This window comes from Arcticibacterium sp. (assembly GCF_055134445.1).
The window spans coordinates 1-42,089 of record NZ_JBSRVI010000160.1 but is presented as its reverse complement, the minus strand read 5'-3'; the positions used below and the strand labels follow the sequence as shown (position 1 = coordinate 42,089).

At 37.6% G+C, this 42,089-nt stretch carries 37 protein-coding genes; 21 read left to right on the top strand and 16 right to left on the bottom strand.

Annotated features, from left to right (window positions below):
- Positions 1–232 precede the first annotated feature (232 nt).
- Positions 233–748, bottom strand: coding sequence for an acyl-CoA thioesterase (locus ACTBZY_RS20895; RefSeq protein WP_463048329.1), 516 nt, complete (start codon positions 746–748; stop codon positions 233–235).
- Between the two features lie 386 nt (positions 749–1,134).
- Between ACTBZY_RS20895 and ACTBZY_RS20890 the strand changes: the two genes are divergently transcribed.
- From ACTBZY_RS20890 to ACTBZY_RS20855, 8 genes are all read left to right on the top strand, one after another.
- Positions 1,135–1,782, top strand: a complete 648-nt coding sequence (locus tag ACTBZY_RS20890) for a DUF1361 domain-containing protein (protein ID WP_463048328.1) — start codon at positions 1,135–1,137, stop codon at positions 1,780–1,782.
- Positions 1,769–2,134, top strand: coding sequence for a diacylglycerol kinase family protein (locus ACTBZY_RS20885; protein WP_463048327.1), 366 nt, complete (start codon positions 1,769–1,771; stop codon positions 2,132–2,134). The genes ACTBZY_RS20890 and ACTBZY_RS20885 overlap by 14 nt, the downstream gene beginning before the upstream one ends.
- A gap of 4 nt (positions 2,135–2,138) precedes the next feature.
- A complete protein-coding gene (locus ACTBZY_RS20880) occupies positions 2,139–2,771 on the top strand; it encodes a hypothetical protein (protein ID WP_463048326.1) in 633 nt (210 codons plus the stop codon).
- Position 2,772: 1 nt separating this feature from the next.
- The gene (locus ACTBZY_RS20875; protein ID WP_463048325.1) at positions 2,773–3,066 is read left to right on the top strand and encodes a winged helix-turn-helix domain-containing protein; all 294 of its coding nucleotides are present in this window, start codon (positions 2,773–2,775) and stop codon (positions 3,064–3,066) included.
- Between the two features lie 49 nt (positions 3,067–3,115).
- The gene (locus ACTBZY_RS20870; RefSeq protein ID WP_463048324.1) at positions 3,116–3,889 is read left to right on the top strand and encodes a ferritin-like domain-containing protein; all 774 of its coding nucleotides are present in this window, start codon (positions 3,116–3,118) and stop codon (positions 3,887–3,889) included.
- Between the two features lie 7 nt (positions 3,890–3,896).
- The gene (locus tag ACTBZY_RS20865; protein ID WP_463048323.1) at positions 3,897–4,277 is read left to right on the top strand and encodes a ribosomal maturation YjgA family protein; all 381 of its coding nucleotides are present in this window, start codon (positions 3,897–3,899) and stop codon (positions 4,275–4,277) included.
- A complete protein-coding gene (locus ACTBZY_RS20860; protein ID WP_463048322.1) occupies positions 4,274–5,053 on the top strand; it encodes an oxygenase MpaB family protein in 780 nt (259 codons plus the stop codon). Before ACTBZY_RS20865 ends, ACTBZY_RS20860 begins: the two co-directional genes overlap by 4 nt.
- Positions 5,054–5,197: 144 nt before the next feature.
- Entirely contained in the window at positions 5,198–6,373 is a 1,176-nt protein-coding gene (locus ACTBZY_RS20855; RefSeq protein WP_463048321.1) for an AIR synthase related protein, read from the top strand.
- Between the two features lie 369 nt (positions 6,374–6,742).
- Here the strand turns inward: ACTBZY_RS20855 and ACTBZY_RS20850 are convergent, their stop codons facing one another.
- The 3 genes from ACTBZY_RS20850 to ACTBZY_RS20840 form a co-directional block, all read right to left on the bottom strand.
- On the bottom strand, positions 6,743–8,515 hold the full coding sequence (locus ACTBZY_RS20850; RefSeq protein WP_463048320.1) for a T9SS type A sorting domain-containing protein: 1,773 nt from the start codon (positions 8,513–8,515) through the stop codon (positions 6,743–6,745).
- The gene (locus tag ACTBZY_RS20845) at positions 8,499–9,434 is read right to left on the bottom strand and encodes a lysostaphin resistance A-like protein (RefSeq protein WP_463048319.1); all 936 of its coding nucleotides are present in this window, start codon (positions 9,432–9,434) and stop codon (positions 8,499–8,501) included. Before ACTBZY_RS20845 ends, ACTBZY_RS20850 begins: the two co-directional genes overlap by 17 nt.
- 153 nt (positions 9,435–9,587) lie before the next feature.
- Positions 9,588–10,523 carry a lysostaphin resistance A-like protein gene (locus ACTBZY_RS20840; RefSeq protein ID WP_463048318.1) on the bottom strand — a complete coding sequence of 312 codons (936 nt, stop codon included), beginning with the start codon at positions 10,521–10,523 and terminating at the stop codon, positions 9,588–9,590.
- Positions 10,524–10,580: 57 nt separating this feature from the next.
- On the opposite strand from ACTBZY_RS20840, the gene dusB reads away from it, so the two are divergent.
- The 4 genes from dusB (at position 10,581) to ACTBZY_RS20820 (ending at position 14,774) form a co-directional block, all read left to right on the top strand.
- Positions 10,581–11,609, top strand: a complete 1,029-nt coding sequence (gene dusB / locus ACTBZY_RS20835) for a tRNA dihydrouridine synthase DusB (RefSeq protein ID WP_463048317.1) — start codon at positions 10,581–10,583, stop codon at positions 11,607–11,609.
- 18 nt (positions 11,610–11,627) lie between these two features.
- Positions 11,628–12,611 (top strand): TonB family protein, encoded by a 984-nt coding sequence (locus ACTBZY_RS20830; protein ID WP_463048316.1) that lies wholly within the window; start codon positions 11,628–11,630, stop codon positions 12,609–12,611.
- 104 nt (positions 12,612–12,715) lie between these two features.
- Positions 12,716–13,324 (top strand): DUF6134 family protein, encoded by a 609-nt coding sequence (locus ACTBZY_RS20825; RefSeq protein ID WP_463048315.1) that lies wholly within the window; start codon positions 12,716–12,718, stop codon positions 13,322–13,324.
- A 58-nt stretch (positions 13,325–13,382) separates the two neighbouring features.
- Positions 13,383–14,774 carry a glycoside hydrolase family 140 protein gene (locus ACTBZY_RS20820; protein WP_463048314.1) on the top strand — a complete coding sequence of 464 codons (1,392 nt, stop codon included), beginning with the start codon at positions 13,383–13,385 and terminating at the stop codon, positions 14,772–14,774.
- Here ACTBZY_RS20820 and ACTBZY_RS20815 read toward each other — a convergent pair.
- Complete coding sequence (locus tag ACTBZY_RS20815; protein WP_463048313.1) at positions 14,771–15,556, bottom strand: L-2-amino-thiazoline-4-carboxylic acid hydrolase; 786 nt, start codon at positions 15,554–15,556, stop codon at positions 14,771–14,773. The genes ACTBZY_RS20820 and ACTBZY_RS20815 overlap by 4 nt on opposite strands.
- Positions 15,557–15,700: 144 nt before the next feature.
- Between ACTBZY_RS20815 and ACTBZY_RS20810 the strand changes: the two genes are divergently transcribed.
- The 3 genes from ACTBZY_RS20810 (at position 15,701) to ACTBZY_RS20800 (ending at position 18,572) form a co-directional block, all read left to right on the top strand.
- On the top strand, positions 15,701–16,984 hold the full coding sequence (locus ACTBZY_RS20810; protein WP_463048312.1) for a serine hydrolase domain-containing protein: 1,284 nt from the start codon (positions 15,701–15,703) through the stop codon (positions 16,982–16,984).
- A 174-nt stretch (positions 16,985–17,158) separates the two neighbouring features.
- Positions 17,159–18,265 carry an acyltransferase family protein gene (locus ACTBZY_RS20805; RefSeq protein WP_463048311.1) on the top strand — a complete coding sequence of 369 codons (1,107 nt, stop codon included), beginning with the start codon at positions 17,159–17,161 and terminating at the stop codon, positions 18,263–18,265.
- Positions 18,266–18,284: 19 nt separating this feature from the next.
- Positions 18,285–18,572 carry a DUF6958 family protein gene (locus ACTBZY_RS20800; protein WP_463048310.1) on the top strand — a complete coding sequence of 96 codons (288 nt, stop codon included), beginning with the start codon at positions 18,285–18,287 and terminating at the stop codon, positions 18,570–18,572.
- A 51-nt stretch (positions 18,573–18,623) separates the two neighbouring features.
- Here the strand turns inward: ACTBZY_RS20800 and ACTBZY_RS20795 are convergent, their stop codons facing one another.
- From ACTBZY_RS20795 to ACTBZY_RS20775, 5 genes are all read right to left on the bottom strand, one after another.
- Positions 18,624–20,306, bottom strand: coding sequence for a RagB/SusD family nutrient uptake outer membrane protein (locus ACTBZY_RS20795; RefSeq protein ID WP_463048309.1), 1,683 nt, complete (start codon positions 20,304–20,306; stop codon positions 18,624–18,626).
- Between the two features lie 12 nt (positions 20,307–20,318).
- Positions 20,319–23,351, bottom strand: a complete 3,033-nt coding sequence (locus ACTBZY_RS20790) for a SusC/RagA family TonB-linked outer membrane protein (protein ID WP_463048308.1) — start codon at positions 23,349–23,351, stop codon at positions 20,319–20,321.
- 419 nt (positions 23,352–23,770) lie between these two features.
- Complete coding sequence (locus ACTBZY_RS20785; protein WP_463048307.1) at positions 23,771–25,444, bottom strand: RagB/SusD family nutrient uptake outer membrane protein; 1,674 nt, start codon at positions 25,442–25,444, stop codon at positions 23,771–23,773.
- A 30-nt stretch (positions 25,445–25,474) separates the two neighbouring features.
- Positions 25,475–28,576 carry a SusC/RagA family TonB-linked outer membrane protein gene (locus tag ACTBZY_RS20780; protein ID WP_463048306.1) on the bottom strand — a complete coding sequence of 1,034 codons (3,102 nt, stop codon included), beginning with the start codon at positions 28,574–28,576 and terminating at the stop codon, positions 25,475–25,477.
- Between the two features lie 348 nt (positions 28,577–28,924).
- A complete protein-coding gene (locus ACTBZY_RS20775) occupies positions 28,925–30,085 on the bottom strand; it encodes a redoxin domain-containing protein (protein ID WP_463048305.1) in 1,161 nt (386 codons plus the stop codon).
- 162 nt (positions 30,086–30,247) lie between these two features.
- Here ACTBZY_RS20775 and ACTBZY_RS20770 point away from each other — a divergent pair, with 162 nt between their 5' ends.
- From ACTBZY_RS20770 to ACTBZY_RS20755, 4 genes are all read left to right on the top strand, one after another.
- Positions 30,248–31,153 carry a DMT family transporter gene (locus tag ACTBZY_RS20770; RefSeq protein WP_463048304.1) on the top strand — a complete coding sequence of 302 codons (906 nt, stop codon included), beginning with the start codon at positions 30,248–30,250 and terminating at the stop codon, positions 31,151–31,153.
- Between the two features lie 76 nt (positions 31,154–31,229).
- Positions 31,230–31,943, top strand: coding sequence for a UMP kinase (gene pyrH, locus ACTBZY_RS20765; RefSeq protein ID WP_463048303.1), 714 nt, complete (start codon positions 31,230–31,232; stop codon positions 31,941–31,943).
- An 87-nt stretch (positions 31,944–32,030) separates the two neighbouring features.
- Positions 32,031–32,591: a ribosome recycling factor gene (frr, locus tag ACTBZY_RS20760; protein ID WP_463048302.1), complete on the top strand. Its 561-nt coding sequence runs from the start codon at positions 32,031–32,033 to the stop codon at positions 32,589–32,591.
- Between the two features lie 161 nt (positions 32,592–32,752).
- A complete protein-coding gene (locus ACTBZY_RS20755) occupies positions 32,753–34,699 on the top strand; it encodes a M1 family aminopeptidase (protein WP_463048301.1) in 1,947 nt (648 codons plus the stop codon).
- Here ACTBZY_RS20755 and ACTBZY_RS20750 read toward each other — a convergent pair.
- A complete protein-coding gene (locus ACTBZY_RS20750) occupies positions 34,696–35,181 on the bottom strand; it encodes a hypothetical protein (protein WP_463048300.1) in 486 nt (161 codons plus the stop codon). The two genes, ACTBZY_RS20755 and ACTBZY_RS20750, sit on opposite strands and share 4 nt — an antisense overlap.
- A 79-nt stretch (positions 35,182–35,260) precedes the next feature.
- Positions 35,261–36,505: an ABC transporter permease gene (locus tag ACTBZY_RS20745; RefSeq protein ID WP_463048299.1), complete on the bottom strand. Its 1,245-nt coding sequence runs from the start codon at positions 36,503–36,505 to the stop codon at positions 35,261–35,263.
- Here ACTBZY_RS20745 and ACTBZY_RS20740 point away from each other — a divergent pair.
- A complete protein-coding gene (locus ACTBZY_RS20740) occupies positions 36,387–36,650 on the top strand; it encodes a hypothetical protein (RefSeq protein ID WP_463048330.1) in 264 nt (87 codons plus the stop codon). The genes ACTBZY_RS20745 and ACTBZY_RS20740 overlap by 119 nt on opposite strands.
- On the opposite strand, the gene ACTBZY_RS20735 is transcribed toward ACTBZY_RS20740, so the two are convergent.
- Complete coding sequence (locus ACTBZY_RS20735; protein WP_463048298.1) at positions 36,613–37,269, bottom strand: hypothetical protein; 657 nt, start codon at positions 37,267–37,269, stop codon at positions 36,613–36,615. The genes ACTBZY_RS20740 and ACTBZY_RS20735 overlap by 38 nt on opposite strands.
- Before the next feature lie 68 nt (positions 37,270–37,337).
- On the opposite strand from ACTBZY_RS20735, the gene ggt reads away from it, so the two are divergent.
- A complete protein-coding gene (gene ggt / locus ACTBZY_RS20730; RefSeq protein WP_463048297.1) occupies positions 37,338–39,110 on the top strand; it encodes a gamma-glutamyltransferase in 1,773 nt (590 codons plus the stop codon).
- 50 nt (positions 39,111–39,160) lie between these two features.
- Here the strand turns inward: ggt and ACTBZY_RS20725 are convergent, their stop codons facing one another.
- The 3 genes from ACTBZY_RS20725 to ACTBZY_RS20715 form a co-directional block, all read right to left on the bottom strand.
- The gene (locus ACTBZY_RS20725) at positions 39,161–40,903 is read right to left on the bottom strand and encodes an arylsulfatase (protein ID WP_463048296.1); all 1,743 of its coding nucleotides are present in this window, start codon (positions 40,901–40,903) and stop codon (positions 39,161–39,163) included.
- Between the two features lie 21 nt (positions 40,904–40,924).
- Positions 40,925–41,464 carry a hypothetical protein gene (locus ACTBZY_RS20720; protein ID WP_463048295.1) on the bottom strand — a complete coding sequence of 180 codons (540 nt, stop codon included), beginning with the start codon at positions 41,462–41,464 and terminating at the stop codon, positions 40,925–40,927.
- 115 nt (positions 41,465–41,579) lie between these two features.
- Positions 41,580–42,089: family 20 glycosylhydrolase (locus tag ACTBZY_RS20715; protein WP_463048294.1), on the bottom strand; the 510-nt coding region annotated here is incomplete at its 5' end.

Genomic DNA, 42,089 nt, shown 5'->3' with positions numbered 1-42,089 from the left:
CTACTACGGAGCCATTTTATTTTAAATCCTTCACCGAGTAAACCGTATACCGAACGGGCGGTGAACCCTTTCTATCTCCCGATAGCTATCGGGAGAACTACGGAGCCATTTTATTTTTAATCCTTCACCGAGTAAACCGTAAACCGAACGGGCGGTGAACCCTTTCTATCTCCCGATAGCTATCGGGAGAACTACGGAGCCATCCTTATAATCTGCGTAAAGTTAAATGTTTTTAAAGTCCAAAAATAGCCTTTAATTCATTTGCTTCTGCGGGTTTCATTCTTCCCCCTAAAACCAGTCTTAATTGTCTTCTTCTTAAAGCCGCATCATAAGATTCCTTTTCTTCTTCAGTTTCTGGAATGGCCTCTGCTATTTCTATAGGTCTGCCAGATTGGTCTACGGCCACGAAAGTTAAAAAGGCGGTGTTGGTTTGAATTCTGGTGCCAGCAGGTATGTTTTCAGAGTACACTTTAACCATAACCTCCATAGAAGTATTAAATGCTCTAGTGACTTTCGCCTCTAAAGTAACCACGTCGCCTAAAGGTACTTTGCTTTCAAAAGATACATTATCAATAGAAGCTGTCACTACTATTCGGTTAGAATGCCTCTGAGCAGATATGGCACCTGCGATATCCACCATTCTCATAAGGTTCCCACCCATCAAATTACCTAAAGTATTGGTGTCGTTTGGCATGATCATTTGAGAATTGATAGCAAGGGATTCAGAGACTTTCTTGGGTTTTGGCATACGCTTGTTAATTTTCTGTCGCAAAGCTACCCGTTTTTAAAAGACCTGCTAAAGTTTATGGAGACAAAACGGGATTAATCCTGTGACTTTTTAAATTCTCTTAGTCTTAATAGCAAATAAGGGCAGAGATTAGATATTAATGGTTCGCTAAATCCTCATAAATAGTTGTTTTTGTCTCTTTATCCAATAAAATCAATTTCGTAGGTCATTTAACGAAATATGGTTGTCAACTTTTTTAAAACCCCTTTTAGATGACCGATATAGCCCTTCTTGAGTAATCAAGGGGGCTTTTGACTTTCCCTCAATCCCTTCATTTTATTTTGACCGTTTTGATTGCTTTTTAAAAGTGGTTTATAGTGCTTTGCAGTTCAAAGTACTTTTAATAAATGAATAAACGATCTATTAGTCGTCCTACCAAAAGTCTCCTGATGTTATCGGGACTTTGCTCCATTTTATTTTTAATACGATTCTTTCATACTTCTGAAATGCTGGGTTTTGGACTAATTTGGAATTTATTTTTAGCATGGGTGCCATTGTTTTTTGCCCTTGTGGCTAGAAGATATGTGAGAAATAAAAACCACATTTTGGCACATATATGTATTGGTTTTTGGCTTTTATTTTTTCCAAACGCTCCATATATAATTACGGATTTTGTCCATTTGAGTCACCTTACGGCATCTTTATGGTGGTTTGATTCCTTAGGGATTTTTATAACGGCCATGACTGGTCTCATTCTCGGAATATATTCCTTGAGCATTGTTCATCATCTTTTTGAGAAGTACTGGGGTGTGGCTGTAGCTTGGTTAATGGTATTTGGAAGTATTTTCTTGAGTGGCTTCGGCATCTATTTAGGAAGGTTTTCTAGGTTTAATTCTTGGGATTTATTCACGAACCCTGTTTTTCTTTTACAAAGCTCTATACAAGAGGCTTATAATCCGTTGGCGATCAAACTAACTTTGGTTTTTACCTTGGTTTTGTTTGTCTTATATGTTTCTTTTAGAATTTTAAATGTCAAGACAGATGAATATCATTAAAATGATAAAGAGCTTTGGCTATGCCCAAAAAGGGTTTAGCCATTTAATTCGCAGTGAAAATAATTTTCAGTTTCACTTTCTTGCAGCAGTTTTGGTGGTTGTTTGTGGATTCTGGCTTCAAGTGTCTCGGCTAGAGTGGGTTATTTTGGTTATTCAAATTGGTCTGGTTTTCTCAGCAGAAGCTTTTAATACAGCTCTAGAAATCCTTTGCGATGTGGTTTCGCCAGAATGGCATGAGAAAATTGGCAAAGTAAAAGATATAGCTGCAGCTGGAGTTTTAATCATTGCCGTCTTGGCCATTTTGGTGGCCATTTTGATTTTAGGAAATAGATTGATAACCCTTTATTTTTAACATCATGCAAGAACATTTAAATGACCTTAAGGAAATAAGAAGCCTGATGGAGAAGTCTTCCAAGTTTATTTCTCTCAGCGGACTTTCAGGAGTTTTTGCCGGTGTAGTGGCTCTGCTTTCTGCAGGTATTTTATACTTTAAAAAGGTGAGTTCCACAGGGTCTTATAAACTAAATGGTTTTTACATTGACAGAAACTCGGATTCTGGTTATTTGGAGTTTTTGTTTTTTTTAGCTCTTGTAACGCTGGTTTTGGCCATATCTGGTGGACTGTTTTGGACATGGCGAAAAACGAGTAAGTCTAGTCAAAAGCTATGGAATCCTTTGTCTCGCAAACTTGCCTTAAGTTTGGCTCTTCCGCTATTAGTTGGAGGTATTTTCGCAGTAGCCTTAGTGATGAATGGTTTGGTGAGATTGGTGCCTGGCACTACACTTATTTTTTATGGTCTTGCTCTTATAAATACTTCTCAGCATACCTATAGAGACGTCTATTACCTTGGTTTATTTGAAATTACCTTAGGGCTACTGGCCTTATTTGTTTTTGGTTATTCGTTGCTCTTTTGGGCTATTGGTTTCGGAGTGCTGCATATTGTCTACGGTATTAGTATGTATTATAAATACGATAGGAAGACTTTTTAATATGAATTTAGACAAATTCAATAAAGCTTTTGAGAATAAGGCCAGGCTCGGTATAATGTCGGTGCTGATGGTTAATGACGCCATCAATTTTAATGGTCTCAAAGAAATATTGGAGATGACCGACGGAAACTTGGCAACCCACCTTAAAGCTCTGGAAAAAGTCAAGTTTATTACCGTTACCAAAGAGTTTGTGAATAGAAAACCAAACACCACATATAGTGCTACCAAAAGTGGGAAAACGGCTTTTGAAGAACATTTAGCGGTGCTAGAAGCCTTCATAAAAAGGAATACTTAATTTTTTTTGTACATATACTTTGAAATACAAAGTACTTTTTAATGTGAAAATGAAAAGAAAAACAACCAAAGAATGGGTGGAATATTTCCAAGATAATGCTACCCATAAAAGAATTGATTGGCGAATTGAGGCCAAAGTGACGGGAGAAGAAAGAGACCTAATTATCAAATCGCTTAAAGCTTGGCAATTGGGCGAAACTTCAGATGGGCACAACCTCATTAATGCCACGAAAATATATGCGGATAGGATTCAAGATTATGATTACCTCTATGCCATCAAGCTCTTTATTAAAGAAGAACAGAAGCATGGTAATAATTTAGGAAGATATCTAGATCTGATTGGCGAAAGCCGCATAACTTTCAACTGGGGTGATCATTTTTTCAGAAAAGTGAGAGGGTTCAATACCAATTTGGAAATCTGGACGATTACCGTGCTCATTGTAGAAACAAATGCCCAGCTATATTATGAGGCAGTTCGTAAGTCTATTCACTGTCCGCTTTTAAAAACTATTTGTAAGGATATTTTAATTGATGAGGCAGCTCATATCAAGTTTCAAACAGAATGTTTAGCCACCTATCTAGACCAAAATGCGGTTTGGAAGAAATGGACTAGAAAGCTTATCTATCATATCTTCTTTTATGCTATTAGTATGGCTGTTTGGATTGGTCATCATAAAGTTTTTGGTAAAGCTGGCTATACTTTTAAGACTTACCTAGGTAAGGCCAAATACAAGTTTAATGAAATTACTCATGCTCTTTTCAATGCTCCTGTGTCACAAATAAGTCACCTGGCTAAGCCTATCCTCGCTACCTCAAACATATAAATTTAAAATGATCATATTTCGCTTAAACTATTTCCTGCTCTTTATCACCATTTTTTTGATAGAGGTGTTTATTGCACTTTATGTCCATGACAGTTTTATTCGACCATTTTTCGGAGATTTTTTGGCGTCCATTTTAGTTTATTTGGGTCTGAAGAGCATACTAAAAATGTCTGTTAAATTTGCCACGGTTTTCAGTTTGTTATTGTCCTATTTGGTAGAAGTACTTCAATATTTCAATTTCTTGGAATGGGCCGGTTTACATAGTCATAAGTTTTTCAGAATTGTCTTAGGAACATCTTTCTCTTGGGAAGATATCTTGGCTTATTCTTTAGGAATTGTTCTCGTGTTGCTCATAGAAAACTATTCAAACCTAAATCCGTCAAAATGAATTTCGTAGCTAAAGATTCTATAGTAAGAGAGATTTGGGGAAGTTCAGATACGCTCCTTTTTGTTTTTGCTGGTGCGGCGGCTGAGTTTTCTCTCAATAAATCTGTTGATTGGCTCTATTTTACTGGAAAACTCCCGAAAGACCCCATTGGAAGATTATTTTCAACGGTCAGTTATGCCCAAGATATTCTTTTCTCAGACGAAGAAAATGCTCTGAAAACCATCGATAAGATGGTTGAAATTCACGGGCACGTGGAAAATGCTAGAGGTATGAAAATTCCTGACTGGGCTTTTAGAGATGTTTTGTACATGCTTATTTATTATTCTATTGCAGCTTTTGAGCTACTGCATCGAGCATTAAGCCTTCAAGAGAAACAAGAGGTTTTTGACGTTTTCTATAGACTTGGCCAAAGGATGAAATTAAAGACTTTGCCCAAAACATATTCCGATTGGCTCATAAGCAGAAAAGAGCATCTTGAAGGAAACTTGGTCGAAAGTGATTTGAGTATAGACCTATACGGTCAATATAGAAGGAGTTTAGGCCTAGTGAGGTATACTTTACTTTTAGAGACGCAAAAGGCCCTTGTTCCAGATATAATTTATAGGATGCTAGGCTTTAAAGTCATAAAGATGATTCATCCAGCACTTATTTTTTATAAAATTTTCAGATACTTTAGATGGGAAAGATATCTCAAATTAATTCTTCTGCCTTCCGCATATAAAGAGCGGATTCTAGCATTGGACCATATTGAGAACGTTCGAGATGATGATAAATAAGTCACTGTCACGTCAATAGGTTTTTAAAAAGAAAATTTTGTCTATTATTTAAATCAATTAAAACAGATTCAAATAATAGAATTTCAAAACTAATTACCATCTATTTTATACCTTTACCCGCAGAATCAAAAAACTACTTTACCCATGACCGATAGGTACATGCAAAGAGGCGTTTCGGCTTCAAAAGAAGACGTACACAAAGCCATTGAGAAATTAGACAAAGGCTTATTTCCAAAAGCATTTTGTAAAATATCGCCTGATACTTTAGGGGGCGACCCTGAATATTGCAATATCATGCATGCGGATGGGGCCGGAACCAAGACTTCTTTGGCTTATCTGTATTGGAAAGAAACCGGTGATTTGAGTGTATGGAAGGGTATTGCACAGGATAGTATCATCATGAATACAGATGATTTACTATGTATTGGAGCTACCGGACCTATCCTGATGTCGTCTTCCATTGACAGAAATAAAGGCAAAATCCCAGGTGAAGTTATCTCTGAACTCATTAATGGTGGCGAGGAAGTATTAGAAATGCTACGTGATAATGGCGTGGAAATATACAGCACAGGTGGAGAAACAGCGGATGTAGGAGATTTGGTGAGAACCATTACGGTGAACACCACAGTAATTGGAAGAATGAAACGTTCTGATGTTATTTCTAACGATAATATCAAAGCTGGAGATGTGATAGTGGGCTTAGCTTCTAATGGTCAGGCTACTTACGAAACCGAATATAACGGCGGTATGGGAAGCAATGGGCTTACTTCTGCTAGGCATGATGTTTTAGAGAATATTTATGCAGAGAGGTATAAAGAAAGTTTTGACCCTAGTATCCATAGTTCTTTAGTTTACTCAGGAAGTAAACAACTTACAGATAAAATTACGGTAGAAACTGGAGAGCAAATCTCTGTGGGGAAACTGATTCTTTCACCTACCAGAACGTATGCTCCAGTGGCTAAAAAGTTGTTGGAAGAATTGAAAGGTAAAATTAACGGAATGGTACATTGCTCTGGTGGAGCACAGACCAAAATCCTTCATTTTATAGATAATCTTCATATCATCAAAGACAATATGCTTCCTGTTCCACCACTTTTTGAATTGATTCAAAAAGAAAGTGCTACCAGCTGGCAAGAGATGTATAAGGTGTTCAATATGGGTCACCGCTTGGAAGTTTACTTGCCTAAAGAACATGCTCAGAAGGTGATAGATATTTCAAAATCTTTCAATATTCACGCACAGATAGTGGGTAGAGTAGAGGCGTCGGAAACGAAGAAATTGACCATTTCAAGTCAGTTTGGCGAATTTGAATATGCTTAGTTCAGTGGAGTTCTTGCTGTTTTGTAATAGCCTTTAAAGTTTAAAGTATTTATTTGAGGTATCCTGCTTCTGTTAAGTATTAAGGCATGACTCATTTATCTTAATGACTCTTTTTTAGCGATGTTATTTGTTGGTTTGCTTTTCCGAACCGGTAATGTTTTTATAAAGGAGAAGGCATTTAAATGATATATCTGTATGAGTAAGAAGGTGTTCATGGGTTTTCAAATATGCATTCATGTTTTAATTACTTAACACAAATCGTTATTTGCATTGAACACTTTTCAGGAAAGTACTCATAGTCTTTTATCCGTTTACTACTTATGTGTAGTGTCCTATGTTTCCTAATATTTATTTAATTGTAAATAAGATTTACTGATTAAATATAACTTTCTGAGATGCATTCGAAGACATGTTTTTCAAAATGTAGGTACCTTGAGAGGGTTTTGGGATATAAATTTCATAATTAAATGGGTCAGCTACGAACATTTTAAACTTGACAGCCTTCCCATTTAAATCAAAAAGTTTTAACACTGGGGTTTTGTCTCTTTCAGAACGTACTAAGCGTATATTAAAAGTATTGCCATTTACAGGATTTGGATATACTTCAAGACCTGAGCCATCATCCGAACCTGGTATTGCAATCCAATAGCTACAATCACTAAACTCGGAGGCATGAAATTTTTCATTCTCGATAGACCGTATATTCAAAGTTACGGCATTATTAATGAACTCGTTAATAATTAGAGTTCCGTCTTTATAGGTGGCATCACCACCCTCAATGCTTGCTTCTAGTTGATTATGATAAGGGTTATGAACTTCAATTTGTTTGTTCAAAGGAAGGTCACTCGGTAAATTCCAAAAAATCGGATGGTCACAGTTTCTAATATAAAAATTGGAGCTTGACTTATTAACAGTAATTGTTACTTCTTGGGAGGGGCTACGGTTTTCCGTAGTGTTTCCTATTACTTTAATACTTCCGGCAGTGTTAAAAAATTCCGTGTCGTTTGAAATATAACCAGGCCCTTCAATCTTGAAATTTGGAGGTGTTGAACTATTTGTTTCATATTCCAGGACATGAAATTTTGATAAATATTCATAACGCTTCACAGGTTGGAATAAGTCTAGGTAGATTAAGCCATCCTTTAGTTTACGGACGCCAGATTTATCCAAGGCATAGAAATTTGTGTCTATTTGAATAAAGTCATATGTATCATGTCTTATTTGTACCTGATTATCCGTGGATTTCCAAGGTTGACCGAAAAATGAAAGTCCATTATCCATTTGTTTTATACTTCTGAATTTAATACCAGTATGTAACTTTGTTGTTTCTGCTTTACCAATTTCAAAACAGTTGAAATAAGAACCACCCTCGCCATAATTTGAAACTTCAAGTATGAAGTTTTCTGAAGTATTTTTAGGCATAACTTTAAAAAGAAGAGGGCCATAAGGAGGTAGTTCAAGCTTAAGAAATAGTTCTCTTGTAGAAATAGGGTTCAGGGCATAATCTAAAAATAGGGCTTTTGTACTTTTAAACTGCTCTCCAGTTACCACCAAACAAATTGTTTTTTTGGTGAAAGCAATCGAAACTCTCTCAGTGTTAGCGTCTAAACGGAATTCATTTTTCAATGCTCCATTAAATAGATGCTTACTAAGAATAGCATTGTTTAAAGTGTCATGATAGTAAAGCTCTGTGGTGTATGGATTTATGCCGAGTATTGGTAAAGAATCGAGCTTAGGATTGTAGGAAAGAAAAGTGAGTGATTTTACATTGAAAGGCGTTAAATAGTGCCCACTTTTAAAAATCAAATTGTCGTTTATTAGACCTAGGTAATTGACATGATCTTGATTTTCATTTATTAAGAAATCGTGGAAATACAGTTCTTCTTTATCTATTGTATAAATACCAAAAGCCTGAAATTGACCAAGACTAAATCCAATGGCAGTGGGTGAATTCTTGAATGTTTTGTCAAGATTATTATACCCAACGAAAAAAGAAGAATCGTTGAGTTTATAAATACGCTCTGAAAAATAACCTTGTTTATTAGGAATAAGATAACTGCTATCCACTCCAAAAGACTGACTATAAGCGGAATTTTGGCTACCAATAATTAGAATAAATAATATACTAAGAAATACTTTCATCCTGCTGCTTCCTGAAAAACCAAATAAGCCCACCCGTCAATACTAAAGAAGCAATGACCACAGGCATTGGGAATGTTTCTAGTTCTTCTAAATCGGTGCTGATAGCTCCTGTGTGAGAAAGGTAAAACATAACTACGGCAAAACCATTATTGAAAATATGAGCGACTATGGGCACCCAAATATTTCCTGTCCAGAAATAGAAATAGCCCAATAAAGCACCTAACATAAGCCTTGGTAAAAATCCATAAAACTTCATGTGAATGGCGGAAAAGATAATGGCCGCGACCCAAATAGCAGCATGAGGATTATTCAAACCTTTATAAAGTTTTCGCTGAATAAGACCTTTAAAAATAAGTTCTTCACCCACACCGGCCACTATCGCAATTACGATTAAACCCACCAGCATTTTGATTAAGCTGTCGAAGGTGGTTAAAAAGGAGGTGATTTGGCCCAATGAGCTTTCCTTATTTCTAAAGAAAGCCTCTAGTCCTGCTAAACTTACGGGAAACCTCATTCCTTCGTTTAGTTCCTTTAGCCAGCCATTAAGTGGTAGAAAAGCTAATTGAGTAAGAATTATTAAAGTAAAAACCACAGGTTTAGGAAGAGCCTTGAAGTTTAACTCTGACAACTCCTTTTTCTCTATCACTCTCCAATAGAACACTCCAGCAGCAATTAATGTGATAACCGCTGCCACACCTTGGCCAAGCATCAAAGCCCACCATCCAGATTCGGACGCCATAAGAGCTCCGTTGATATTGCTCAAATTTTCAAAGCCAATTCCGCCTACGAAAATCATCACAAAGGTCGCCGTAATATTACCAATTACCATTGCCAAAAGCAGTATACCAACGATAATAAGTATGCTTGATAGAGCTGGTTTGTCTGATCTTAATTTGATTAGAATGGAATTGAAATCCATGTTTTGAGCTTATTTTGAAGTGAATTTGTAACCTCAACAAAAGTAGTAGACTTATTTCATCTAACTTTATTGGGTATAAGGTACGAGCTATCTAATCCAAAAACCTGACAATAGGTTTGGTTTTGGCTACCAATAATTAGAATAAATAATATACTAAGAAATACTTTCATCCTGCTGCTTCCTAAAAAACCAAATAAGCCCGCCAGTCAATGCTAAAGAAGCGATCACTGCAGGAATTGGGAAAGTTTCTAATTCTTCTAAATCGGTGCTGATGACGCCTGTGTGCGAAAGGTAAAACATCACCACCGCAAAACCATTATTGAAAATATGAGCGACTATGGGTACCCAAATGTTTCCTGTCCAGAAATAGAAGTAACCAAATAGGGCACCAAGCATTAATCGTGGTAAAAAGCCATAAAACTGCATGTGAATAGCAGAAAAAATAAATGCCGCCACCCAAATAGCTAAATGCGGATTATTTAACCCTTTATATAGTTTACGCTGAATTAATCCTCTAAAAATAAGTTCTTCACCCACGCCGGCTACCACCGCAATGACAATAAGACCTACCAACATTTTAATGAAGCTGTCGAAAGTGGTCAGGTACTTTGTGACTTCTGCTAAAGAGTCCTCCATGTTTTTAAAGAATGCTTCCAATCCTGCCAAACTCTCAGGAAATTTCATGCCTTCATTGACTTCCTGTAGCCATCCATTAAAAGGTAAAAAGCATAGCTGAATTAAAATGACCAAAACGAAGATTCCGGGTTTTGGCAAACTTTGGAAACTGAGTTCAGAAAGTGGTTTTTTCTCTACCACTCTCCAGTAAAATACACCTGCAGCCACAAAGGTTATCAATGCCGCAACACCTTGCCCAAGCATAAGAGCCCACCATCCAGAATCAGAGGACATGAGTGCTCCGTTAATATTACTCAAATCATCCATGCCAATCCCACCTACCACAATCATCACAACGGCTGCGGCAATATTGCCAACAACCATAGCTAAAAGCACTACTCCAATGATGATTAGAATGCTAGAAAGAGCTGGTTTGTCGGACTTTAATTTCTCAAGGATGGAATTGTATCGCATGTTTTCAGGTTATTTTGGTGTAAATTTGCGGCTTAATACACAAAATACCTAAACTGTTTGGTCAAAATAGGCAACATAGAACTCGGTGAATTTCCATTGCTACTGGCTCCCATGGAAGATGTAAGCGACCCACCTTTCAGACAAGTCTGTAAGGAAAATGGGGCGGATATGATGTACACGGAGTTTATTTCTTCAGAAGGTCTTATTAGAGACGCTTACAAAAGCCGTCAAAAGCTAGATATTTTTCCCTATGAAAGACCGATTGGTGTTCAGCTTTTTGGCTCTGATGTGGAGACCATGGCAGAGTGTACCAGAATTGCTGCGGCGGTAAATCCAGATTTAATTGATATCAATTACGGTTGCCCTGTTAAAAAGGTAGCATGTAAAGGAGCGGGTGCGGCATTGCTGCAAGACATCCCGATGATGGTCAAAATGACAGAAGCCGTAGTGAACGCTACGGACTTGCCCGTAACGGTCAAAACGAGATTAGGCTGGAATGATGAAACAAAGAACATTGAAGAGGTTGCAGAAAGACTTCAAGATGTAGGAATTAAGGCTTTGACCATTCATGGGCGTACAAGAGCTCAAATGTATAAAGGTGAAGCCGATTGGCGATTGATTGCCAAAATCAAGGAGAACCCAAGAATTAACATTCCTATTTTCGGAAACGGAGACATTGATTCGCCAGAAAAAGCTTTAGAGTATAAAAATAGATACGGTATTGATGGTATCATGATTGGCCGTGCGGCCATAGGGTATCCATGGATATTTAATGAGATAAAACATTACTTCGCTACGGGTGAAAATCTACCTGCACCGAGCATGAAGCAAAGAGTAGATGCCTGTAGACAGCATTTGAAGTTCTCTATAGAATGGAAAAATGAACGTTTGGGTATCTTAGAAATGAGACGTCATTATTCTAATTATTTCAAAGGCTTACCTCATTTTAAAGAACACCGAATGAAGCTAGTTCAAAGTCTAGAGCCAGAAGAATTGTTTTCAATCTTGGATGACGTTTTAGTAGAATTTGACGGTTATTTCTTGGAAACCAAAGCTAAAAAAGTTGACTACGCTGGGGTAGACTGATTGATTAAAAGTATTTATATGAGATTAGTGTTAGTATTTCTTATCATTCTATTTGCTTACAATTCAAATGCTCAATATACAGGTAACTTTAGCTACTCTTCAGCTGAGTTTACTTATAAATATATTGACTTTATAGATAGTACTGAGACCATAATTAGACCTTGGTATCATTATGTGGTGACAGAGAAAAATGGAAGCTATATTTTGCGACAGTTTGAACCTGAAACTCTTAAGTTGTTGTCAAAAGTTACTTTTCTTGATGTAGGTTTGAGAGTGAAAAATGGAGCATCAATTGAACTTTTCCCTAATACTATTCATATTGGGAACTTTCAGGATAATAAGAAAGTAGGTCTTTGGAGAACACTGAATAAGAAAGGAAGTACAATCGGTAAGCAGTTTTTTGGAAAAAACGGAATGGATGGGAATTATTCTCTGTGGTACGATGATGGAGTCCTGAAAAAGAAGACTAAATACTTAGGAGGTAAGAAAAATGGAAAGGCTACAGAGTTTTATTCAAATGGTCGGCTTAAAGTTGAATCTAATTATCTCAATGATGAGCTTGATGGAGAGTATCTTGAATATGATTCTACTGGAAGATTGGAAACTCAGGCGGTTTATAAAAACGACGAGGTGGTGAAGTATTTAGTTGGCAAAGAGCTTGAGCAGATTGACGCTTTACCTAATTTTGAAGGTTGTAAAAGTAAATCTGAAGAGCGTTTTAGAAAATGCCAAATGGATAAGATGTACAAACACCTTACTGATTTGATAATTTATCCTCCAGATGCAGAATATTATGAAATGCAAGGTAGGGTTTTTGTGAAGTTTAAAGTCGATAAAGAAGGTGGTGTTAGTGATATAGAGATTATTAAAGGACTTTCACAAGGTATGAATAATGAAGCTATTAGGATTGTAGAAAGTATGCCTAAATGGATTCCTGGAAGGCATAATGACAAAATAGTCCCCGTATATTATACACTGCCAATTGTTTACTCTCTTAATTGATTTTTCCTTTGGATATAATATTTATGTCATATTAACCAAAGCCAAGAAAGTGGATTATGCAGGTGTGGACTAATCTAAAATGTTTTTTCTTACGTAGCTTCTTTGTGAATAAACTATTCCTTACATTTTTCGTTTTTTTCTCCTTACATGGCTTCTCCCAAACCAGAGAGTATGCTGTAAAAGTAGTAGGCATTAGGGTGGGGACTATATATGCCACTCAAAAAAAGGTGGCAGACCAATTTACCTATGAACTTTCCAGTAAAGTGGATGTCAACTTCCTCGTGTATAAATTAAAAGTGGATTATCACGTTCTTTCGGTTTTGTTAGACGGGGAACTACAGAGCTCTGTGGTAAAAGTGGCGTCTAATAAAGGCAATTTTTTAACAGATACTCAAAAGGCCAACGAGGGTTATCATGTGAAATCTATTCAGCACGAGAAAAAGGTCAATAAGAAAATAGCCAAAGAAATTTCAAGCACTTTTGCAAGTATATATTTTAATGAACCCAAAAATGGAGATAGAGTTTATGCAGAATATTATGCCGACTTTATAAATATCACCAGACCCTCCAAGGATTACTATCAAGGCGTACTACAAGATAATATCGACCAGTATTATTACGAAAACGGTGAGTTGATGAAGATTGTGAAGAAGAACAAGATCACGGATATGGTGATTGAATATCAAAGTCCTTCAAATAAAATTACGAAGTAAAGGCTTCTAAATATGTCGCTTGGGATTATCTTAGCATTTGATGAAACCCAACAATTATATGCGATTCCTTCTAATTACGTGTTTATTTATTTCTACCCAATTATTTGCTCAGTTACCAAAACTTAAAGTTTCTGAAAATCATCGTTTTCTTCAAACGGAAGAGGGTAAGCCATTTTTCTGGACAGGAGATACGGCTTGGGAGTTACTACATAAGCTTAATTATGAGGAGGTAGATTATTACTTCAAAACAAGGGCTGAACAAGGATTTAATATTGTTCAAACCGTATTTCTGGCTGAATTAGACGGCATTGACTCACCGAATGCCTTGGGGCAAAAGCCTTTGAACTCCATAAACCCCATTAAACTTAATGTTTCTTATATCAATCATGTAAGAACGGTTTTAGATAAGGCGGCAGAAAATGGTTTGTATGTGGCTCTTTTGCCTACTTGGGGAGATAAACTGTTTAAAGACAATTGGGGAAAAGGCCCAGAAATTTTCAATAAAGAAAACGCATTTGAGTACGGAAAACTTTTAGGCCTTCATTTGAGAGATAAAACAAATATCGTTTGGGTATTAGGCGGTGATAGAACGCCAAGAGCAAACACAAAAGATGTAGAAGTTTGGAGAGCCATGGCAAATGGTATAAAAGAGGGTTTGGGGATTTTTGTAGATGGTATTTTTACATTTCACCCTCAACCGGCAGAACCGGGAGGCTCTTCAAATTGGTTTCATAATGATGATTGGTTGAGTTTTAATATGCATCAAACCGGACACTGTCCAAATGAACTTACGTATAAGAAAATAAGCCATGATTATAACTTAGAACCTATAAAGCCAACCATAGATGCTGAGCCGCTTTACGAAGACCATCCAAATTGTTTCAATGCTAAAAAGTTGGGATATAGTCTTCCACAGGATATTAGGAAAATGATGTATTGGAATGTTTTTGCTGGAGCATTCGGGCAAACTTATGGTTGTCACGACGTTTGGCAAATGTATGACGAAAGTAAAGGATTAGGCGTTAATGGTCCACTCAGACCTTGGAAACAAGCTTTAGATTTGCCCATGGCTAATCAAATGAAACATCTAAAGAATTTGATGTTATCGAGACCCTTTTTTGATAGAATCCCAGATCAAAATTTAATTGAAGGAGAGCAATCAGATGATGAGAATTATGCCATTGGAACCAGAGATGAGTCGGGGACTTATGCCTTTATTTATTCCCCTACAGGAAAAACGGTAAATATCAATACCAAGAATTTAAGAGGACAAAACTTGAGAATCTGGTGGTACGATGTAAGAACTGGAGCTTCTTTTATGCTCGGGAATACCGTTAATTATGGTTCTTTCTCTGCGGTACCGCCATCTGCAGGAAAAGGGAATGATTGGGTGATGGTCATAGACGACGCATCAAAAGGATATGGTAAACCTGGAATTTCGGCTTATTAAATTTTCTTGAATCTGAAATCGCATTTGCTGGCACCTGTGGCTATGGTGCCAGTTCTCACCAGTTCCAAACCCGCAAGGCTAGAAGTTAGTTTGTCTACTTCGCAAAGTATGGAGGCGTATTGGTAGGCTTGATGGTTTTGGAATAATTTACAAATGCCACACTCTAAAATATCAATACCATATCCGAAGCCCAAGGTTTCGTTTTTGTCTGTAGTTATGTTCGCCACAAAACCATTTTTATCGGCAGCTACACTTACTTTCCTTTTCATTCTTTCAAGAATAAGCCTAGAAAGGGGAAGCTCAATAAGTTTAGGTTGAATAATTTTTATCCACTTATGAATCCTGTTTTTAGGTTTCACATAAGCTTTGGCTATCTGCAAGCACAATTCTCTGATTCGCTCAAAAGACTCTCCTCTCTTTTCTAAGACCTTTATGGTGGCCAAGAAGTAACCCGAAAAAAGCAGTCTTTTATCCATTGGATTTGTGGCTTTTAGAGCAAACTTGGTGTCGGTTGCTATGAGGCTATTGCTCTTTTCTATTTTCTCTATAATTTCTTTAAACTCATCAGGGTAAGCCTCTTCCAGTACTTTCTTGAAGTATCTTCTGTAGTTGTTGGTCAGGTAGATAATGGCGATTGTGGCTGCGATGGTATCTGCAACTGGAAAGAGCAATAGAAACCAATAAGACCAAAACCCCGAATAATATAATAAGGCAGTAATCGTCCATTTTGAGGCCATAAAAAGCAATCCATATTGGACTGTTTTTTTTACCTTGGTTTTCATTCTATTCGTCATAAAAGGCTCTTAGGGTGGGTAAAGGTAGTATTAAGTTTTTAGAAATGCCTTTTAGTACTAAAATGGTATAAGCTTAATTAGTTATAGTGTTTTTAAAGTTCTTATTTTTGGTAATATTCAATACCCATATTCATGAAAAAAACACTCCTATTATTAATATTCATTTCTTCATTTGCCTTTGGGCAAACCGCCTCTATCCAGCACAGTGAACCACTTATGGTTGCAAAACCGGAGTCGGTAGGTTTATCTTCTGAGCGGTTGAACCGGATAGATGCCATGATCAATAGAGCCATTTCAGAAAATCTTATTCCAGGAGCGGTAGCCATCATTGCCAAGGACGGAAAAATAGTTTATCACAAGTCCTTTGGACAGTCGGACGTAAAAGAGAAAAAGAGTTTTGAAAACAACAGTATTTTCAGGATTGCCTCTCAGTCCAAAGCCATCACCACCACTGCCATGATGATGCTTTGGGAGCAAGGTTACTTTTTCTTAGACGATCCCGTTTCCAAGTTTATTCCAGCGTTTAAAAACCCAACACTTATCGACAGGTTCAGTATGGCAGATAGCTCTTATACGACCAAGCCTGCAGGGAAAGAAATGACTATAAGACAGCTGATAAATCATACTTCTGGTTTAGGATATGGCATAATAGATGGCGATGAGCAATTCAAAGCCATTTATAAAAAGGCAGGTGTCACAGATTTGTTTACCACAGAGGCAGTGACTATTGAAGAAAGTGTTCGGAAATTAGCCAAACTACCCTTGCATCACATGCCCGGAGAAAAGTATGTATACTCCGAAGGAATAGATGTTTTGGGTTATTTGATTGAAATTATTTCGGGTGAAAAGTTAGACCAATATTTCACAAACCATATTTTTAAACCTTTAAAAATGAACGATACCTACTTCTATTTGCCTACCAATAAGGCAAGCAGGCTAGTGGAGGTTCAAACTAAGAAGGCCGAAAAATGGGTGCCTTTTACCGATACATTTTATGATGTAAATTATCCTAAGACGGGAGCCAAAACCTTCTTTTCTGGAGGTGCAGGTCTTTCTAGTACCGCTTTAGATTATACCACATTTTTACAGATGTATCTTAACGGAGGTGAACTAAATGGTATGCGTTTACTTTCGAGGAAAACCGTAGAATTTATGCTTCAAAATCAGGTCGGAGACTTGTTTGGTAGCGATGCTGGTTTTGGTTTAGGTTTTTCAATTCTAAACGAAAAAGGAGCAACGGATGGTGGCAAAGGTAGCGAAGGCACTTTTCGTTGGGGAGGCTACTTTAACACACAGTATTTTGCCGACCCTAAAGAAAAGATCATCGGTATTATCATGAAGCAGACGCAGCGTGTAGGAGGAGATTATACGGGGGATATGTTCAGGCAAATGGTTTTTCAGGCCATAGATAATTAGGGGCTTACCCCAAGGGTCGGGCTATCCGCTATATCTTTTTTTTCTTAACACTAATCCAGCCGCACCAAAAAAGGATGCCGCTGCTATCCCTAAGCCAAAACGCTGTATGATAGCTATAGCTAGACATTTACATTCATTAAGCAACCAATGTGTGGATAACGACATCCATGAGCAATGAAAGAAAAATCACGTCGACACGACATTGACAGGATAAGGGTTATCGTCTTCGATATCCTCATCTTTTATCACGTAGGAATGCTCTTTGTAGCGTGGGATTTCCATTTGAAAAATAATGTCATTGTAGACTGGATTAAATGGCCAATGATTTTTGTGAATCAATGGCGTTTGCCTATACTCTTTGTAGTTTCTGGAATTGGGACGAGCTATGCGTTGGCACAAAGAAGTGTGGGTCAGTTTACCCTAGAAAGGTTTAAGCGGCTTTTTATTCCTTTGGTCATGGGGATATTGTTCATTGTCCCACCTCAGGTCTATCTGGAGCGTATTTATAATGGAACAGACTATAAAAATTTCTTCGATTTTTACCCTTCTGTTTTTAATACTGGGGCATATCCTGATGGGAATTTCAGTTGGCATCACTTATGGTTTTTGCCTTATTTATTTTTAATGTCTTTGGCGGCTTTGCCGCTGTTTCTTTGGATGAGAAAAGAGGGAAACAGAATGGTTTTGTTTCTGAAAAGTGTCATTGGTAAGAGAAACGGACTGATATACTTGTTCGCTATTCCTTTAATATTGGTCGACCTTTTTTTAGAAGGAGATTACCCCATTACACACGCTTTGGTAGGAGATTGGTATGCTTTAACATGGTTTTTTACGCTATTCATATTCGGTTTTCTGCTGGTAAGATTGGATGAAGTTTTTTGGAAAACTTTGGAGAAACTTCGTTTTGTTTCCCTAGTGATAGGCATGATGGCCTTACCATGCCTAGTTTGGCTTTGGTATAACCTCGACCCTAGTTTTTGGATACCTATTGCCCGTCAGATAAACTGTTGGGCTTGGATATTGACCATTTTTGGTTTTGCTTCTAGGTATCTTAATAAACCTAGCAAAACCTTGACTTATAGAAACAGGGCTGTGTATCCTTTTTATATTTTACACCAAACTATCCTTATGTTGATAGCCTTTTATTTGGTAGACCTCGATGTGCATTATGGTTTCAAAATGGTCGCCTTAGTGTTAGGCACGTTTGGGTTTACTTGGCTTATTTATGAATTTGTAATTAGAAGGCTAAAGTTTCTTCATCCTTTATTTGGACTAAAATAAGCTCAATAAGTTTTAGCGTATGGTAAAACCGGAGAAAATACTAACACTACACCCAGAAGGGAAGAACGGAGTGAATATTGATTTAGAAAAGTATAATACCCTCAAAGATTATATTGTGTCTGCCCTTATAGACCATGGCGATATAGGCTTCTCGGAACTATTTGAGAAAGCTATAAAGGACATACAGCCAAGTTTTGATGGGAAGGTAGGGTGGTATTTTGTCTCCGTAAAACTGGATTTGGAGGCGAGAGGTATTGTAGAGAGAATTCCTAAAAAGAGTCCACAAGTAATACGCTTAAAAAAATAAAGGCATCTCCCATAAAGGAGATGCCCTATTCTTATTTACGAACAATACTTATTAGTAACCAGGGTTTTGAGGGAAAGAGGCATTACCACCATCCACAAGGTCAATTTGCTCTTGAGGAATTGGTCTGTAATTGTGCTTTTCTTGAATGTTTACAGAACCATTAGGGTTATAAGCTTTCACTCTCTCTACTAATTTGCCCCAACGCTTAAGGTCAGTCCATCTATGTCCTTCACCTAAAAGCTCTCTTGCTCTTTCGTCCATTATGAAGGCCATGTTCGCTTGGTCTACCGTAATTTCCATAGCACTCTCATGACCAGCTACAGCAGCTCTTCTTCTTACAGGGTTGATGTAGTTTACGGCCTCCCCATTTTTACCTTGCTGAATCAAGCATTCGGCTACATTTAAGTAAATGTCTCCTAAACGCGTTACCATAAAGTCTCTACCTCCTTGTACTTCATTTGTACTCGCTCTTAATGGGTCTAAGAATTTAGACAAAACACCAAACTGTTTTTCTTGATACACGCTAGGGTTATATACTTGATAAGGGCGTTTGGCTCTTTCAGCTTTAGACATTTCGTAACCAGGCATAAAGATAGCAGTATCGCCAATGGCTACGGTAAATTCTGATTTAGAATCATCTAAAGAAGTTGTGAAAGTTCCTGCACGTGTAGCATAAAATACTTTCTTGAAGCTCTTGTCATAACGAGCGTCATCAGTTCTATTAGCGAAAGCGATGTTGTATGTATAGCTTGTTGGTCTTAAACGTTTCCAAGGACGACCTACTTCTACCACACGACTCAAGCCTGGCTGTGTGTCATATTCCATAAGGTAATATAAGTGCCATCTGTTTCCGTAACCACCAGCTGTTAACAAGTCATAGCTAAACTGAATAGAAAATACCGATTCAGAGTGCTCGTCATTGCCCAGTTCAAATAACTCAGCATAGTCAGTTACTAACTTTCTTCCATAGTTATTGATGACATTTTTACCATACTGCTCTGCTTTAGCGTAGTCAGCAGCTCCACCACCAAAAGTACGCGTTGCTCGAGCCATATGTACTTTTACCAGCATCGCTTCTACTGCCATTTGCGTATATCTTCCCCATTCGCTATTTGTAGCAGGAAGGTCAGGCAAAGCAGCAGCGTAATCTGCTAATATTTGCGTATAAACAGCCTCTTCAGAAGAACGAGTGATCTCAGTAATAGGACCAGAAGATTCCGTTAATCTTAAGTCTAAGCCACCATAGTGCTGAACCAATACAAAGTAAAAATGTGCTCTAAGAGCTTTCGCTTCTGCTATTCTAGTTTTCAAAGTAGCGGCATTGATTCCTTCAATGTTTGGCCCACGCTCAATCACCGCATTACAGGTGTTGATACCTTTGTAATACTCACGCCAAAGCGTTCTTACCCAGTTATCTCTACCGTCTAAATCAGACTCATATCTGTCCCATCTTTTATAGCTACCATCTGCACCATGAGTGTATGTGTCGGTTCCCATTTGCATCATAGTCATGCCCATCTCTTGACCATAATATGCTCTTAAGTAAGAGTATGATGCTTTAACGGCATCTTCAAAACCAACAGGTGAGTTCATATAGTCGTTACCTATGTTTGAAATTACATTTTCAGTAAGGATGTCTTCACATGATTGTCCTGTGAATAGCGTAACTAAAAGCAACGCTACCATTCTTAAACTCTTCATCTTTCTGAATAGTGTTTGTTTTATATTTTTCATTGTTGCTTATTTTTAAAATTTAACATTTAAACCGAAGGTTGCAGACCAAGTAGCAGGAGTTGTACTGCCATCTAAACGTGCGTCGATATCAGTTTCTGGGTCAGAACCTTTATACTTCGAAATAAATGAAGAGAAAATAAACGGCTGCTGAATACTTGTGTAAAGTCTTAAAGACTGCATACCTAGTTTTTGGGCGGCAGCTTCAGCAAAATTATATCCTAAATTGATGTTTCTGATTTTCACAAAAGAGCCATCAAAGATATTTAAAGAAGAGTTCCACTTCGGAAATTCTTGATTTTGATTTGGCTTAGGGAAAGTGTTTACTGGGTTAGTAGGAGTCCAGTAGTCTACATCAATATTATTATATCTTCCAAATAACGTATTGTTGCTGGTATGAAAATTACTTCTAATAGTTTGTCCTAAACGAGCATAGACAAAGGCTGAAAAGTCCCAGTTTTTGTACTTAACTCTGTTGGTAATACCACCCGAGAATTTAGGAACACCAGAACCTTGAATAACTCGGTCGTCTGCATTAATAGCACCATCGTCATTTTGGTCTACAATTCTCACTTCACCAGGAACACCACCATAACTAGCTGCTAAATCAGCTTCATCGGTTTGCCAAATTCCTTGCTGCTCATAGTCAAAAATCACAGAAAGGGGTTGTCCAATAAACCAGCCATTTCCGATGTCATCTACTTTTCCTTGAGCCAATTCTACGATCTGTTCTTTATTGGTAAAGAATGTGAAATCGGTACTCCATTTGAAACCATTAGTTTTAGAAACGTTCACCGTACTGATGGTACCTTCAAATCCAGAATTTCTTGTTTTACCTACGTTAGTAGTAACTAAAGAGAAACCAGTTGATGTTGGTAAGTTTCTAGATAAAAGTAGATCTGAAGTATTTGTATTGTAGAATTCTAACGAACCATATATTCTACCACTGTACAAACTAAAGTCTAAACCTATGTTTGCTGTCGTAGATGTTTCCCATTTTAAATCAGGGTTTCCGATAGTACCTGGAGCATATCCAAAAGCAGCACTGTTTCCGAAGTTATAGGCAGTCTGGGTTAATAAACCCTGCGTTTGGTAAGGGTCAATACCTTGGTTACCGATAGAACCGTACGAGACTCTAAATTTCATAAGGTCAATGGCTGGTACACTTTTAATAAAGCTTTCTTCAGACATATTCCACGCTACAGCCACAGCTGGGAAATAACCCCATTTGGTATTTGTACCGAAACGAGAAGCTCCATCAGCACGCATGGAAGCAGTTAATAAATACTTATCGTTTATGCTGTAATTTAGTCTACCCATGTAAGAAAGGATAGTCCATTCTGAAAGACCAGACTCCACTCCAAGGATTGTGGCAGCCGTCCCTAAGCTATTGTACTGCTGTGTTTCAGAAGGAATACCTTCTACAGAAACTGAATTAAATTCGGTGTGATCTCTCTGTAAGGATTGAACACCAGTTAAATTTAATTTATGATTACCAAAAAGATCTTTATCATAAGATAAGATGTTTTCTATCGTATAGTTAAATATGTCTCCGTTTAAAGTAGAAGCTCTTGGAGGGCCTAAGCGAACCGCATTGGTAAAGGTTCCAAGAAAGTTGTCATATTTATCATTTCTGATATCTGGACCAAAATTAAATCTGTATTTCAAGTTTTTCAAGATGTTCCATTCTGCATATAGACCCGCAAAAATTCTATTGCTTTTTCTTTGATTAACTATAGCTCCATCAACTAATTCTGAGAATGGATTTGAACGAAGACCATCTTCTGTAGGCAAGAAGTTTAAAGTTCCGTCATCATTATAAGGTTTTCCTAGAGGGTTCTCACGAAAAGATCCACCCAACGGATTAAAGCTTTCACCATTCCTGATAGAGTAGTTCATAAAACTAGACAAACCAATTCTTAAATTTTTGGTAATATTATGATCTAAGTTTACTCTAAGAACATTTCTATTATAATCTTGATTTGGGATAATTCCATTGTCTTTATAATAGTTTAAAGACATGTAGAATTGAGAACGGTCATTACCACCAGCAAAACCTATTTGGTGATTCATTTTTGTACCAGTTTGTAACATACCATCTAGGTAATCTGTAGAACGACCCAAAGCAATACTTTCTAGTTCTACTGCAGTGAATATTAGGTCGTCATTAGGAATAGAGCCATCAGCTTGTCTATAAGCTTCTCTTTTAGTTGCTGCAAATTGCTCGCCATCCATTAAGTCAATGATGTCATGTGCTTTAGATACACCAAAGTAAGCATCATAATAAACTACGGGTTTGCCTTTAGTGCCTCTTTTTGAAGTAATAAGTACGACACCATTTGCACCACGAGCACCATAAATAGCAGTTGCAGAAGCATCCTTAAGAACCTCCATTGAAGCAATATCATTAGGGTTGATGTCACCAGTCCCTGTAGATAAAGGTATCCCGTCTAATACATAAAGTGGGTCGTTAGAAGCACCGAAAGAACGACGTCCACGAATGACCACTCGAGGTTGTGTTCCAGGCTTACTACCCGCTTGCATTACATCTACACCAGCTATTCTTCCTTGAAGTGCCTGCTGCGTGTTTTCAATAGGTAAGTCCGTGATGTCTTTTGCCTTTACCGTACTAATAGCACCCGTAAGCTGACTTTTTCTCACTGTACCGTAACCCACCACTACTACTTCTTCTAAAGCAGCGGCATCGGTGATAAGCGTAACGTTAAGGACAGATTGGTTACCTACAGCCAGCTCTTGACTAATATAACCAACGAAGGAAAATGTTAAAGTAGCATTGGCAGGAGCCTTGATGGTGTATTTTCCGTTTACGTCTGTCGTAGTACCTATGGTGGTGCCTTTTACCACAACACTAACGCCCGGCAGTTCTGGAGCGTCGTCTCCTCCAACTGTACCTGTTATACTCACTTGTGCAACCGATTGCAATCCTGCCAGTAAAAATAAAAGTAAAATGCTTAGTCTGGCAGATGTTGGCTGAAGCTTCCTAATGTCAAAGGAGCTCACAGCTTTACTGAGTCTAGTTCTTTTCATAAATAATAGAGTTAAGATTAATAAAATGGAATGGTTTAAAATGTGATGTTTTCAAGTCAAATTGGTGCTTTATCAACATCGTTGGTCGGTAAGGTAGCAGGAGGAGTAGAAAATTGCAAAAGTTTCTAGAAATAATTTCATGAGAATAGTCAAAAAATACCTTTTTAAAATCTAATAAAATACTTATGTCTGCTTATTTGACCATTTGAAAATAATAATATATGTTATTTTCTAATACTATTATGATTTTCGTCTACAAATTATGCCATTTGATTTACATCGTTTAATTGCTTTATATATAGATGAATAATCTGTTTTTGCATGTGAAAAATCAAGGTTTTGAAAGCATAGGGCACAAAAAAAAACACCCCCGCAAAAGCGGAGGTGTCTTAGGAAATTAAAAAATGATAATAGTCCTGTTAGTATCCTGGGTTTTGTTTAAAAACTCCCGCATCAGACCTGTCAATCTGAGTCTGAGGAATTGGACGTAAAAGGTGTATTGCAGAAACGAAATCTTTGGCTTGTGGGTTATATAATTTAACTCTTTCCACTAAGTTACCCCAACGTTTCAAATCCATCCATCTGATTTGCTCACCTGCTAATTCTCGTGCTCTTTCTTCCATAAGCATAGTCATGTTCATTTGAGCTGGAGTAATTACCATGGCGTCTTTCTTTCCTGGCCATCCTGCTCTTCTTCTAACCACATTAATGGCATCAGTAGCATCCTGAATATTTCCAGCTCCTAATTGAGCTTCAGCTAACATTAAATAAGCATCCGCTAATCTAAATACAAAGAAGTCTCTGCTTCCAGACTCATAGGTCATATCTGGTCTTTTAGTATCAAAGAATTTTGTCAACGTAGGGAATAAGGCCTCAGAGTACTTACTAGGGTTCAATACTTGATATGGTCTTTTCGCTCTTTCTTCTTTTGACATTTCATAGCCTGGGATAAAAATAGTAGTATCACCAGAAGCGAATTTTAAAGTTGTTTTAGAATCATCAAAAGCAGAATTGTACGTACCTGGTTTGTTAGATTTCCATGTATCTCTAAAAGTCTTTTTGTATCTAGAGTCATTTACTCTTTCTCCAAAAACTGTTTCTAAGGCATATGTAGTAGGTCTTAATCTTTTGAACGGACGACCGTAAAAAATATCACGCTGCATTCCAGACTGAACATCATACTGCATACCAAAGAACAAATGAAGGTTGTTTCCACCATTAACTGCATTCACGGTATTGGTAAGGTTGGTAAGCGGATCTGAGGTGTATTGCACCGCAAAAATAATCTCTGAGTTCTTCTGATTATTTTCATCAAAAACACTCGCAAAATCATCTTGTAAAGAGAATCCGTAATTTTTAACTACACTTTGACTTAATGTTGCAGCCTTACTGAAATCATCACTTGCTTTCGAAGACGAATAAGCTTTCGCTAAATAAACTTTAGCTAAGGCCATTTCTGCAGCAGGTTTTGTAGCTCTTCCGTATTGGCTTTGCGTAGCTGGTAAATCAGCAATAGCAGCATTCAAGTCGGCAATGATGGCGGTGTACATTTCAGCATCTGTAGCTCTAGATGTTGCTTTAGTAGGAGCCAAAGTTTCAGACAATCTTAAATCAACACCACCATATTGTTGAAACAAAATAAAGTAGTAATGAGCTCTAAGGAATTTAGCTTCTGCTACTCTTGTTTTTTTAGTTTCAGCAGTTACTGTTGATGCCGGGGCTCTGTCTATGATAGCATTACAGGTATTGATACCTCTGTATAACTCATCCCAAACGTTTGCCAAATAATTTACAGAAGGGTTTAACTGTGGGTCATAAAAGTGGAAACCTTTATAACCACCATCAGCTCCTGTAGCATAAATATCGGTTCCATATTCAGTCATTGTTAGTCCTTGCTGCGTACCATAATAGTATCTTAACGAGGAGTATGCCGCATTAACTGCATCTTCAAATCCCTTTGGGGTGTTGATGTAGTCATTGCCTATTCCAGAGACCACTACTTCGTCGAGAACATCTTCGCAAGACAAAGCAGGTAAAAGTAAAGCCGCTAATGCTAATAATTTTACAGGCTTTATTATATTATTCAATTTCATTTTCTTCAATTTTTTTAAAGTTTGTAACAATTAGAACTTGGCGTTTATACCGAAAGTAAACACCCTAGTGGCTGGTGTTACACCATTGTTCACAGCAGTAATAGGGTTGGTTTCAGAAGAAGAAATAGTAGCTTCTGGATCAACACCATTATACTTAGATCTGAACTTAGCCCATATGGCTGGCTGCTGAATGGAGGAGAATAATCTTAAAGACTCCATACCTATTTTATTAGCAACGGACTGGTTTAAAGTATAACCGAAGTTGATGTTTCTCAACTTGATGAAAGAACCGTCGAAGTAAATCAAAGTAGAATTGTATACTGGGAATTCCTGCGTGCTTTTTGGCTGAGGGAATTCATTGGTAGGGTTAAGAGGCGTCCAGTAGTCTACTTTTATTTGCTGATATCTTCCAGCCAATGCGTTTTGGCTCTGGTGGAATCCACTCACTATAGTATTTCCAAATCTTCCAAATAAGAAGAATGACAAGTCAAAATTTCTATAAGAAAATCTATTGGTAAGACCCGCAGAGAAATCAGGAACATCAGAACCAATCAGAACGCGGTCGTCTGCGTTAATTACACCATCATTATTGGTATCCTGAACACGAATTTGACCTACGGCAGAACCATAAGATTTAGCCTCTTCTTCTTGACCTAGCTGCCATATACCAGCCTTTTTATAATCAAAGAATGAGTTAAGTGGCTGACCAATAAACCATCTGTTACCAAGATCGTCAATCTTACCATTATAAAGCTCTATGATGGCTTCGTTGTTCTTGGTAAATTGAACGTCCGTAGTCCATTTGAATCCATTATTAGAGTTTACGTTAACGGTAGTGAAACCTAATTCTATACCTCTGTTTCTTGTTTCTCCTACGTTTTTAGTAACCTGACTAAAGCCAATAGAACCAGGAAGCTGATCTGCTAAAAGCAATGCCGTGGTATTGGTTTGATATAGTTCTAAAGATCCTTGTAATCTACCTCTCCACATGCTGAAGTCAATTCCTACGTTAGCAGTTGCTGAGCTTTCCCATCTAAGATCTGGGTTTCCAATAGTGCTTGGTCTGTAACCAAAAGCAGCAGTGTTATCCCATGCATATGCAGTTCTGCTTAATAAACCTTGAGTTTGATAAGGAGAAACCGCTTGGTTTCCAACTTTACCCCATCCTGCTCTTAGTTTCAATAGGTCTAACCAAGTAATTTCTTTTCCAAAATTCTCGTTACCGATATTCCACCCTACGGCTACACCAGGGAAATTACCATATTTAGTATTTTCTCCAAATCTACTAGATCCGTCACGACGCAAGGTCAATGTAAGAAGATACTTGTCATTATAATCGTAGTTTATACGGCCCATATAAGAGTTAATGGTCCACTCTACTAAATTACTAGAAACACCAGTTACAGAGCTTGCATTGCCAAAGTTGAAATACTCCTGAGATTCTGCAGGAATGCCTTGAACGTTCGTTCCGAAGGACTCAAAGCGGTCTTTCTGAATAGAGTGAAGAGCAGTGGCAGATAGGTTATGCTTATCGAAAGACTTGGTGTAAGACAAGATGTTTTCTAAAGTATAATTAAAAGAAAAAGTATTGGTGCTGCTTGCTTGTGGGTCTCCACCTTTTCTTGCATTGGTTTGTGAACCAATAAAACGACCACTTCTAGAGATGTCAATATCTGGGCCAAAGTTCATTCTGTACTTTAGACCTTCCATGATTTTCACTTCGGCAAACATACTATTGAAAATACGATAAGCCTTGGTATTGTCAATTTGTGCACCTGGTACTATCTCAGCAAGTGGGTTAGTTAAAAGGGCATCATTGGTAGGAGAAAAAAGGATATTTCCAGCTTCATCATACGCAGAACCTAAAGGGTTTTGGTTTAGCGTATAGCTATAAGGATTTAAGTTTTCACCATTTCTGTCTGATAGCATCATATAAGATGATAAACCAATCTTAACAGATTTGTTGATATTATGATCCACGTTAGCTCTTAAAGAAGATCTGGTATAGTCTAGACCTTCAGAAATTCCTTTGTCTTTAAAGAAAGAGCCAGAAACGTAAAATTGAGTTTTGTCTGTACCTCCCTGAACACCTATAGAATGACTTTGGATAAAGCCGCTCTTTAAAATCATGTCTTGGTAGTTCGTGTTCCTACCAGCGGCTATTCCAGCTGCTACGTTTGGATCTCCTCCTAATACAGCAATTTTCTTATCTGCTTCTACAGAAGATTGACCAGTAGGTACTACATTACCATTAGCGTCTGTATAGATTTTTGTAGATCTATAAGCTTCTCTTACGTATTCTGCGAATTCTTCACCGGAAAATAGTTCAATCTTATCTAAGGCTTCTGATTGACCGAAATAGGTGTCATAAGAAACCGTAGTTTTACCTTTTACGGCTCCTCTTTTGGTAGTAATAAGTACAACGCCGTTTGCTCCTCTAGCTCCATAAATGGCTGTAGCGGTAGCATCTTTTAGTATTTCTAAAGATTGAACGTCATTAGGGTTAAAGTCTTCATATCCTCCAGCTAAAGGAATTCCGTCAACCACATAAAGCGGGTCGTTATTAGCTCTGAAAGATCTTCTTCCTCTAATAAGGATTTTTGGTGTAGAACCAGGTTTACTTCCTGATTGAGATACGTCCACACCGGCTACTCTTCCTTGTAAAGCTTGACCTACGTTAGTCAGAGGCATTTCACTAATCTGTTTAGACGAAATTTGTGAGATAGCTCCCGTAGTTTGGCTCTTTTTCTGAGTACCGTAACCTACTACTACTATTTCGTCTAAGGAAGCAGCGTCAGTGGTTAATGTAACATTGATAATACTTTGACTGCCAACAACAATTTCTTGTGCCTCATAGCCAACAAATGAAAATGTTAGGGTTGCTTTTGCACCAGCGTTAATAGAAAATTTCCCGTCCACATCAGTAGTGGTTCCAATGGTGGAGCCCTTTACTACGACACTTACACCCGGTAATGACATGTTATCGTCTCCGTTGACAGTTCCGGTTACTTGTGCAACCGATTGCAGGCTTATCCCAAATAAAAGAAGTAGGAAACTGCATTTAGCCCAAAAAGGCTGCAGGAACCGCGACTTGAAGGATATTCCAGATTTTCTTTGTCTGTTTTTTTTCATAAAAATAGAGTTGTTTTAACTAGAAAGGTTTTGAAAGTTAAAGAATGTTAAATAAAATCAGTAGTCTGATTTAAGGGCGTAAACGTAAATTAATATTATGATTGTACAATTTTTTCTAGTAATCCTTACAGCTGTACGTATATGGCAAAGAGTGGCATTTCTGAAAAGACAAAAGTGCTGAGTTGAAGGTGCAAAATATCTGTTTTAGAATCCTAAAATTCTCATATGGAAGACATGTTATAAATGTGTTCTAAAATGTAGGGTTTTCAAAAACTTATTTTACGGTAAAAAAAATGAGCCAACCCTATTAAAGTTGGCTCAAATTAAGAAGAATTAGTACTATCCTTATTAGTCGAAATATCTACCAATATGGTCTGCTATTTCGTTTCTAAGTTCTAGAATATCTATCTCACCCATCTGGGAATAGACCTTTTTACCCTCTGGAGAAATAAGTACAGTATAGGGTAGAGCACCTTGCCAGTCTGGGTCAATGGCCTCAATCATATCATACTTATTTATGCCTGCTTCAAGTATATAGTTGGTATTACTGGCATTCTTTTTATCGAGAAATTTCAATGTTTTGTCATAGTTATCAGCTTCATCGTTTGATACGGTAACAAACTCAAAGTCACGGTCTCTATACATTTTGTAAGATTCTGTTAAACCCGTAAACTCTGCCACACAAGGGCCACACCATGTAGCCCAAACGTTAACTAATCTATAGTTACCCGTACCCTTATTTGCCATCACTTCCTTCAGTTTAGCAAGGTCGGCTTTTTCAAGAGTTACCTCTTCTGCAGCCCAATCTTCCATTTCTTTTTCTTTGTTTTTAGCTTTTTCCATCCATTTTATAGAGCAGCCAAAAGTTTTTGTACTGGCCGGATTTGGGGTGTTGCCAGCTAGTAATGCATCGGTAGCCATTCTTAAATCATGAACTTTCTCTTTGCCAATATGCTCATCATCATCTATTCTTCCAACATATTGCAGTTTGCGGTCTTTGTCAAAAAGGAAAACATGAGGGGTCGCCACTGGACCATACTTGGCCGTAATTTCTTGCGTACCTCCATCATATAAATATGGGAAATTGAAATTCTGGTCTTTGGCTCTATACTGCATGTCTTCAAAACTATCGTTCACGTCGGTATAGCCAAGCTCATTAAATAATACGGCCTTGTCGGCATTGGGGCTTATAGCTACTAACTGAACACCTTTGGCTTTATAATCATCCACATATTTTTTTACGCGACTTTCGTAAGCTTGAGCCGTTGGACAATGATTACAGGTAAAAAGTACGGCTAGTAGTTCTGCGTCTTTAAAGTCTTTCAGCGAATACTCTTTTTCGTCTACGCCCATTAACTTAAAATCTGGTGCGGCCGCCCCAATCTCTAAAGTCTTAACGGTTTTACTGTCGATAATAGCCACTTCTGCTACTTCATCTTTATGCTCTTCAGGAGTTGAGGTGCAAGCCGAAAAAGCTAATGCACCCATTAAGTAGAGTGTTTTGTTCATAATAAACGTTTAGTTAAATTATTTCAGGTTGAAAATATTTCATAAAAATACATGAATAAAAGGAGGAAGATTGTGTAATAGCGTTGCTTATGCTCTACCTAATAAATGTATTTGTCTACATTTGCGGCGTTGTACTTGAATTATGCCTCAAAAAAATTTGGTGTGTCTGAAACTAAGAAAGCTTCTAGTGACCTGTATGCCTGGTCTATTTTAATTTTCCTAGCTGTTATTTGGGGACTTTCCTTTCTTTTTATTAAAAAAATTGTTGTGGTTCTCACACCCATTGAGCTTGGAGCTGGTAGGGTTTTTCTGGCAGCTGTATTTTTAATTCCTTGGGTTTTAAGGGGTTTGAAAACAATACCCAAAGAAAAGTTTAAGTGGTTATTTGGCATTGGACTTTTAGGAAATCTCTTTCCTGCTTTCATTTTTTCTTGGGTAGGTTCTAAGCTTAATAGCTCTTTAGCTGGCACGCTTAATTCCACCACGCCCATTTTTGTTTTACTTATAGGAGCCTTATTCTTTGCTTCAAAAATCAAGAAATTTCAAATAGTCGGTATCACCATTGCTTTTCTTGGGAGTATCATTTTGGTTTTGACCGGAAATGATGGTGAGCTAAATTTTGCTAACCCTTATGCTCTTTTGGCCATGAGTGCTACGGTAATGTATGGTTTCAATGTTAATATAGTGAGTCGGTTTCTTAATGAGCTCAAACCAGTGCATTTAACGGCTGTAGCTTTCTTTTTTGTCGGCATTGTTGCCATGATAATTTTATCCTTTACAGACTTTTATGTTAAAATCTTGGCTCCAGAGAATAGGGTTACCCTATATTATCTGCTATGTTTAGCGGGGGTTAATACCTCTCTAGCTTTGGTTTTGTTTAATTATATGGTTCAAATTTCTTCTCCTGTTTTTGCATCTTCGGTCACTTATCTTGTTCCAATTGTGGCTACTGTTGCCGGTTTGTTTGATGGTGAGTTAATTTCAGTGTGGCACTATACAGGTATGTCTATTATCTTAATAGGTGTTTATTTAATCAATAAGAAAGACAAAGTAGCAGCATTAGAATAGCTTTTAGCCGAAAAGCCAATTTGTTAATTTAAAATTTAATTTCAATTCAATTATATTTGCACAAACTCCCTAATTAATGTCAATCAAGTACAAAAGAATTCTACTAAAATTAAGCGGCGAAGCCTTAAACGGAGGTGATAAAAGCCAGATAATCAATCCAGAAATACTGTCTCAGTTTGCCAAAGAGGTCAAAGAAGTGGTAGAAGCGGGTTGCGAAGTGGCCATTGTCATTGGCGGCGGTAATATATATAGAGGTGCCTCTGCCGATTCTGGCATAGATAGATCTCAAGGAGATTATATGGGGATGCTTGCCACTGTAATTAACGGAATGGCGGTTCAGTCGATCCTTGAAAACCATGGCCTGCAAACCAGATTACTTTCTGCTATTAAAATGGAGCAAATAGCAGAGCCTTTTATTAGAAGAAGGGCTATTAGACACCTAGAGAAGGGAAGAGTGGTGATTTTTGGAGCAGGTACAGGTAATCCTTACTTTTCTACAGATTCTGGTGGAGCTTTAAGAGCTAACGAGATTGAAGCAGAGGTTCTATTAAAAGGAACCAACGTGGACGGCGTTTATGATAAAGACCCCCGTAAACATGATGATGCTGTAAAGTATACCGAAATTACTTTTGATGATGCCATTAATAAGGGCTTGAAAGTTATGGATAGAACGGCGTTCACACTGTGTCAAGAAAATGATTTACCCATTATCGTTTTTAATATGAACGGGGCAGGAAATCTGCTTAGAGTGGTTAAAGGCGAGAAAATTGGTACTTTGGTAAAAGATTAGCGTTTAATAAATTATAAATTTAGGTCGTTATTGAATTAATGATTCTAGAACAAATCAATTTTATAAGAATTTGAAATAAATTATAAGATGGAAGAAATAGACATGATTTTAGAGATGGCGGAAGATAGCATGCAGAAGGCATTGCGTTATACCTCATCTGAATTGAAAAAAATTAGAGCAGGAAAAGCAAATCCAAATATGCTCGATGGTATTAGTGTAGATTATTATGGTGTGCCTACACCTATTAGTCAGGCCTCCTCTATTACCACTCCAGATGCTAGAACGATATCTATAAGACCATTCGAAAAAAGTTTATTGTCGCTTATTGAAAGAGCTATTATCAACGCCAATCTAGGTTTGGCTCCTACCAATGATGGGGAATTCGTTAGACTTAACTTGCCACCGATGACCGAAGAAAGAAGATTTGACTTGGTAAAAAAGGTGAAAGTTGAAATGGAAACCGCTAGAGTAAACGTGAGGAAAGTAAGACAGGATTCTAATGACGAGATTAAAAAACTTAAGAACGATGGTGTTTCTGAGGATGCCATTAAAATAGGTGAAGAAAGGGTCCAGAAATTAACAGATAAATACATGGGAAAAGTGGACGACATGTTGGCCAACAAAGAAAAAGACATCATGAGTGTTTAATGTCTTTAAGAACCATTAATTTTATTAATTAGCCCTTTTTAAGGGCTTTTTTTATGTTAAAAGTGGCTTTCAGATCTATTAGGTATAGCTTTACGTACAATGATAAAGCATTATTTAGTGTTTGGTTTTTATGTAAATAGCTTAAGAAGTTTCTCTGAGATATGAAGAAAATATTATTAATGGTTACGGTGCTTGTTTCTAATGCACTTTCAGCTCAGAATTATTTTGAGGAAGGTATTAGTTGTTTCGAGGCCAAATCAAGAATGTCTGATGTCAACCTTAAAAAATCGAAGGTGGCTTTCCCAGGTGATGGAAACATCGATGTAAAATATTATTTCCTTGATCTTAAGATTGACCCAAGTACCAAGAAAAACATAAGTGGGGCGGTTAGAATAGACTTTCTTCCCTTGGTGGCTTCTTTGAAAGAGGTGTCCCTAGATTTAAGTAATGCTTATACCGTTGATTCAATTGTAGCAAAGAAGCAGAAGCTTACTTATAGTCATGCGGCTTCTACCCTTAAAGTTGAATTAAAAACGGCAGCCTCTAATTCTGAGGTAAGTTCTTTAATGGTTTATTATCACGGTACACCGCCAGTAAGTGAAAATAATTTTAGTCTTCAGTTTAGCACTCATGGTGGAGGGCAGCCCGTGATATGGACGTTAAGTGAACCTTACGATGCACCGTTGTGGTGGCCATGTGTAGATAATCCGGCCGACAAGGCAGACTCTTGCGATGTTTGGATTACGCTTCCAAATTTCTACACCGCTGTTTCTCAAGGCATATTGGAAGAACTTAAAATTAATGCTGACGGTACAAATACGGCCAAATGGAAACACAGATATCCTATTTCCCAATACTTAATTTCAATAGCCGCATCCAATTATGTTTTATTGGAAAGCACCTATGTGAACGCTGAAGATAAGGAGATGCCCGTTTTAAATTATGTTTATCTAGAAATAGCAAATGATACACGGCTTAAACCCTTATTAGACGAAACCGTAGAAATGCTAGACGTGTTTTCGGAAAGTTTTGGGGAGTATCCTTTTGTGAAAGAAAAGTATGGTCATGCCATGTTTGGTTTTGGTGGAGGCATGGAGCATCAGACCATTAGCTCCATGGGAGGGTTTTCTGCAAGTTTGATAGGGCATGAGCTGGCTCACCAATGGTTTGGAGATAATGTGACTTGTAAATCATGGAGAGATATCTGGATCAATGAAGGTTTTGCGGAATGGGCGTCTATTTACTTTTTTGAGAAGTCTAGTACTAGAACATCCGCTACGTATAAGAGACTGATAGAGGAAGCTATGGAAGGAGCCAAATTTGCGGTTGGAAGTGTGGCCATTGAGAATACATCTTCCGTGAACGCAATTTTTAATTTTTCCAAGACTTATCAGAAAGGCTCCATGGTGGTTCACATGCTCAGAGGTGTTTTAGGAGATGAGGTGTTTTTTGCCACTTTAAAAGAATTTCAGAACACAGAATTTGCTTATGGCAATGCATCTATAGAAGATTTTAAATCTGTTGCCGAAAGTGTTTCTGGATTGGATTTGACCTACTTTTTTGACCAATGGCTTTTTGGAGATGGATATCCCAAATATAATTTTGGATGGCAACAAAGTATTGATAAGTCTTTAAAAATTAGTGTTATGCACTCTGGGTCTAACACCGTGAAAACTTTTAAAATGCCCATGGAAATCAAGATCTCTTATGCCAATGGCAATAGCTTAATAAAGAAGGTTTTCGTTGATGCCAATGAGCTTGTTTTCGAGTTTGATGATCTAACAGAAGCCGTATTGTCGGTCGAGTTAGATCCTAATAACCATATTCTAAAGGATGTTTCTGAAGTCGATTTTTCAAATGTATTAAGTACAAATGAATTGTATGATTTAAAGATTTATCCCAATCCTACTTTTGACAAATTGAATCTTAATGGTGTTCTAAATCAGGACTTCCAGTATGAATTACTGAATAGTTTAGGGCAAAATTTATCAGAAGGAGCGTGGGATGGGAATGGCCTAAACGTAAAATACCTTCCGGCTGGAAGGTATTTTATTAAATTTAAAGACGCTACGAATAAAGTCTTTGTAAAATCTTTTATCAAAAACTAAACAGGTTCGGCCACTAAAGTATCCACTTTAACAGGATTAACTGGTTGTGGTTGAGGAGTTGAACTTTGCCCTGGGAAACTTTCAGGCGTTTCATAGTCCTGATATGCAGGTCTTTCAGGAGTAGGTCTGAAAACTACTTTGGTTATAAAATATTTGGTGTCTCCGTTCCATGGAAATCGCACAAATTTCTCTTGATAAATAAGGGTCACTCTTTCGCCACTGGCTAGAGCTGTTCTTAAATCTAAAATAACAGAATCTGCCACAGTAGAGAAATCCCAGTAACGAGGCTGTAATGTACCCGTTTCGCCAGAGAAGCCTCCTTCGTTTAAAACGCCTTCGTAAGTTTTGAAAATATAGCCTCTTTCACTAAGTTTTGAAAGTGTTCCGGCCCTTTCACCAGAGCTAAAATATCCTGTACTAATATACCAAAATGCTCCAATAAGAAGTAAGAGTGTTATGAGCAGAAATATTCTAAATTTCATAAAATGCGGTTTTTTATAGTTTGTAACACAAATCAAAGGATTTTTTTCAAGATTATCCCTATTTGTAAGGTCAAGATACTTATTTCGATCTAATAGCAATCACAGGGTTCATTGCGGCAGCCTGAGAAGCGGGTATAATTCCAGATAAAATTCCAATGAAACTGGCTATGAAAATACCGACAATCATATTTCCAGAAGTCAGAATAAGATCAAGGGAGCCCAAGTCTATAAAGCTGATCAGATACACCAAGAGTAGTCCAATGCTACCTCCTAAAACACAAAGAAATACGGATTCAAATAGAAATTGGAAAAGAACGAAGTAGTTTTTGGCCCCTAAAGACTTTTGTATGCCTATGATATTGGTTCGTTCCTTTACAGAAACAAACATAATGTTGGCTATGCCAAACCCACCTATTAGTAAGGCAAAGGCACCAATAATATAACCACCTATTCTTAGCGAGCTAAAAACTGCGGAGAGGGCATTTGCCGCAGCATCTGGTCTGTTAAGTGCAAAATTATCTTCTTGCGTAGGTCTCAAACCTCTTACGGTTCGCATTAATCCGGTGATTTCTCCTTCTAAGGCCACCATGTTTTCGTCATCGGGATAGGCCTGAAGCTGTATCATGCCATAAAGGTTTCCCGAAGAAAACATTCTTTTGTGCTTTAGAAAGGGAATATATATTTTATAGTCAGGGTTTCCTCCAACATCCACCAGTTGTTTCCCTTTCTTTTCTTGGGTACCTATTACGGTGAATTTTTGCCCTTTGATTTTTATGCTTTCGCCTATTCCATTTCCTTTTGGAAAAAAAGTATCATAAACCTCTCCACCTAAAATGGCTACACTTTGACCCGCATTTACCTCCTGCTCCGTAAAATATCTGCCTTCTATGATGGGTACATCCGTAATGAGGTTAAAATCTGCTGTGATACCGTGGCATAAAGCGTCAAAACTACTGTTTTGGTATTTGGCATTTGCTACAGAATAGTCCATTATAGTAATGGCATTGGCATTCTTTACGTTTTCTTTTAAATATTGATATTCCGAGTATTTTGGTCTAGGACGGGTAAAGTACTTCCACCATGGGTAGTCTGCTCCACCTTTAAACATCCAGGGAAATTTATCTACGTAAATTGTTTTTTCGCCAATACTACTCAATGAGTTTCTAATGTTAGCCTCTAAGGAGTCTACCATAGTTAAGACGCCAATGATTGAGAAAATCCCTACAGTAACCCCAAGTAAGGAAAGAAGTGTCCTAAGTAGATTGGCTTTAAGAGCTTGCCACGCAAACCTAAAACTTTCAAATACCAGTCGTAGAAATTTCATTCATTTTGCCATTTATGGAAATGTAAAGGAATACAAATACTATGCTATAAGCAATGCTTTTGGGAGGGAGGCCATGCGTAGGCAAACGAACGGAAGAAAAAGCGGATTTATGGATGGTGTGCCCATCCATTCATACCGAAAGTAATACCCATGGTGAATGAAGGAGCAAAGCCCCTTCCGGCTAATCGGTTGTATTGTGTATGTTGTGAGAACTTATATCCTGGCAGAAGGTCTTGGTCATAGTTGTAATAATACCTCACGCCAGCTCCAACAAAAAAGTCGAAAGCAGGGACACCTTTTTGAATAAAAGTTTTGCCATATTTCAAATGAAATGCAATAACATTAATGTTAACAATATATTGGTCTGTTTGAGGGTTTTCACTGGGAAATTCTTCGGATTTGGTGGCCGTTTGGGGGTAAAGGACATTTTTGTAAAAAAGCTCTCCTCCAAAATAAGTACCCCAAGGATTATCCATATCTATAATTTTGTAATATCTTTTATATTCTAGCCTATAAAGGTTGGCTTTAGTATATCTATTTTCTGTAAATATTTTAGGAGCACCAAATCCGTATGAAAATTGAAGGCTGTTTTCTGTATTTAGAAAATACTCCGCCTGAAACTGAATTGTTGGGTCAATGTTGACCATGGCAAATGGTCGGAATTTTATTGCATATTTAGGTAAGAATATGGTAGTATCTTGGGAGAAAGCGAAATTAGATGAAAGTAAAATATTTAAAAGTAATATTTTAGTGAGGTATTTCATGTGAATATAAAATTTATCTATTGTGTGTTGTTGGTGGGTATACATCCCGCTATATAAAAATATTAATAATGACTAAAAATCTTACTATCCTTCTCTTAGGATTATTTCTGTTTTCTTGTAAAACCACTCAAAAGGCAGCTGACATTAAAACCGGGGAAGGTTTATTTGAACTCTTTGTGGAAGATGAGAATAGAAGTACATTCTATTCAGATAAAAAAGGCGTTTTCGGTAAAAACGGCATGGTGGCTTCTGCTGATGTTATGGCCTCAGAGGTAGGCAAAGAAATCTTAAGAAAGGGTGGAAATGCCGCAGACGCTTCGGTGGCCACATTTTTTGCTTTAGCAGTTACGTATCCTTTCGCAGGAAATTTGGGTGGCGGAGGCTTTGCGGTAATCCGTGAGGCAAATGGAACTAACCACGCTTTGGATTTTAGAGAAAAAGCACCTCTTAAGGCTCATAGAGATATGTATTTGGATGCCAATGGCGACGTTATTAAAGGAAAAAGTACATCAGGCCATTTAGCTTCTGGTGTACCTGGTGCAGTAGCTGGAATGGTAGAGCTTCATCAAAAGCTAGGAAAAATGTCTTGGGAGAAGCTATTACAACCTGCTATTGATCTTGCAGAGCAAGGAGTGATACTAACCGAAGGTAGAGCTACAGGAATGAATCGTACTAAAGAGCGTTTTCAAGAAATTAATGGTGACGATACGCCCTATTTTATTCATCCCTCCAAGGAAAGTTGGGAAGAAGGGGATTTGTTTGTTCAAAAGGATTTGGCGGAAAGCCTTAAAAGAATTCAAAAGGGAGGAGCCAAGGGCTTTTATGAGGGTATTACAGCAAATTTACTTGTAAAAGAAATGGAAAAAGGCGGTGGAATTATCAGTCATGAGGACTTAGAATCTTATGATGCCATTTGGAGAGAGGCCATAAAAAAATCATATAAAAATTATGAAATAGTATCTATGCCGCCTTCATCTAGTGGGGGAGTGGCCTTGGTGCAGTTAATGAGATTGGTAGAGCCTTTTCCTTTAAAAGATTGGGGTTGGAATTCAAGTAAAACGGTTCAGGTCATGATAGAGGCAGAAAGAAGAGTTTATGCCGACAGGGCCAAATGGATGGGCGATACGGATTTTGTGAGCGTACCCATGACGGAGTTAATGTCTTATCCTTATTTGGAAGAAAGGTGGGCGTCTTTTGATGAGAGAAAAGCAAGTAAGAGCGACGATATCTCAGGTGGAGCAGTACCCTATTATGAGTCTGACGAAACCACACACTTTTCTATCGTAGATGGCGACGGCATGGCGGTTTCTCTGACCACAACGTTAAATGGCGGATACGGAAGTAAAGTGGTGGTGGATGGAGCTGGCTTTTTAATGAATAACGAAATGGACGACTTTAGCGTAAAAGCTGGCGTTCCAAACATGTTTGGTTTGGTTGGAAATAAGGCCAATGAAATTCAGCCCGGTAAGAGAATGCTTTCTTCTATGACACCAACCATTGTGGAGAAAGATGGAAAGTTGCTTATGGTGGTGGGTACACCTGGAGGAAGTACTATTATCACATCGGTTTACCAAACCATCTTAAATGTAGTGGAGCATGGTATGGGCATGCAGCAGGCGGTGAATGCTTTGAAATTTCACCATCAGTGGTTACCAGATAAAACCTTTTTTGAAAAAGATGCTATAGATTTAAAGGATTTACAAGAGCTCTTGAATAAAGATTTCATAATAGAAGTACAAAGAGGTTCTTTGGGCAGAATGGACTGTATTATGCTACATCCTAATGGTATGCTAGAAGGAGCATCTGACCCAAGATCAGAAAATACAAGCGTAGGTTTTTAATTAAAATTGTTTCGCAAGAAACTGGCTGAGTTCGTGAAAATTGATACGAACTAATATTTCGAAAGAACAATAGCCTTTACTTCTGCGACTTCAGAATTGGGAATAGAAAGAGCTGAAAGTACAATTTCGTTTGTACCTTTTGGAATCTTGATATTTCCAATTTTCATTTTTGCCCATTCCTTTTCATAGGCTTCTTTCCTTTTAACCCTGTCTGGACTATGTATTAAAGGAGCCTCGAATGCTTTGGAGATAGAACTGCTCACCTTTTGGTCGCCAATTTCTAATTTGATTTCAGAATTTATGGATGACTCAGGGCAATTGTAAATTAAGTATGCATTAAGCTTGGTTTCCTCTGTGGAGCTGATTAACCAGCTCATTTGGTCTTTGGTAGATGTCCAGTTTTTTAGCCAATCATGTGCCCAGCCATGCCCTTCTTCATATTTTAAATTTCCAGAAAATTGAGCTTCATAAGCTGGGAGTTCTATATATGCTGTATTGACTGATATAGGTTTTACAGATTGGTAATTCTTTGAGCTCTCTTTAAACCAATGGAGATACTTATTAAATAGGTCATCAGTAATTGAACTGTTGGCACTGGCAAGGTCTATTTTCTGTGAGGGGTCTGTTTTTAGTTGATAAAGTTCCGGCTTTTTGCCCTTATAAACCATCAAGTTTTCGCCTGTTCTTAAAGCTCCTGGATTGTCTTTTAATTCTTTCTCTAAAAAGGCCACATGACTAAATATTACTCTTTCTGGTATTTCTATTTCCGAGTCTAACAATACGTTTGCCAGACTTATGCCGTCCATACCTTTTTTAGAAGCTTGCTCAATACCACAAAGCTCCTTGAGTGTTGGTAACCAGTCAATGTGTGCGGCAAGCCCTTCAATTTTCCTTCCTTTCGCTATTTTATTTGGCCAGTTGATCATGGCAGGTACTCTTACGCCACCTTCATCCACATGGCCTTTTACACCTTTCATTTCGCCATTATAACGTACACTGTTTGGTCCATTGTCTGACATAAAAATGATGATGGTGTTTTCTGATAATCCTTCCTTCTCCAGTTTTTCTAGTAATCTTCCAATATTGAAGTCCACGTTATCTACCATACCATAAATGGTGGAGAGTTCATCTTCTAAGCCTTTCGCTTTATACTTGTCAAAATAGCGGTCTGGCACTTGAAAAGGGCTATGAGGGGCATTATAAGGAACATAGCACAGGAAAGGTTCGTCCTTATTTCTATCTATAAAGTCTATGGCTTTGTCTGTCAAATAATCTGTGATGAATCCTGTACTCTGAATTTCGGTATTATTACTATCTAGTTTAGTGTCAAAATAGTTGCTCCAATGTCCGGCACAAAAGCCTATAAATTCATCAAAGCCTTGGTCTGTTGGGCGGTTTGGGTAATGCGAGCCATTATGCCATTTGCCAAAAATACCCGTCTTATAGCCATTATTTTTAAAAACCTCGGCAATCGTCTCTTCTTCTGAGTCCATAATCTCTAGGCCGTTAGAAACAGAAGTGGCTCCAGTTTTTAAGTGATATCTACCCGTCAATAAGCTGGCTCTGGTAGGTGCACAAAGTGGTGATACATAAAAGCGGTCAAACTCCGCTCCATTTTGGCTGAGTTGGTCTAGATGAGGTGTTTCAATAAACGTATTTCCATGACTACTCATATCTCCCCATCCTTGGTCATCTGTTAAAATGAAAAGGATGTTTGGTTTCTTTATCTCCTCTTTTTGACAAGAAAAAATAGTGAACGAGAAAAGAGAAAGAAACCATAAGGAGAATCGCATTGAAATAGGGTTTGTTGAAATTTATTTAAAAGTATAGAAAATTCCGAATCCACTGTTATTGTTTAAAGATGCGTTTAGGGATAAAATCGATATAGCGTTATGATTGGTATAATCAATATTAGCCAAACCAAAACCAGCAGTAAACATTAGATTTTCTTTAAAGTGATACATGAACCTAATGGGTGTGGCATAAAGGTTGATATTTACACCATAAGTATCTCCAAGGATAGCTGAAGCAGACCCTCCAATATATGGAGCAAGATATAATTTATCAACTATAGGAATGAATTTACCACGTTCCACAGATGGTCCTATCGAAATAGAATTGTTTAAATTATTAGTGGGATGGAGGGTGAACTTTCCGCCAAAGGCCCAGTAGGTGTTGTCAGACTTGATTTTCCCAAATAATAGGGAAGCGTTTAATGCAGTAAAATCGTTGTTTGTTCCAGAGATAATTTCTGCAGTCAAATTCCCATTAACTATTTTTCTGCCGGCCAAATCTTGGGCATGAGCCAAATGAGAACATAGAACAAGGGATACTAAGAAAAAGAAGTGTTTCATAATGTGATATTTAATTTTTGGATTGCGAAAATAAAATTAAATATTTTGAAAAAAATACATCTCCTATCAGTTTATTTTATAAACGAATAGGAGATGTATAATGTGCTTAAGAAGCTTATTTAGCCCTTTTTACCAGTTCTTCTCTTGATATTTTTAGGTCACGGCCAATGGCTGTGCCGTTTCTGAAAGTTTGAGTTCTTAAGCTTAAATCGCCTTCCGGAACTTCAAAAGTACCTTCGTATTTTTTTCCAAACTGCACGGGGTAAGTATTATCAATGGTATAGAAAATTTCTGTATTGGCGATATCATTTTCTAAGGTTACTAGTAGTTTATCTCCGTCTTTTGTGACCGTGACAATTGGGTCTAGTACGGCTTGTGAAATATTCGTTTTAGAGGCCTCAAATCTTCCGAAATGATGTTCAGTTCGCTGTAGAAAGAAGTCGTAATTCTTATTTTCTTTAGGAGTCCAAAAAGTTTCTGCTAAAGCAAAAGCACGTGGATAGGTCATATGAAAAGCATATTGGATATTGGGAATAACTTCCGTCCATAGGTTTCCTTGTCCTCCTAAAATGTATTTGGCATCCACTTCATCTGGAACAGGCTCAAAAGAATAACTTTTCTTTAA

Excerpts from the sequence above, each read along its gene's own strand:
- ACTBZY_RS20895 (WP_463048329.1), bottom strand. The coding sequence starts at position 748 with ATGCCAAAACCCAAGAAAGTCTCTGAATCCCTTGCTATCAATTCTCAA.
- ACTBZY_RS20890 (WP_463048328.1), top strand. The coding sequence starts at position 1,135 with ATGAATAAACGATCTATTAGTCGTCCTACCAAAAGTCTCCTGATGTTA.
- ACTBZY_RS20885 (WP_463048327.1), top strand. The coding sequence starts at position 1,769 with ATGAATATCATTAAAATGATAAAGAGCTTTGGCTATGCCCAAAAAGGG.
- ACTBZY_RS20880 (WP_463048326.1), top strand. The coding sequence starts at position 2,139 with ATGCAAGAACATTTAAATGACCTTAAGGAAATAAGAAGCCTGATGGAG.
- ACTBZY_RS20875 (WP_463048325.1), top strand. The coding sequence starts at position 2,773 with ATGAATTTAGACAAATTCAATAAAGCTTTTGAGAATAAGGCCAGGCTC.
- ACTBZY_RS20870 (WP_463048324.1), top strand. The coding sequence starts at position 3,116 with ATGAAAAGAAAAACAACCAAAGAATGGGTGGAATATTTCCAAGATAAT.
- ACTBZY_RS20865 (WP_463048323.1), top strand. The coding sequence starts at position 3,897 with ATGATCATATTTCGCTTAAACTATTTCCTGCTCTTTATCACCATTTTT.
- ACTBZY_RS20860 (WP_463048322.1), top strand. The coding sequence starts at position 4,274 with ATGAATTTCGTAGCTAAAGATTCTATAGTAAGAGAGATTTGGGGAAGT.
- ACTBZY_RS20855 (WP_463048321.1), top strand. The coding sequence starts at position 5,198 with ATGACCGATAGGTACATGCAAAGAGGCGTTTCGGCTTCAAAAGAAGAC.
- ACTBZY_RS20850 (WP_463048320.1), bottom strand. The coding sequence starts at position 8,515 with ATGAAAGTATTTCTTAGTATATTATTTATTCTAATTATTGGTAGCCAA.
- ACTBZY_RS20845 (WP_463048319.1), bottom strand. The coding sequence starts at position 9,434 with ATGGATTTCAATTCCATTCTAATCAAATTAAGATCAGACAAACCAGCT.
- ACTBZY_RS20840 (WP_463048318.1), bottom strand. The coding sequence starts at position 10,523 with ATGCGATACAATTCCATCCTTGAGAAATTAAAGTCCGACAAACCAGCT.
- ACTBZY_RS20830 (WP_463048316.1), top strand. The coding sequence starts at position 11,628 with ATGAGATTAGTGTTAGTATTTCTTATCATTCTATTTGCTTACAATTCA.
- ACTBZY_RS20820 (WP_463048314.1), top strand. The coding sequence starts at position 13,383 with ATGCGATTCCTTCTAATTACGTGTTTATTTATTTCTACCCAATTATTT.
- ACTBZY_RS20815 (WP_463048313.1), bottom strand. The coding sequence starts at position 15,556 with ATGAAAACCAAGGTAAAAAAAACAGTCCAATATGGATTGCTTTTTATG.
- ACTBZY_RS20810 (WP_463048312.1), top strand. The coding sequence starts at position 15,701 with ATGAAAAAAACACTCCTATTATTAATATTCATTTCTTCATTTGCCTTT.
- ACTBZY_RS20805 (WP_463048311.1), top strand. The coding sequence starts at position 17,159 with ATGAAAGAAAAATCACGTCGACACGACATTGACAGGATAAGGGTTATC.
- ACTBZY_RS20800 (WP_463048310.1), top strand. The coding sequence starts at position 18,285 with ATGGTAAAACCGGAGAAAATACTAACACTACACCCAGAAGGGAAGAAC.
- ACTBZY_RS20795 (WP_463048309.1), bottom strand. The coding sequence starts at position 20,306 with ATGAAAAATATAAAACAAACACTATTCAGAAAGATGAAGAGTTTAAGA.
- ACTBZY_RS20790 (WP_463048308.1), bottom strand. The coding sequence starts at position 23,351 with ATGAAAAGAACTAGACTCAGTAAAGCTGTGAGCTCCTTTGACATTAGG.
- ACTBZY_RS20785 (WP_463048307.1), bottom strand. The coding sequence starts at position 25,444 with ATGAAATTGAATAATATAATAAAGCCTGTAAAATTATTAGCATTAGCG.
- ACTBZY_RS20780 (WP_463048306.1), bottom strand. The coding sequence starts at position 28,576 with ATGAAAAAAAACAGACAAAGAAAATCTGGAATATCCTTCAAGTCGCGG.
- ACTBZY_RS20775 (WP_463048305.1), bottom strand. The coding sequence starts at position 30,085 with ATGAACAAAACACTCTACTTAATGGGTGCATTAGCTTTTTCGGCTTGC.
- pyrH (WP_463048303.1), top strand. The coding sequence starts at position 31,230 with ATGTCAATCAAGTACAAAAGAATTCTACTAAAATTAAGCGGCGAAGCC.
- frr (WP_463048302.1), top strand. The coding sequence starts at position 32,031 with ATGGAAGAAATAGACATGATTTTAGAGATGGCGGAAGATAGCATGCAG.
- ACTBZY_RS20755 (WP_463048301.1), top strand. The coding sequence starts at position 32,753 with ATGAAGAAAATATTATTAATGGTTACGGTGCTTGTTTCTAATGCACTT.
- ACTBZY_RS20750 (WP_463048300.1), bottom strand. The coding sequence starts at position 35,181 with ATGAAATTTAGAATATTTCTGCTCATAACACTCTTACTTCTTATTGGA.
- ACTBZY_RS20740 (WP_463048330.1), top strand. The coding sequence starts at position 36,387 with ATGATTGAGAAAATCCCTACAGTAACCCCAAGTAAGGAAAGAAGTGTC.
- ACTBZY_RS20745 (WP_463048299.1), bottom strand. The coding sequence starts at position 36,505 with ATGAAATTTCTACGACTGGTATTTGAAAGTTTTAGGTTTGCGTGGCAA.
- ACTBZY_RS20735 (WP_463048298.1), bottom strand. The coding sequence starts at position 37,269 with ATGAAATACCTCACTAAAATATTACTTTTAAATATTTTACTTTCATCT.
- ggt (WP_463048297.1), top strand. The coding sequence starts at position 37,338 with ATGACTAAAAATCTTACTATCCTTCTCTTAGGATTATTTCTGTTTTCT.
- ACTBZY_RS20725 (WP_463048296.1), bottom strand. The coding sequence starts at position 40,903 with ATGCGATTCTCCTTATGGTTTCTTTCTCTTTTCTCGTTCACTATTTTT.
- ACTBZY_RS20720 (WP_463048295.1), bottom strand. The coding sequence starts at position 41,464 with ATGAAACACTTCTTTTTCTTAGTATCCCTTGTTCTATGTTCTCATTTG.